The 57,671-nt window shown below is 36.2% G+C and carries 61 protein-coding genes and 5 pseudogenes (2 of these 66 only partly in view); 9 read left to right on the forward strand and 57 right to left on the reverse strand.

Translation table 11 applies throughout. The features are described 5' to 3' along the window. From ACDZ29_RS06230 to ACDZ29_RS06240, 3 genes are all read right to left on the reverse strand, one after another. Positions 1–320, reverse strand: the 5' portion of a protein-coding gene (locus ACDZ29_RS06230) for a hypothetical protein (protein ID WP_375090399.1). 163 nt of this gene lie to the left of the window's left edge; the window shows 320 of its 483 coding nt (coding positions 1–320); it begins with the start codon at positions 318–320; the stop codon falls past the left edge of the window. A 188-nt stretch (positions 321–508) separates the two neighbouring features. After that, the gene (locus ACDZ29_RS06235; protein WP_370016473.1) at positions 509–703 is read right to left on the reverse strand and encodes a DUF6366 family protein; all 195 of its coding nucleotides are present in this window, start codon (positions 701–703) and stop codon (positions 509–511) included. A gap of 115 nt (positions 704–818) precedes the next feature. After that, positions 819–1,388 carry a recombinase family protein gene (locus tag ACDZ29_RS06240; RefSeq protein WP_375091106.1) on the reverse strand — a complete coding sequence of 190 codons (570 nt, stop codon included), beginning with the start codon at positions 1,386–1,388 and terminating at the stop codon, positions 819–821. Positions 1,389–1,508: 120 nt separating this feature from the next. Here ACDZ29_RS06240 and ACDZ29_RS06245 point away from each other — a divergent pair, with 120 nt between their 5' ends. Then, entirely contained in the window at positions 1,509–1,766 is a 258-nt protein-coding gene (locus ACDZ29_RS06245) for a DUF2533 family protein (protein ID WP_057277283.1), read from the forward strand. Positions 1,767–2,258: 492 nt separating this feature from the next. Here the strand turns inward: ACDZ29_RS06245 and ACDZ29_RS06250 are convergent, their stop codons facing one another. The 25 genes and pseudogenes from ACDZ29_RS06250 to ACDZ29_RS06370 all read right to left on the reverse strand — a co-directional run bounded on the left by ACDZ29_RS06250 (position 2,259) and on the right by ACDZ29_RS06370 (position 22,490). Next, positions 2,259–2,591, reverse strand: a complete 333-nt coding sequence (locus ACDZ29_RS06250; RefSeq protein WP_375091107.1) for a DUF5661 family protein — start codon at positions 2,589–2,591, stop codon at positions 2,259–2,261. A gap of 18 nt (positions 2,592–2,609) precedes the next feature. Further along, a pseudogene (locus ACDZ29_RS06255) lies at positions 2,610–3,188 on the reverse strand (cupin domain-containing protein); the annotation flags it as partial. A gap of 194 nt (positions 3,189–3,382) precedes the next feature. Next, positions 3,383–4,066: a hypothetical protein gene (locus ACDZ29_RS06260; protein ID WP_375090401.1), complete on the reverse strand. Its 684-nt coding sequence runs from the start codon at positions 4,064–4,066 to the stop codon at positions 3,383–3,385. A 176-nt stretch (positions 4,067–4,242) separates the two neighbouring features. Further along, a complete protein-coding gene (locus ACDZ29_RS06265) occupies positions 4,243–5,169 on the reverse strand; it encodes an anti sigma factor C-terminal domain-containing protein (RefSeq protein ID WP_375090402.1) in 927 nt (308 codons plus the stop codon). Continuing rightward, the gene (locus ACDZ29_RS06270) at positions 5,153–5,659 is read right to left on the reverse strand and encodes an RNA polymerase sigma factor (RefSeq protein WP_375090403.1); all 507 of its coding nucleotides are present in this window, start codon (positions 5,657–5,659) and stop codon (positions 5,153–5,155) included. Before ACDZ29_RS06270 ends, ACDZ29_RS06265 begins: the two co-directional genes overlap by 17 nt. Before the next feature lie 268 nt (positions 5,660–5,927). Further along, on the reverse strand, positions 5,928–6,182 hold the full coding sequence (locus ACDZ29_RS06275; RefSeq protein ID WP_375090404.1) for a colicin immunity domain-containing protein: 255 nt from the start codon (positions 6,180–6,182) through the stop codon (positions 5,928–5,930). Positions 6,183–6,361: 179 nt separating this feature from the next. Further along, complete coding sequence (locus ACDZ29_RS06280) at positions 6,362–6,892, reverse strand: hypothetical protein (RefSeq protein ID WP_375090405.1); 531 nt, start codon at positions 6,890–6,892, stop codon at positions 6,362–6,364. A gap of 75 nt (positions 6,893–6,967) precedes the next feature. Continuing rightward, on the reverse strand, positions 6,968–7,264 hold the full coding sequence (locus ACDZ29_RS06285) for a TIGR04104 family putative zinc finger protein (RefSeq protein WP_375090407.1): 297 nt from the start codon (positions 7,262–7,264) through the stop codon (positions 6,968–6,970). 202 nt (positions 7,265–7,466) lie between these two features. Continuing rightward, positions 7,467–8,288, reverse strand: a complete 822-nt coding sequence (locus tag ACDZ29_RS06290; RefSeq protein WP_375090409.1) for a lysostaphin resistance A-like protein — start codon at positions 8,286–8,288, stop codon at positions 7,467–7,469. Between the two features lie 326 nt (positions 8,289–8,614). Continuing rightward, positions 8,615–9,958: an FAD-binding oxidoreductase gene (locus tag ACDZ29_RS06295; RefSeq protein ID WP_375090410.1), complete on the reverse strand. Its 1,344-nt coding sequence runs from the start codon at positions 9,956–9,958 to the stop codon at positions 8,615–8,617. A gap of 330 nt (positions 9,959–10,288) precedes the next feature. Continuing rightward, on the reverse strand, positions 10,289–11,449 hold the full coding sequence (locus ACDZ29_RS06300) for a CapA family protein (protein WP_375090412.1): 1,161 nt from the start codon (positions 11,447–11,449) through the stop codon (positions 10,289–10,291). A 614-nt stretch (positions 11,450–12,063) separates the two neighbouring features. Next, a complete protein-coding gene (locus tag ACDZ29_RS06305; RefSeq protein WP_289326562.1) occupies positions 12,064–12,864 on the reverse strand; it encodes an SDR family oxidoreductase in 801 nt (266 codons plus the stop codon). Positions 12,865–13,043: 179 nt separating this feature from the next. Then, positions 13,044–13,409, reverse strand: a complete 366-nt coding sequence (locus tag ACDZ29_RS06310; RefSeq protein WP_375090413.1) for a PTS glucitol/sorbitol transporter subunit IIA — start codon at positions 13,407–13,409, stop codon at positions 13,044–13,046. A gap of 56 nt (positions 13,410–13,465) precedes the next feature. After that, positions 13,466–14,491 carry a PTS glucitol/sorbitol transporter subunit IIB gene (locus ACDZ29_RS06315; protein WP_375090414.1) on the reverse strand — a complete coding sequence of 342 codons (1,026 nt, stop codon included), beginning with the start codon at positions 14,489–14,491 and terminating at the stop codon, positions 13,466–13,468. 13 nt (positions 14,492–14,504) lie between these two features. Further along, the gene (locus tag ACDZ29_RS06320; protein WP_214787058.1) at positions 14,505–15,050 is read right to left on the reverse strand and encodes a PTS glucitol/sorbitol transporter subunit IIC; all 546 of its coding nucleotides are present in this window, start codon (positions 15,048–15,050) and stop codon (positions 14,505–14,507) included. Positions 15,051–15,070: 20 nt separating this feature from the next. Then, positions 15,071–15,493: a transcriptional regulator GutM gene (locus tag ACDZ29_RS06325; RefSeq protein ID WP_375090415.1), complete on the reverse strand. Its 423-nt coding sequence runs from the start codon at positions 15,491–15,493 to the stop codon at positions 15,071–15,073. Positions 15,494–15,567: 74 nt separating this feature from the next. Continuing rightward, positions 15,568–16,542, reverse strand: a complete 975-nt coding sequence (locus ACDZ29_RS06330) for a sugar-binding transcriptional regulator (protein WP_137020318.1) — start codon at positions 16,540–16,542, stop codon at positions 15,568–15,570. Between the two features lie 371 nt (positions 16,543–16,913). Continuing rightward, entirely contained in the window at positions 16,914–17,705 is a 792-nt protein-coding gene (locus ACDZ29_RS06335) for a DUF817 domain-containing protein (protein WP_375090416.1), read from the reverse strand. 95 nt (positions 17,706–17,800) lie between these two features. Beyond that, positions 17,801–18,022, reverse strand: a complete 222-nt coding sequence (locus ACDZ29_RS06340; RefSeq protein WP_375090418.1) for a helix-turn-helix domain-containing protein — start codon at positions 18,020–18,022, stop codon at positions 17,801–17,803. Between the two features lie 15 nt (positions 18,023–18,037). Then, positions 18,038–18,520, reverse strand: coding sequence for a DUF2975 domain-containing protein (locus ACDZ29_RS06345; protein ID WP_375090420.1), 483 nt, complete (start codon positions 18,518–18,520; stop codon positions 18,038–18,040). A 278-nt stretch (positions 18,521–18,798) separates the two neighbouring features. Beyond that, on the reverse strand, positions 18,799–20,070 hold the full coding sequence (locus ACDZ29_RS06350) for an MFS transporter (protein WP_375090421.1): 1,272 nt from the start codon (positions 20,068–20,070) through the stop codon (positions 18,799–18,801). Positions 20,071–20,111: 41 nt separating this feature from the next. Next, a pseudogene (locus tag ACDZ29_RS06355) lies at positions 20,112–20,376 on the reverse strand (transposase); the annotation flags it as partial. Positions 20,377–20,506: 130 nt separating this feature from the next. Beyond that, positions 20,507–21,199 (reverse strand): aspartate/glutamate racemase family protein, encoded by a 693-nt coding sequence (locus ACDZ29_RS06360; RefSeq protein ID WP_375090422.1) that lies wholly within the window; start codon positions 21,197–21,199, stop codon positions 20,507–20,509. 235 nt (positions 21,200–21,434) lie between these two features. Beyond that, complete coding sequence (locus tag ACDZ29_RS06365; protein WP_370016485.1) at positions 21,435–21,977, reverse strand: PepSY domain-containing protein; 543 nt, start codon at positions 21,975–21,977, stop codon at positions 21,435–21,437. A gap of 72 nt (positions 21,978–22,049) precedes the next feature. Beyond that, the gene (locus ACDZ29_RS06370) at positions 22,050–22,490 is read right to left on the reverse strand and encodes a GNAT family N-acetyltransferase (protein ID WP_375090423.1); all 441 of its coding nucleotides are present in this window, start codon (positions 22,488–22,490) and stop codon (positions 22,050–22,052) included. Between the two features lie 333 nt (positions 22,491–22,823). Between ACDZ29_RS06370 and ACDZ29_RS06375 the strand changes: the two genes are divergently transcribed. Continuing rightward, the gene (locus ACDZ29_RS06375) at positions 22,824–24,062 is read left to right on the forward strand and encodes an IS110 family transposase (RefSeq protein ID WP_289324650.1); all 1,239 of its coding nucleotides are present in this window, start codon (positions 22,824–22,826) and stop codon (positions 24,060–24,062) included. A gap of 199 nt (positions 24,063–24,261) precedes the next feature. On the opposite strand, the gene ACDZ29_RS06380 is transcribed toward ACDZ29_RS06375, so the two are convergent. The 5 genes from ACDZ29_RS06380 to ACDZ29_RS06400 all read right to left on the reverse strand — a co-directional run bounded on the left by ACDZ29_RS06380 (position 24,262) and on the right by ACDZ29_RS06400 (position 29,315). Then, positions 24,262–24,726 (reverse strand): hypothetical protein, encoded by a 465-nt coding sequence (locus tag ACDZ29_RS06380; protein ID WP_375090424.1) that lies wholly within the window; start codon positions 24,724–24,726, stop codon positions 24,262–24,264. A 537-nt stretch (positions 24,727–25,263) separates the two neighbouring features. Then, a complete protein-coding gene (locus tag ACDZ29_RS06385) occupies positions 25,264–26,247 on the reverse strand; it encodes a glycosyltransferase family 2 protein (RefSeq protein ID WP_289334186.1) in 984 nt (327 codons plus the stop codon). 655 nt (positions 26,248–26,902) lie between these two features. Continuing rightward, positions 26,903–27,508: a hypothetical protein gene (locus ACDZ29_RS06390; protein ID WP_375090426.1), complete on the reverse strand. Its 606-nt coding sequence runs from the start codon at positions 27,506–27,508 to the stop codon at positions 26,903–26,905. Positions 27,509–27,655: 147 nt separating this feature from the next. Continuing rightward, positions 27,656–28,030 carry a hypothetical protein gene (locus ACDZ29_RS06395; protein ID WP_375090428.1) on the reverse strand — a complete coding sequence of 125 codons (375 nt, stop codon included), beginning with the start codon at positions 28,028–28,030 and terminating at the stop codon, positions 27,656–27,658. A gap of 256 nt (positions 28,031–28,286) precedes the next feature. Beyond that, positions 28,287–29,315 (reverse strand): serine hydrolase domain-containing protein, encoded by a 1,029-nt coding sequence (locus ACDZ29_RS06400; RefSeq protein ID WP_375090430.1) that lies wholly within the window; start codon positions 29,313–29,315, stop codon positions 28,287–28,289. 371 nt (positions 29,316–29,686) lie between these two features. Here ACDZ29_RS06400 and ACDZ29_RS06405 point away from each other — a divergent pair, with 371 nt between their 5' ends. Beyond that, positions 29,687–30,196 carry a GNAT family N-acetyltransferase gene (locus ACDZ29_RS06405; RefSeq protein WP_289327391.1) on the forward strand — a complete coding sequence of 170 codons (510 nt, stop codon included), beginning with the start codon at positions 29,687–29,689 and terminating at the stop codon, positions 30,194–30,196. Between the two features lie 552 nt (positions 30,197–30,748). On the opposite strand, the gene ACDZ29_RS06410 is transcribed toward ACDZ29_RS06405, so the two are convergent. The 4 genes and pseudogenes from ACDZ29_RS06410 to ACDZ29_RS06425 form a co-directional block, all read right to left on the reverse strand. Next, positions 30,749–31,246: a hypothetical protein gene (locus ACDZ29_RS06410; protein WP_375090431.1), complete on the reverse strand. Its 498-nt coding sequence runs from the start codon at positions 31,244–31,246 to the stop codon at positions 30,749–30,751. A 389-nt stretch (positions 31,247–31,635) separates the two neighbouring features. After that, the gene (locus ACDZ29_RS06415; RefSeq protein WP_370016503.1) at positions 31,636–31,944 is read right to left on the reverse strand and encodes a hypothetical protein; all 309 of its coding nucleotides are present in this window, start codon (positions 31,942–31,944) and stop codon (positions 31,636–31,638) included. A gap of 487 nt (positions 31,945–32,431) precedes the next feature. Continuing rightward, positions 32,432–32,899, reverse strand: a complete 468-nt coding sequence (locus tag ACDZ29_RS06420; RefSeq protein WP_375090432.1) for a hypothetical protein — start codon at positions 32,897–32,899, stop codon at positions 32,432–32,434. Between the two features lie 305 nt (positions 32,900–33,204). Continuing rightward, positions 33,205–33,476 (reverse strand): annotated as a pseudogene (locus tag ACDZ29_RS06425) (aldo/keto reductase); the annotation flags it as partial. A gap of 112 nt (positions 33,477–33,588) precedes the next feature. On the opposite strand from ACDZ29_RS06425, the gene ACDZ29_RS06430 reads away from it, so the two are divergent. Next, positions 33,589–33,897 carry a hypothetical protein gene (locus ACDZ29_RS06430; protein ID WP_375090433.1) on the forward strand — a complete coding sequence of 103 codons (309 nt, stop codon included), beginning with the start codon at positions 33,589–33,591 and terminating at the stop codon, positions 33,895–33,897. Positions 33,898–34,131: 234 nt separating this feature from the next. On the opposite strand, the gene ACDZ29_RS06435 is transcribed toward ACDZ29_RS06430, so the two are convergent. The 4 genes from ACDZ29_RS06435 to ACDZ29_RS06450 form a co-directional block, all read right to left on the reverse strand. Continuing rightward, positions 34,132–34,677, reverse strand: a complete 546-nt coding sequence (locus tag ACDZ29_RS06435; RefSeq protein WP_375090434.1) for a GrpB family protein — start codon at positions 34,675–34,677, stop codon at positions 34,132–34,134. 149 nt (positions 34,678–34,826) lie between these two features. Then, complete coding sequence (locus ACDZ29_RS06440) at positions 34,827–35,309, reverse strand: hypothetical protein (RefSeq protein ID WP_375090436.1); 483 nt, start codon at positions 35,307–35,309, stop codon at positions 34,827–34,829. A 286-nt stretch (positions 35,310–35,595) separates the two neighbouring features. Further along, positions 35,596–36,105, reverse strand: a complete 510-nt coding sequence (locus ACDZ29_RS06445; protein ID WP_375090438.1) for a DinB family protein — start codon at positions 36,103–36,105, stop codon at positions 35,596–35,598. A 484-nt stretch (positions 36,106–36,589) separates the two neighbouring features. Continuing rightward, a complete protein-coding gene (locus tag ACDZ29_RS06450; protein ID WP_375090440.1) occupies positions 36,590–37,030 on the reverse strand; it encodes a CoxG family protein in 441 nt (146 codons plus the stop codon). Between the two features lie 648 nt (positions 37,031–37,678). Between ACDZ29_RS06450 and ACDZ29_RS06455 the strand changes: the two genes are divergently transcribed. Continuing rightward, positions 37,679–39,091 carry a PQQ-dependent sugar dehydrogenase gene (locus tag ACDZ29_RS06455; RefSeq protein WP_375090442.1) on the forward strand — a complete coding sequence of 471 codons (1,413 nt, stop codon included), beginning with the start codon at positions 37,679–37,681 and terminating at the stop codon, positions 39,089–39,091. 80 nt (positions 39,092–39,171) lie between these two features. Here the strand turns inward: ACDZ29_RS06455 and ACDZ29_RS06460 are convergent, their stop codons facing one another. From ACDZ29_RS06460 to ACDZ29_RS06475, 4 genes are all read right to left on the reverse strand, one after another. After that, positions 39,172–39,726, reverse strand: coding sequence for a hypothetical protein (locus ACDZ29_RS06460; RefSeq protein ID WP_289326590.1), 555 nt, complete (start codon positions 39,724–39,726; stop codon positions 39,172–39,174). 255 nt (positions 39,727–39,981) lie between these two features. Continuing rightward, positions 39,982–40,371 carry a cupredoxin domain-containing protein gene (locus ACDZ29_RS06465; RefSeq protein WP_375090444.1) on the reverse strand — a complete coding sequence of 130 codons (390 nt, stop codon included), beginning with the start codon at positions 40,369–40,371 and terminating at the stop codon, positions 39,982–39,984. Between the two features lie 292 nt (positions 40,372–40,663). Further along, complete coding sequence (locus tag ACDZ29_RS06470; protein ID WP_375090446.1) at positions 40,664–41,227, reverse strand: dihydrofolate reductase family protein; 564 nt, start codon at positions 41,225–41,227, stop codon at positions 40,664–40,666. Positions 41,228–42,162: 935 nt separating this feature from the next. After that, positions 42,163–42,375, reverse strand: coding sequence for a hypothetical protein (locus tag ACDZ29_RS06475; protein ID WP_370016524.1), 213 nt, complete (start codon positions 42,373–42,375; stop codon positions 42,163–42,165). A 557-nt stretch (positions 42,376–42,932) separates the two neighbouring features. Here ACDZ29_RS06475 and ACDZ29_RS06480 point away from each other — a divergent pair. Next, positions 42,933–43,022, forward strand: a complete 90-nt coding sequence (locus tag ACDZ29_RS06480) for a hypothetical protein (protein ID WP_375091108.1) — start codon at positions 42,933–42,935, stop codon at positions 43,020–43,022. Between the two features lie 282 nt (positions 43,023–43,304). Here ACDZ29_RS06480 and ACDZ29_RS06485 read toward each other — a convergent pair whose 3' ends face one another. The 3 genes and pseudogenes from ACDZ29_RS06485 to ACDZ29_RS06495 form a co-directional block, all read right to left on the reverse strand. Next, positions 43,305–43,457, reverse strand: coding sequence for a YfhD family protein (locus tag ACDZ29_RS06485; RefSeq protein WP_375090448.1), 153 nt, complete (start codon positions 43,455–43,457; stop codon positions 43,305–43,307). 177 nt (positions 43,458–43,634) lie between these two features. Beyond that, positions 43,635–43,895: pseudogene (locus ACDZ29_RS06490) on the reverse strand (VOC family protein); the annotation flags it as partial. A gap of 407 nt (positions 43,896–44,302) precedes the next feature. After that, a complete protein-coding gene (locus tag ACDZ29_RS06495; RefSeq protein WP_375090450.1) occupies positions 44,303–44,536 on the reverse strand; it encodes a hypothetical protein in 234 nt (77 codons plus the stop codon). A gap of 368 nt (positions 44,537–44,904) precedes the next feature. On the opposite strand from ACDZ29_RS06495, the gene ACDZ29_RS06500 reads away from it, so the two are divergent. Further along, positions 44,905–46,143, forward strand: coding sequence for an IS110 family transposase (locus ACDZ29_RS06500; protein ID WP_289324650.1), 1,239 nt, complete (start codon positions 44,905–44,907; stop codon positions 46,141–46,143). Between the two features lie 260 nt (positions 46,144–46,403). On the opposite strand, the gene ACDZ29_RS06505 is transcribed toward ACDZ29_RS06500, so the two are convergent. Together ACDZ29_RS06505 and ACDZ29_RS06510 are read right to left on the reverse strand one after the other, a co-directional pair. After that, a complete protein-coding gene (locus ACDZ29_RS06505) occupies positions 46,404–46,625 on the reverse strand; it encodes a hypothetical protein (protein WP_375090452.1) in 222 nt (73 codons plus the stop codon). 262 nt (positions 46,626–46,887) lie between these two features. Continuing rightward, entirely contained in the window at positions 46,888–47,748 is an 861-nt protein-coding gene (locus tag ACDZ29_RS06510) for a transporter substrate-binding domain-containing protein (RefSeq protein ID WP_375090454.1), read from the reverse strand. A 463-nt stretch (positions 47,749–48,211) separates the two neighbouring features. Here ACDZ29_RS06510 and ACDZ29_RS06515 point away from each other — a divergent pair, with 463 nt between their 5' ends. Further along, a complete protein-coding gene (locus ACDZ29_RS06515) occupies positions 48,212–48,574 on the forward strand; it encodes a hypothetical protein (RefSeq protein ID WP_375090456.1) in 363 nt (120 codons plus the stop codon). A 326-nt stretch (positions 48,575–48,900) separates the two neighbouring features. Here ACDZ29_RS06515 and ACDZ29_RS06520 read toward each other — a convergent pair. The 3 genes and pseudogenes from ACDZ29_RS06520 to ACDZ29_RS06530 form a co-directional block, all read right to left on the reverse strand. Beyond that, positions 48,901–49,119: pseudogene (locus ACDZ29_RS06520) on the reverse strand (gamma-glutamyltransferase); the annotation flags it as partial. A 485-nt stretch (positions 49,120–49,604) separates the two neighbouring features. Then, entirely contained in the window at positions 49,605–50,054 is a 450-nt protein-coding gene (locus ACDZ29_RS06525; RefSeq protein ID WP_375090458.1) for an Lrp/AsnC family transcriptional regulator, read from the reverse strand. Between the two features lie 392 nt (positions 50,055–50,446). After that, the gene (locus ACDZ29_RS06530) at positions 50,447–50,677 is read right to left on the reverse strand and encodes a hypothetical protein (RefSeq protein ID WP_375090460.1); all 231 of its coding nucleotides are present in this window, start codon (positions 50,675–50,677) and stop codon (positions 50,447–50,449) included. 370 nt (positions 50,678–51,047) lie between these two features. Between ACDZ29_RS06530 and brnQ the strand changes: the two genes are divergently transcribed. Continuing rightward, entirely contained in the window at positions 51,048–52,388 is a 1,341-nt protein-coding gene (gene brnQ, locus ACDZ29_RS06535) for a branched-chain amino acid transport system II carrier protein (protein ID WP_370016527.1), read from the forward strand. A gap of 288 nt (positions 52,389–52,676) precedes the next feature. Here brnQ and ACDZ29_RS06540 read toward each other — a convergent pair whose 3' ends face one another. The 4 genes from ACDZ29_RS06540 to ACDZ29_RS06555 form a co-directional block, all read right to left on the reverse strand. Then, a complete protein-coding gene (locus ACDZ29_RS06540) occupies positions 52,677–53,204 on the reverse strand; it encodes a DinB family protein (RefSeq protein WP_370016528.1) in 528 nt (175 codons plus the stop codon). A gap of 686 nt (positions 53,205–53,890) precedes the next feature. After that, on the reverse strand, positions 53,891–54,766 hold the full coding sequence (gene sdaAA / locus ACDZ29_RS06545) for an L-serine ammonia-lyase, iron-sulfur-dependent, subunit alpha (RefSeq protein ID WP_289326599.1): 876 nt from the start codon (positions 54,764–54,766) through the stop codon (positions 53,891–53,893). Between the two features lie 40 nt (positions 54,767–54,806). Continuing rightward, positions 54,807–55,469: an L-serine ammonia-lyase, iron-sulfur-dependent subunit beta gene (sdaAB, locus tag ACDZ29_RS06550; RefSeq protein ID WP_289334158.1), complete on the reverse strand. Its 663-nt coding sequence runs from the start codon at positions 55,467–55,469 to the stop codon at positions 54,807–54,809. 308 nt (positions 55,470–55,777) lie between these two features. Further along, on the reverse strand, positions 55,778–57,671 hold the 3' portion of the coding sequence (locus ACDZ29_RS06555) for an endonuclease (protein ID WP_375090463.1). It continues 2,438 nt past the right edge of the window; 1,894 of the gene's 4,332 nt are visible here — the last part of the coding sequence; its start codon lies beyond the right edge, outside the window — the gene reads right to left on this strand; the stop codon is at positions 55,778–55,780.

The following is a 57,671-nucleotide window of genomic DNA, read 5'->3' on the forward strand; positions in this document are numbered from 1 at the left end:
GCAGTCATTTTGTGTCCCGTGGATTCTGCTAATTTAAAGTATCTGATATCCTTTTTTTCGTTTTTCTTTTTGATATTTTCGTACTTTATCTCATCGCCATTAGATGAAATCACTATGTATGTCTTATATGTCATCCAACCGCCGTAAATATGATACTTGGTTACTTCATAAGATGGTACACTGTTAGTTCTTGTGGGTTCTTCCTTAGTTATTCCTTCTTGGGTATCTATCTTTTTAGTATGTTTGACTTGTTCTGTCTCACAAGCAGCAAGACTACCTAAAAGCAGGAGTCCAACTGTGATCTTTTTCAAAGAAAACAAAGGCCTTCCCTCCTAAAAGATGGATGTAAATTTCGAATCATTAAATTATCCACCCTAACATAGTGTTGAAAACAATAACCTGAATATTATACCATAATAAACCAATTTCTTTTAGAACTAACCTGCCCCGTTAGTGCCATAAGAAAAAGGCTGCCGCAGCAACCCCTGTTATTGAAGTAAAGCATCCGTTACTTAAAGAAGAGTGATACAAAAATAAAGCCAATTATGATTATAAGAATAAGAATTCCTGTACTTTTCCATCCCATACTGCCTACAAAATCTGGAAGTCCTCCACCGTGAAGACTCCCACCAGGATTCCTTTTTAGTTCTTCTTGTCTTAGTCTTTCTCTTCTTCTTTCAGGTGTTTCTTTATCTTCACTCATTTGAACCCCCCCTGTAAATTAAACAATCATCTCTTCTGAATTTTACCACAAATAACCATTATCCTTGTTGAACTATCCTGCCCCGTTAGTTGCATAAAGAAAAAGGCTAACACTATTAAAGTCTCGTCTCTTTCGCTTTAGCGTAAATAGTGGAACGTGGAAGGCCTGTCATTTTAGCTATCTCATTTACACTTAATCCGTTAGATTCTCTCTCCTGAAACAGCTTCAAAGCCTTTTTAACGTCCTTCTCGTCCTTTCCTTTACGTCCCATATGAGTTCCTTTAGCTTTTGCCCTTTCACGTCCCTCAGTGGTCCTATCTTTGATTAAATCACGTTCAAACTCAGCAATAGCCCCCAGCATAGTAAACATTAGCTTTCCAGATGGTGTACTAAAATCAATCTGTTCTTTGATGAATACTAAAGCTATTCCCCGTTCTTCTAGTTCCTTAGCAATCTTTTGTAAATCAAATGTACTCCTAGCTAGTCTGTCTATTTTGTAAACAACCAGCTTGTCTCCTTCCCTTAAAAAGTCTAACGCCTTAATCAGTTCCTCACGATCACTTTTAGCACCACTTTGTTTCTCCATGAATATCTTCTCACAGCCATATTCTTTTAACTTCTCTTCCTGTAAATCTAATGATTGATCAATGGTGCTTACTCGTCCGTATTCATAATCACATCCGATGCGTGAAACAACTACCTTTTGGATTTATCTTTTATAGTTTTTGCTATTGCTAAAAAAATGATGATGTTAATATAGAAGTAGCTATTAGAAAAATAGAAAAAATTATAGGAGTGAAGGACAATGAGTGTACATAAAGCCCTTACGTTACATGCTCAAAAACAAAATCAACTTTTTACTAAATTTTCCCTATTAGACCAACAACGTGAAGATTATATTCAAGGAGCTATAGAATTATGTAAGGCTGAAAAGGATTTTACAACAGACCATATTAATCAAATCACTATGCAAATCAATGTTCTTGCAAACCAAAGGCTAATACCTACTCGTAAATTAGTTACCCCAGAAATGGTTCATTCATATGTGGAGTCATTAAAGTAAAATAATTTACTGATCTCTTAGTCGTAAGAAAAAGCACCGAATATCGGTGTTAACACTCGACCTCCTGACACTCATTTTATAGATGAGTGTTTTTTTATGCTCAAATCGGGGTACAGTCAGGAAAATGCGGATTTACAACGCTAAGATATTTTTCAATTAAAAAGCCCAATTTAACTCTGAATTAATAGAGAAAATTAGGCTTTTTTTGTGCAATAGGGACTGTTGGTTCGTCTGCTTATAGCTTTCCTATAGCTTTGAAACAAAGTTTGATCAAATTAATACAAGAAACCTTGATAAATGAATAAATAGAAAGGGCATGTTTTGAAAAAAAATTGATCAAAACCTGCCCTTATAATTTTTTTATTGGATATTTCATTTATAAAAAAATTGATCATTTTTGTGTTCCTTAATCAACTAACGCACCCGTTAGTTTAAGTGGAACATTTCACAAACTCGCTTGAAAATATGAGTTGTTCTTATCATTTAGGCATTCTATTTATCCATGTTCCAATAGGCTTTTGCTTCTTCCTCAAGCACCTTTAGTCTTTTGTAGTAATCAGGAAACTCGCGAAGATGAGCTAGGGCAATTTTCCCCGTTATAATAGGATCATCACCAGTTACATTTGTTTGGCTGGATATTTTTCCATGTTCCAGCTCGGTATTTACTCCCCTCCAAAACTCATCTAAATCAAACTTGCTTTTATTAAAATCAATGCCTAAAAGTAAAGCTATCGCTGCTGCTTCCTCTTTAGAAAATCTTGTTTTTACGATGTTAAAATTATTTGTTTGAATCCTATTTGGATACTTTGTTGGAGAATAGTGCATATCGCAGTCAGAACGGTGTTCCGCAACCAAAGCATCTGCTTTAGTTACATGAACCGTTCCAAATGGATGTTGTGGAGGTGCGTATATAGAATAAATTTTCAACGGGATATTACCTGTATTGGTTACATTATGCCATGTTCCAGCAGGTATCATAATGGCAGAATCATCATAAACATTTCGTACAAAGTTTAAATTATCTTTTCTCTTGCCCATTTGAACAATCCCTTGACCTTGTTCAATGCGTAAAAATTGGTCAACGTTAGGGTGAATTTCTAAACCGATATCCTCCCCAGCTTTAAGACTCATCAATGTAACTTGAAAATGATTTCCTGTCCATAATGCGGTACGGTAGTTATTGTTTTGTTTTGTAACTTCATTAATATTGATTACAAATGGTTTCTGTCCATAATCCTTTAGTCCGATTTCATTCCTTCCAATTGATGATTGAAAAAAATCAAATCGGTTAGCAACATCATGTGTAGTCCAGTATTGGGGCTGTATTACATTGTTATTTATTGGAACATTAAAATAATAAGGATTTGGATATTGATATTGATATTGATATTGGTGGGGATACGAAAAAGGGGCATCATACATTTTTCTCAACGCCTTCAAAGATTTTTTAAATTATCCTATTCACTATGTTAAGGAAATGTACTAATACTCAGGGTTACCAATTAAAGAAATTGATTAGCCGTTAACATTTGCTCAATTTAATGGAACAATTCGAATAAGGAAATTCCCTTCTGCACTATCCTGCCCCTTTAGTGCCATAAGATAAAGGCTGTTCATTAACAATTGAGGTTATAAATATATCTAAAAGTCTCATATTTTCCATACTTGATAACAGTTTTAAATTCTTCCCCACCATTTTTATCCTTTAACAAAGCATCCATCTTATCATCTTTAATATTGTAATGTCTCTTATTCAGAAAGCCTACACTTCGGATTGTTGGATGGTCTAAAATTGGTGATAGGTCACCATCTAACACATTAGTATCAACAAATCTAAAGTCAATTAGATTAGGAAATTGATTTAAAAAATCCAAATTCTTAATGGGACCGCAAGAATTAAGGCACAGAACCCGAAGATTTTTCAGAGAGAATATTTCGTCATTTGGTACAAATTTCTTAGATTGATTAATATGTAAATGTTCTAACGTATTGGCTAATCCATACAAACCAAAATCATTTTGTAATTTAGTACAATAATGTAGTTCTAAACGCTTTAAATTATTCATTTTTTCCATCCCAAGGAAATCTTGTATATTGGACCAGTTTAATTCTAGATAGAGGAGATTTTCAGGAATACCAACAAAGTTACCCTGCTTATTCTTTTTATGATGCCACAGAGTTAAATACTCAATTTTTTCAAACTGCATCTCATTAAACTTATTTTCTTTCAAGTTTAAGTAAGACTGAAGATTATCTGGTATTTGTTCAAACCAAATCGTATTATTTCTCCAGTTATCCATTTTGAATCGCCCCTATATTCGCCATTATTTCTTTTATCTTATCATTTGAACTTATTAAACTAACTGCCCCTTTAGTTGCATAAATAAAAAGCGGCCTTAACGACAGCTCTGATCTTCACCTAACGCACTTGTTAGTTGATTAAGAACTACATAAAATCATTCTAATTGTTTTTATATTAATATTTTTCTACAATGGCACCTATACTTGATGCCTTTACATAAGGTTGTCCTTGTAATAATAGTAAATTTTCTTTTGTTCCAGTAACAACTACACCTATAATCAAACCATCTTTTTGGCGATTACTTATGAATTGGTAGTCATTCTCATTAGATTTCTTTAAACGGTTTAAGAAGTCTGATTCACTTTTCACATTAGATGTACTTAATGCTTGTCCTAACTTTGAAGATGGGTCTGATATTCCGAATAACCATTGTCCTGATTCAGGAGCATCTCTAAAATCGGATTTTTCCGAGTAGTTATTTACCCAAAACCACGTTGGTTTGATTGAATTAGGCATCATTTTTTTAACTTCATTTAATGAATAACTCTTGTCAAAGGAGATTGCCATTTCGATATATTTATCGTTTGGGTATTCTTTGAGTTTTAATAAATCATTAGAATATGTTTTGTATTTGAATTGCGGGACATAATATAACATTTCCCTTTGTCCACTTGGAAAGTTTAGTTGAGTGGTATCATCAATCTTTGTACTGGAAGATGAAAACGATGTTGAATAAAATCCCTTTAATCCATAATTCACCTCTTGGGAATCCCAAGGAATTACTTTATTTTCAATAACTTTATACACTTCCCGTTTAATAGTTCCTTTAAATAACCCTATATCTATCGTTTCCGTTTTTATTATTGTATTAGGAGCTTTCATTATTGCATCTCTTATAATTAGATTAGAAGCTATTTCACTACCTTTTTTATTCATCCACCAAGTATTAGCCCTATAAACACCAAAAACTATAAGAATACATACAATTGCAGATATTAGAAGTGTCCTCAAGAAAGTAATACGTTTTGCCTTTTTCAATGTTTTATCTAAAGAGTTTTCATCAAAAATTGATTTCAAGTTTTCTTCATTTTGATCTTTCATTTTCTTCCCTCCAATATATTTCTTTAAATTTTGCTCTTGCACGGGCTAAATATGTTTTCACTCCACTTGGTTTCATTTCTAGATAATCTGCAATCTGTTGATAAGACCATTCCAAATCGTATTTAAGAAGGAGTAATTGCTTAAATATCAATGGTAGGCGTTCAAGAGTATTTTTTAATTGGTTTTGATTTTCTTTTGTAATCATTAAATCCTCAATCAATTTTGAATTAGATACAAGATTTTCGTCTAATAGTAGGAATTTTGATTTTTGATTTTTTCGACAGTAATCATAATACAAATTTATCGCTACCTTAAAAAGCCAAGCTTTATATTTGTCGGTATCAATTGACTCAATATGTATCATCGACTTGTAAACTGATTCTTGGACAATGTCTTTTGCTGTCTCCGAATCAGCACCTTGCTTTTTTAAATAGAAATATAGCTCATTCATTACCTTAATTAACTGGTCATTCGAGAACCGACTCTTCAAGAATTTCCCTCCTCCCGTCTTTATAACGTAAGAAGAGCTAAAAAGTATACAGTATCTTTAAAATTATCACGAAAAAAAGCGATTCATCAATCTAAGAATCGCATCTAGTCTATTAACTATTTCTTGTTAAACTATCCTCTGCCCCGTTAGTTGCATAAAGAAAAAGCTGCCTTAAAGACAGCTCCGATCTTCAGCTAACGCACCAGTTAGTTCTATAAGAAAAACGACACCTCTTATTGAAGTATCGTACCCGTTAGCTGAATAAGAGCTATCGGCTATCTAACAATATATTTAATTTAATTAATGATTCATTTATATCTTTTCTTAGTTGTTGTTCAGAAATTTCAAAGGAAGTCTCTTGTCCAGGAAGACACTCGTGCCAGTAACAATCTGCTGTCTCAAACACCCCATTCAGTATTTCAAAAAACGTCTCATCGAACTTATCATTCCACTTTATGAAATTTTTCATATAACGTGTTTGAAATTCATCTGCAGAAATCTTCCTCTCTAAAAAATCCACCATTATATTCTTATATTTGTTTATGAACATTTTTATCCCCTCTCAATAGAGAATCCAAAGGTAAATTAGTGATATTATAACATTTCTTAATGAACTATCCTTCCCCGTTAGTTGCATAAAGAAAAAGCTGCCTTAAAGACAGCTCCGATCTTCAGCTAACGCACCATTTAGTTGAATAATAATTATTCGTTTTCTTCAATTAGATTTCCATCTTTATCATAATATTTATAATTCCGAAATGTATATTCATTTTTATCGGTTTGAGGAAAGTCCATCCAGTTAACAGTTGCCTCATTAGGAGTAAACTCTTGCTCTAATTTCTCTCCATTTATAGTTACTTGCATTTTAGCAATTTCATTTTCATTATTAGTAACAAACATAAACATAGGAAGGTCAGGCATGAAAGAACTAAATGTCTCGTTATCCATAACTTCTATATGATTCCATTTATAGTTACTATCTTTATTTTTATTAAATTGAATATAGCCCGGACTATCGTTAGATAAAAATGCTACAACTCTTAAGTCATTAAAATCTTTTATCTCTAGAATTTCAATTGATTTATTTCCATATCCCTCAATTGAGTTAATCACTTTCACTATGGACTCTTTATCATTTCCATATAACTGCTTAGTACCATTAAAATAAAATATTAAAATTACAACAAATAGTAAAATAGCAACTGTGGTAAATCCTAAATTCCTTTTATTCAACAATCTTCCCCCTTCGAGAACACTCTTTATAACTCTTATTTTCTTTAACTATCCTGCACCCCATTACTTAAATGACTACCACATCGGTTCATCCTTGTTACTTAGCTTATATATAAATGGCATCAAAATAATAACCAAAGCATAAACAACTATTTCAAAAGCTAAGACATAACCTTTAGGGACACCAAATGATACTACTGGTACAATCAATAAAGATATAAATATAAATAGGCTTAATAGCTTTCTAGATTTCTTGGAAACGTATTGTGATGAACCACAGGATAGACATCTTAACTTTTTTTTAAAGGTAAACATTTTAAAAAAAGCCTCTATCCAACCCCATTTATTGCCACAGTGCTGACAGATTGGCATTTGAAACAACCTCCTTTTAAATAAATCCATATTACAAATTATATTATTTATACCTGAACTGACCTGCCTCTTTAGTTCCATAAGAAAAGGCTCGCAGCAACTCCTGTTAATGAAGTAAAGCACCTGGCTCAGAGCCTTTTATACTCTAAACGTCGTCATTTAAATGGATTATTCCATTAAAGCTCCCTTGTACGGAATAAGTTCAAATTATCCATCCATTGAAAACCATACCCAAGTTGATAACAATGTGAAAAACTATGGATGGATATATACTATTGGTCTTTAAAACTACGATTGCGTAGAAAAGCCCTCCGAAAGAAAAAAGTAAGCTTATTATTACAGGAATTCCAATTGATATATGTAGTAACCCGAATCCGATACTGGTTATTACGACAGCATAAAAGGTGGAAACATTTCTTTTTAAACTTGATAACATAATACCTCTCCAAATTACCTCTTCAAGTGTAGCGTTTATGATGGCAAACAATATACCGAAAAGTAATATTGTTTTTAAATCGCTCATTTCTTGATTAAATAATGGTATAAGTATTGTGCTCGATACCATTAGCCCAATAAGTAAAAAATACGGTAATTTAATTGTATGAAACGGCATTGTGATACGTCTGTGCCAATCTGGTAATAGTGCGAAGAAAAATATCTTCTGCTTAGATAACATTAGTGAAATCACTGTTCCAATCATAATAAACATAAGCAAACTTCTGTTTATTATGGTTTTCATTTCTATGGATATGCTCCATTCATTGATGTAGTTGCTTCCAAGTTGATACACCAATGTACCTAATAAGAAGAACATAAACAAGGAAACTGATGAACGGTATTTATTAGTTGAGATGTAGAGGATAAGCAAGAATATAAGTGGTAATAATCCCCAAAGAAACAACCTATATGAAAAAAGAATAATACCTGCGAAAAATAAGATTGCCAAAAATAAGAGAAAAATATTTATCCGTGAGCGATTTATGTTAATACCCCTTTTAATAAAGCACAATTCAATCGTTTCCATCTAAACGTTCAAGATAACTGCTCTTTAGCTGAATAAGCTCCTGTTTATACAATACTATAAAAAGTAAATTACCCGTTATTTCACTTAAAATCAACAAGCAATACGAAAAGAGCCTTGAACAAACAGCACACTTGAACTAAACTGCCCCTTTAGTTTCCATAAGATAAAGGCTGCCTCAGCAACCTCTCTTATAGAAGTAAAGCACCCGTTAGTTTAATAAGACTGTAAATTCCCCATAAAAAAACTGCACCTCAATTGTTAGATGATGTCTAACAATTGAGGTGCAGTTCAAGACGCAGGGATTTTATCTTGAACGAATAAACTATTTAAAAAGATGGTGGTATGCTCTGTGGAAAATGAAATAAATTTTTGGGATCATATTTCGCCTTTACTTTTTGAAGCCTTGCAAAGTTTGAGCCGTAATATGCTTTTCCGAAATTCTCAATATTTTGGTCTGGAACATTAACATATGAACCTGTTACATATGGCTTTATCAGCTTACGTACCCTTTCAACTGATGCAAGATTCATAGCTTCTTGTGATTTATTTTCCCAACTAGCAGTCCATTCCACATAAAACAATGGATTACGCCAAAAGAAGGCTGTTTTGTCGCTAGGTACTCTGCTTAAAGCACCACCCCAATTTATAAAAAAGAAATTGGATTCTGTCCCAGTGGCTTCCTCCAAAAATTTTCTCATGATTGAAATTGGTTTTTCCGGCCAAAGATTAAGTCCCCAAGCCGAGGAGAATTTAACATTCTGATCAGATCTACCAGGGATTGGTTCGTCAGGGTCTAAGAAATCTATAGCGTCTGGATAGGATAATGTTTCTATAACTATTTGTGTTGGTGTTCCAGAATTTGTTAAAGGTTTCAATAATTTAATGAGCTCAGTTTTTGAACCCTGGAAAATTCCTTCGGCATGACACAAACCATTTACTTTGCTGTAAATCTCAAGTATGCACCCTAATCGTTCGTCTACAAACGGCGCCCATTTTTGCCAAGCTTTAAATACTGTTTCCAATTGTTCCCACGGCCAAATGATATTGAAGACGGTTGCAGTTTTAGGGGCAGGACGAACTTTAAATGTGTATTCGGTATTATATCCAAAATTACCTCCTCCTCCGCCTCTGGAGGCCCAAAATAGATCCTTGTTTTCGTCCTTATTTGCTTGAATAATCCTGCCTTTTGCATCCACTGTTTTCAGTGCGAGGAGGTTATCACTTATAAGACCAATCGATCGTGAGAGCACTCCAAATCCACCGCCCATCGTAATTCCTCCGATGCCAACGGTTGGACTGTCTCCAAACGGAGCCATAAACCCTTTTCGAGCTAATCCTTTTACAAGCGGGCCTACGTGAATTCCTGTTTGAACGGTCGCAATTGCCTTTTTTTTATTTAAGTGCACTTTTTGCATGTCACTGACATCAATAACAATTCCTCCCTTTACTACTGAGAGGTTCTTATCAAGAGCATGACGGCCACTTCTAACACGCACGGGTACATTATTCTTACGTGCCCATTTAATTCCATTGCTTACATCAAGGGTATTTTGTGCAAAAACAAAGACAAGAGGAAAAGTATCAACATAAGGGTTCCAATTCTTAATGGCTTCTTTATAGCCGGGGTCTCCTTTGAAGATTACACGTCCTGTTAACTCTCTAGATCCCATGCATTCCACTCCCATTAAATACTTTTGTAGATTTTCAATTGTATGAATTGAGAGTTAATACTATGAAGAAAATTTAGAGAATTGGAATTTCCTTCTTCCACATGTAATCTCATATAGTTCGCTCATATGACAGTTTTTCGTATATGTTTTGCGGAATAGGTTCTTTGTCAATAAGTCGTGTTCGTCTGTTGGTTCAAGCCGTTTAGCTGGAACATGGTGAATAGTGTTTACCTTATTAGGAGGAATATGCGGTCCACCGGCTACATAGCCGGTGGCTTTTTCATTATGTAAAACAATTAGTTTTTTCCAATGCCAAAGACTGTACCTTCATTAAAAATCAAATGACAGTTCAGGCATGAATTGATTCATATGTTTTTGAATTTCGTTATATTTGTCAGACTGATCACTCAAGGTTTTCATTGGAATGATCTCATATGGCCGGTTGACCCAGGTTGGCAGGAATTTGGGATTTTGCAGTTCGATTTTCACATCATCCCCGGTTTGGATTTTCTTTACGCCAATTTGCATAATACCGCCGATGTCTTTGTAATCTCCCTGCTGGCCGGATAAGAAATTCCCAAGGGAATAAGCAACAAATGCCCGTTCGCCGTTTGGTTTTGTAAGCCATGAAACAGGCTGCAAAACGTGTGGGTGGTGGCCAATAATAATATCAGCACCTGCATTAGCTGTCGTTTGAGCAAGCAGCTTTTGTTCATCATTAGGCAACCGTTCATACTCTTTGCCGAAATGCAGACTGACCACAACGACATCTGAAACTTTCTCTGCTTCTTTAACTTCCGTCTGGATTCTCATGGTATCAATTAAATTCACAAGATGCGGCTTCCCCGCAGGAACAGGAATCCCGTTCGTTCCATACGTATAGCTGAGAAACGAAAAGGTAATATCGTTTCTTTTTAATATCCGAATGATCTTCTGGTCTTCAGACGATTGATAAGCTCCTGTATAAGGCATCCCAATACTGTTCCAGTGGTTAAGCGCATTCAAAATGGCCTTTTCTCCTCGGTCAAGTGTATGGTTATTGGCGATTGTCACGAGATCAACCCCGTTTGCCTTTAGAGCATCTCCCACCTCTACTGGTGAATTAAAGGAAGGATATGAGGAAAGCCCTATTTCTTTCCCGCCAATCATCGTTTCCTGATTAGCCACCGTAATATCCGTTTTTCCCAGATAGGGCTTCACAAATCGGAACATCGGATTAAAGTCATACGAGCCGTTTGACTTGCGGGCGGGTATATACACCCTATCGTGAATTAAAATATCTCCCACAGCGCCTATGGTTGCTGCAGTTACTTTTTGTTTCGGAACAGGTGTATGAGCGTTAGATGAAGCGTTTTCGGGTTTAAGTTTCTTTTTATTTTCTGCCTTTGTTTCCGAGACTTTTGGTTCCTCTTGAAATTGACCTTTTACAAATGGTGCAAGAATCCATAACAAACACATAAATGTAGCTAGAAACACTAGTATTCTTTTCATGGCAATGCTACCTCCTACTATTATAGTAGGGTGTTTTTAGGAAATAACAACAAAAATATCTATTTGATATTTAAAATGAACACATCATTTGTTTGAAACAGAGTACGAAATAGGAAAAAAGGTTAGCCATATCATGTGTTGCTATGTCAGATGTGCTTGCTATCTCATCAGTCGTATACAAAGCATTTCCGTTTGACGCAGTCCATTCCAAAAGGATACTTAAAGCAAATCGCAAACGAAGCGAATGATGAATAGACTTACTAGAAGTGAGCGAACTTGTCACTGTTCAACGAATGGCTAATTTTAAAAATGGGCACCAATCATATGTGACCACTTTGGATATCGGATAAAAGCCCTTCTCATATAGAGAGGGGCTTTTTTCATTTGCCACATTCAGTCCAACAATTATCGTTCACGGGATCATGTCCCTCGCATCCGTCCATCCTACCTTGGCTACTGATATAATAGGTTCCATTAAAAAAAGGTCAACCAGTAAAATAAACTGGCTAACCTTATAATACGAACACACCTGTTTGTTAATTAAAGACTTACTAAAACCAACACCCTCGTTTTCATAATTGGGATGAAAGGATCTCAGTGGTTGAGGCCATTATTTATCCGCGGGATTTTCCACCTGAAATATTAACGGTTGTACCTGTAATATAACTAGAACGGTCTGAAGCTAGATAAGTGACCAATTCACCAATTTCATCCAATTTACCAGGTCGTCCAAGTGGTATCGTTTTGCTGTAATCTGTTCCAAGACCTTCTACTGTCACTCCACGTGTGTAAGCTAATGCTTCATTATAAGCGTCTGTTGTTAAACCTGTTTGCTCATTGATCCCTGGCGCAACACCGACTACGCGGATGTTGAATATCCCCAGCTCTTTTGCCCAAGAACGGGTAAAGCCATTGACAGCACCTTTTGTTGCCGAATAAACACTTTGTCCAGAAGATCCTTCCATACCTGCCTCGGAAGAAATATTAATGATAACGCCTTTATTATTTTTCACCATTACTCTCGCAACTGCCTGAGCACAAAGGTAAGGTCCTTTTTGATTGACGGCAACCATGAAATCAAAGTCCTTTTCACTTAACTCATACTCTGGCTTTTCGCCACGGAAATCAACAAGTAAACGTGGTAAGTTTACACCAGCATTATTAACTAAAATATCTACAGTTCCAAATAACTCGGTGGCTATGGTGACCATATTTTCAACGCTTTCTTTATTGGTAACGTCGCATTGGATATGATATGTTCCATCAGTTTGTTCGCCAGTATTTACATTTAGATCGGAAACAATCACCTTTGTACCGTTCTTTACTAAATGCGCTGTAATTTTCGAGCCAATTCCAGAGGCACCACCCGTAACAATTGCCACTTTATTTTCTAATTGAGGCCATGATTCATTCATTCTTTTTCCTCCTTATTATATATAGAGTCGAGAATCATAGGTGAAATTTAAAAATGAGTAACAAACTCTAAATTTTTTATTCTCGTTTTGGCTGTGTTGACTCTTACTAAATGCAATTTTCCGGTGAGGGAACTTCCCTCTTCTTGCATTCAATTATTCTATATAAATCTTTGATAAGCTTATTTTTTCAAGATTTGAAGAGTTGTCCCTGCTTGCGGCATTTGAATATCTCTTTCTTCAAGATGTATAGTGCCAGGTAATTCTGCCGTTTCAGAACCATTGAATTTTAACGTGATATGTCCAAGTGAACCTAAATTCTTTTTCACCACGTCACCTACAGAGGTAATGGTATATTGCTGATTGCCTAAGACGAGAATGTCATCCTTTTCGATTTCTCCATTAATTTCATTTACATCAATTAATAGGCAATAATCCGCTAATTCACTCGGGGCATTTGCTCCGAATAGGATGAACATTTTATCTCCAAGAAAATCAGAGACAGATGGACCAAGTTGGTTAATTTTAGTTTGATAAACTGTCTGCACAAGAAACTCCTCCAATTCTTTGCTTTACAACATTCATTCAGAATCTATTCTAGTAATTATTCATACAAACCGAAGCTTGCGAGCCAAGCAATAAAAACGGTTGGTGCTCCGGTTAAAAAACGTCCGTACAATACGGAAGGAACTCCGACTTCAATGGTTTCCACTTCTGCCTCTGCTAAACCTAGCCCAACTGGAACAAAATCAGCTCCAGCCTGTGAGTTAATCGCGAAAAGCGCTGGCAATGCAAGGTGCGGAGGGATATTTCCTTTTCCAATTTCCACTCCAATTAATGTCCCAATGACCTGTGAAATAACAGCTCCCGGTCCCAAGAATGGTGATAATAATGGGAATGAGCAAATTAAAGAGATTAAGAGCAAGCCCGGCAAAGATCCTGCAAATGGTGATAAATATTGTGCGAACACATCCCCAATTCCAGATGCTTTAATCACCCCGATTAACATGGCCACAAAAGCCATAAACGGTAAAATTGTTTTAATGACAGTATCTATCGTGTCACGGCCAGCCTGATAAAAGACATTGACGATGGAACCCATCGCCATCCCAATGCGTGTTATGACGCCTTTAGGCTTTCTTTGTTCACTAATTTTTTTATCTGCGCTATACTTAGGTTTAGAAATTGTTTTTTCAATTTGTCCGTTAGCATTGTTCACATTGGATGTTGGAGGTGTTGCAGCACCTTCATACAATTCAATGTTTTGAGGCTTTACTCCAGAAACGTAAATGTCCTCGGTAATGTGCATTGCTAACGGGCCACTTTGTCCAGTAGGCATGATATTGATCGTCATGATTCTTTTTTTGGGGTATAAGCCACATCGGAGCGTTCCGCCACAATCAATGATGACACACGCCATTTCATCCTCGGGTACACTCGTTTTAAAACCGTCGACTAATTCACAGCCTGTTAATTCTGCAATGGTGTCTGCAATATCCGGTCTTGTTCCGCCTGTTACATATACCACTTTATTTTTTTCTTCTGTCGGTGAAATCACTAGTGGCCCGCCAAATCCGCCTTGCCCTGCATTGACGACAATTGACTTGTACTTCGTAACCGTTTGATTCATTCCTTTCCCCTCCTTAGAGATCCACTGTTTCTTTCAATTTAACGCCTTGCTGTTTAGATACATAATACGTTGTTAAATCTGTTACCCAACCTCTTAAAAAGTTTGTGAAAATCCCCACCAAGAAGTAACGGAGGGCTAGTTCTGTTGTTTCAAATCCCAGTGTTGTAATTCCTGCAGCAATTCCCAAGAATACGAACAGCTCTCCTGGATTAACGTGTGGAAAAAGTCCGTTATGCGTGTGGCAGGAATAAGAAGCAGCAGCATAATAGCTTGGTTTGTATTTTTCCGGCAAAAATTTCCCAAGTGATAATGTCATTGGATTTGCCAAAGCGAACGTTCCAATTACCGGAAGAACAAAATATCTTGTAAGTGGGTTCTTACTCGATTTCTTCGCAATCAGTTCCACTCTTTCTTCTCCAACCAACCGTATAAGAGCATTCATTGCAACTAAAAGCATGATAAGGAGTGGAACAATACCTGTTACTAAATCGACAAAAGTTTCGGCACCTGCTCTAAATAAATTCATAAAGCCATCTGCTGCATTTGTAAGCCAATCCATTCAATTCACCTCAATAATTCCTATTTTTTTGATAAGAGTAAATCAATCCAGCCTTTCTTAACCTTCAATTCACCCCCTTTAGAGATAATATGATAGCTGTTCAGTGCATCCTCAATGGCTAACCTTGTTAACTTATTTACTTTATGAAAATCCTCTTCACCGAGGTGTAAGAGATTTTTCCCTTCAAATCCTTTTAAGTTCCTTACTCTTGAAAGCACGGTTACTCCCTGCATTTTGGCAGCTTTCAATATGTTGTTTTCTCGGTCAATTGCAAACATTACGACAGTGCCAGATTTAAAAAGTCCCGTTCTTTTCCCAATCGCGACCCTTCCAAGCTTTCTCAACTCTGCATACCTTTTATTGAAATGCTTGATTTGCAAAAATCCAAAAATGCTTTGAAGGAGCCAAGAAAAGCCAATTAATATAATGACATACCATAGCATTTTGATTTCCTCTTTTCATATGAACTGAATCTTACATCTTGTTCCGTTACAATCAGATAATTAATCCATACTTCCTAAGATAAGGATGTTCCATTTTCTTCTATGATTTCAATGATTTCATTTGCCGTTTCCTCAGTGGTGATCAGAGTGTTAATGTATCCTCCTCTTAATCCCCCAATAATGGAAGGAGCTTTTTCAACAGACTCTGCAATACCGATTGAGTATGGAATATTTTTTAGTTTTTCCAGCTCAATGGCTATTGTTCGATCAGATAAGTCAGATTGAATCAGGTTTCCGTCTATATCATAAAATCGTGAGCATATATCACCTATGGCACCTTGTTGATTTAAATCTTCAATTTCCCGATTGCCGCAAAAGCCAGCCCAGACTAAATTAGATGATTGGTTTGGGTTCCCAATCCCTACTACTGCAATTGTTAAGTTGTCCCAAAGCTCCGTTATTTTAGTGAAGTAGTGAGATTGAACAATGTCATCCTTTGTCTCTTTTTTTTCCACTACTGCCGCAGCATCAATAAAATAAGAAGTTCCTCCAAAATCTTCTGCAATATTATAAACAATTCTATTGACGTGATGCTTCGTATCCATAGGTCCAGGCCCGCCTACTAAAGGGACAAAATGAGCGTCTTTTTTTCCGGCGTTGGTAAATTCACCGATCAGACTGGCCATTGTGCTTCCCCAGGCACAGCCTACGACATCACCGTCTTTAATAATCCGTTTTAGTAATTCAGCCCCGGCCATCGCAACCACTTTCTTTTTATCCAGTTCGGTACTGTCTCTTTTTTCAGGAACGATAATTACTTCTTTTAAGCCAAACAACTTTTCCAATTGACGTTCCAATTCAAAAGCTCCATCAATATCGCTGCTGACAGTAATTTTAACTACACCATCTTCCCTTGCTTTTTTTAAAAGTCTGCTGACGGATGTTCGGTATATACCTAATTCTTTTGAAATGGCGCCTTGCGTCATATCTTCTTCATAGTACATTTGCGCAATTTTAACTAAGAGCCTTTTTTCTTCTCTTTTATCCATTTCGTCACTTCCTTTTTAAATATGCACATTTGTGCAACCATAATCATTTGTGCTTTATTGAATTTAGTATACGCTTACAAAAATAGCTACGTCAACAAAAAAATACCACTTGTGCAAATTTTTAAAAAATTATGTCATTTGTGCTTGTTGTGGACATATAAAAGCCAAAAAAAAATGAAGCAGCTCCATTGGATCGGGCTGCTTCATTTCTATTATCAAAAGTATTTATAAAGAGAAAAGCAACAACTCGAACGTTCCTTTTCCAATTTATCCAATTCGGAATTTTGTAGGCCAGGAAAACTTCAACCTAAAAAAAGTCGAATTCCTTACTATTCTAAGGATCCGACTTTTTTTATGAGGGCTCTTAACAGTTATAAAAATTGACTGGTATCTATCCTAGTGGAACTTTTCCCCTTAACCTGTTTTAACGTCGCCACTATAAGAAAGCTAACAATCACTAATAAGAGCCATGAACTCACCTTTCCTAGATGAACCAGACTCCATGCATCGGTTTGGTTTGGATATTCCCACGCCCCAAAGAATGTTGCGATATTTTCGGCTATCCATATAAAAAATCCGATGAGCACAAAAGAAAGCGCTAGTGGCATTCGGTAACGAGTTCCATCAACCTCGTATGTGACCCATGATTGCCAAAAGACGATAATGACAAGTCCAGATAACCACCAACGAACGTCAATCCAATAATGGTGGGTGAAAAAATTCAAATAAATCGCAGCTGCAAGAGGTACAACTACCAAAAACGGTGGCCACTTAACCAGTTCAACCTTAAGCCTCCTCCACGCCTGGCAAAGATAACTCGCTACACTTGCGTACATGAATCCGCTATACAAAGGCACTCCAAAAATTTTTAAATAGCCTTCCTCTGGATAAGACCAGGAGCCCATATGTACCTTGAAAAGTTCAAGAGCAAGTCCAATAAGGTGGAACAATGTGATAACCTTTAGCTCATCCCGTGTTTCAAGTCCAGAACGCACCATCCACCACTGCATCAGAAGGCAGATGATGAGCAGCCAGTCATACCGTGACAGGAAGGGAAGCGGCATGATTTTTGTAAAAGCCAAAGAGGCAAAAATAACGACAGGAAACAAACATGATAGGGCCTGCTCCCAACCAAAACGAACGAGTTGTTTTAGTGCTCTCATGATTGGTGCCCCCATTTTTGAATCGTTAAATTCATGAGTAACTCCCCTTTTTAAAAATCTTTCTTTTCCTTTCAATGTTGCATTTCCCCACTTTATTAATCTTTTGTGCCGTCATCATTTCGGTATTCTAAAATATCTCCGGGTTGACATTCTAAAGCCTTACAAATCGCCTCTAAAGTTGATAATCGAATCGCTTTTGCCTTGCCATTTTTCAATATGGAAAGATTAGCCATCGTGATTCCAACCCTCTCAGAAAGTTCTGTAACGCTCATTTTCCTTTTAGCCAGCATCACATCAATATTGATTATAATTGCCATATTATTCACCTCAGATCAGACTATTAAATCATTTTCCGCTTTTATATCTATAGCTTCTTTTAAAAGCCTTTGAAGAACGGCAGCAAAGACAGCAACCACCATTGAAGCAAAAATAACGACCATTCCGATTAATATGATACCTGGGGCGTCGTCCATCTCCGCCATGAGATAAAAGAGTGGCATGCCTGCGACATACAAGATACTGATTGTGATTGCACAATATTTGATAATCTTTAAAGCTCTAACAGATAATTCCGAGAAAGCTTTGTTCTTGTCAATATAGCTTAAAAGTTTAAAAGCTTGATACAGAGCAAAGTAAAAAGGTATCGCCGATGCATACAAATCGATTAAAACGAGATATTTCATATAAGCAATATCCGGATACAATTCTGCTGCAAAATTCGCTATCTCAGGCACCAAAAATATGCACAAAGCAAGAACTGGAATTCCAATAAGAATAACAGCTATCTTTAAAAAGAGTGTTGTTCCCCGTTTCATAAAAAGCACCTCACTTATTTATTATTAATTTGACTTTAACACACGTTTTATCGTTTTACAATAAAGTATTATTGTCTTTTATTATATTATTATTGTTACGTAATTATCCCTTTCATTTTTAAAAAAGAAGAAAAGCATACTCATTACAAAGAAAGATAACTTGTGCAACTTGCCCCTTTAAATCCATAAGAAAAAGGCTGCCGCAGCAACCTTCCTTATCGATGTAAAGCATCTGTTAGTTCATCATAAAATCTCATTTCGTAGAGAAATTGGTTATTTTATTTTTCACTTCCCCGAGACCAGATAACTACAGGAATCAATAATAAAGATAATAACCCTCCAATAAATGATAATGTTGTATAACTTGAACCCGCCACAATCATTCCAGAAAAGGCTCCACCAGAAGCACCTGATAATGCAATTAAAACATCCACTGTACCTTGAGTTTTAGCCCGAGTCGAAGTTCCAGTTGAATCAACAATGAGAGCAGTCCCACTTATTAAACCAAAATTCCATCCTAATCCAAGTAAAGAAAGAGCAATAACTAGGAGAATCATAGAATCACCTGGTGCAATCGCTGATATTAAACCTGCCAGAAGCAGCGTAACTCCAGAGGCAATAGCCATGGTAGTACGACCAAACTTATCAACAAGGACACCTGTAACAAGTGAAGGGAGAAACATTGCACCTATATGAAAGCCAATAACAAGACCTATTTCACCTAAGTCATGTCCATGATGTCTCATATGAACTGGTGTCATTGTCATAATAGCCACCATGACAATTTGAGTAAGAACCATGATTGTTGCACCAACAATAATGCCTCTTTTGTTTTCTGTTTTATCAGTATCTGTCGAATGTTTTATTCGATTACTTTCTTGGTTGGACACTTCTATTGTTCTAGCTATAACCAATGGGTCTGGACGAAGCATGATGAAAAGTACAAGACCTGCTAAGATAAATGCTGCTGCTGATAAAATGAAAGGACCAGCAAGTGATGGAACACCAATAGAAAGAGCAAAATCCCCCATTACATTCACTAAATTCGGACCTGCAACTGCACCAAATGTTGTAAATACCATAGTAATACTAATAGCAGTAGCTCGCTGTTTATTGTTTGCTAAGTCCGTACCAGCGTAACGAGCTTGTAAATTTGTCGCTGTTCCTGCACCATAAATGAGCAGGGAAGCGAATAAAAGGAAAATGCTATTTATTATAGCTGCAGTTATGACTCCTATCGCTCCAAGTCCACCTACCATAAAACCAGCTGTTAGACCTGTACGACGACCGTAACGTTGAGAAAGTCTCCCTACGATTAAAGCAGCCCCTGCAGACCCTAAAGTGAATAATCCCGAAGGAAGTCCAGCAAATGCATCTGTGCCAAGCATTTGTTGTGCAAGAAGTGCCCCCACCGTAACTCCAGCTGCTAACCCAGCACCACCAAAAATTTGTGAAATACTTATAATAATCAATGTACGTTTGTATAACATTTTTTGTTTTTCTTGAGAATCTACATAACTCTGGTTCAATTGATATGTTTTACTAGACATTTGTTAAGACCTCAATTCATATATCATTCTGTAATTTCTCCGGTGTAGTAACCGTTCTTCACCATATCAGTGATGACCAGGGCATCTTTCTTATCACTTTTCTACTGAGAATCATCACTGTTTTCTTTATTCCTTTTTACTAAGTGATGTTTACCGTCACTACCTCAATTCCTTGTTTAAATAGCCACTTCGAAAGATCATCCAGTAATGGATTTTAGGTTCCATTCCCACAATGGCTACCTCCAGTTTATTTAATCTCTGAATCTTATCCATCCATTTTAATAAACTAGCAAATCCATCTTCATTAAGCTAACCTTTCTTTAGTTCAATAAGAAAAAGGGCTGCCGAGCAACCTCGCTTATTGAAGTAAAGCACCTGTTAGATGATGAAGGAGAAAGTGATTTACCTCGGATTGAAAGTACATTGTCTAATCAAATTATTTTCCTAATGCCATATTAACAGATTCAATGGCATGTATTACTGTTGTATCAAATAATGGTACTTCTGAATCCTCTGGTTTTACTAATAATCCAATTTCTGTACAACCTAATATTATTCCTTCAGCTCCATCATCAACTAACTTCTTAATGACCTTTTTGTAATAATCCCTTGATGATTGTTGAATTTCGCCTAAACATAACTCTTCATAAATTACTTGATTTATCACTTTTCTATCCTCATCATTTGGTATCAAAACCTTAATACCACTAAACTCAATTCGTGTTTTATAAAAGTCTTGCTCCATCGTATATTTAGTACCAAGTAAACCAACCTTACTTATTTCGGACTTTTGAATTTGATTTGCTGTTGAATCAGCAATGTGTAAAATTGGTATGCTAACTTTTTCTTCAATATATCTAATCACTTTATGCATCGTATTTGTACAAATTACAATAATTTCTGCACCTGCCTTTTCCAAAGACTGAGCAACATCCCCCAATAATTTACCTGAACTTTCCCAATCGCCTTCAGCTTGATAGCGTTCTATTTCTTCAAAATCCACGCTATATAAAATGCACTTGGCTGAATGCAATCCTCCCAATTTAGCTTTCACTTCTTCGTTAATAATACGATAATATTCTAACGATGACTCCCAACTCATTCCACCGATAAGCCCAATAGTTTTCATGAATATTCCCCTTTTAATTTGAAATGAATTGAAAATTACAAACATAAATTCAATGTACCTTTCTTCTTAAACAATCCCGCCATTTTAGTTCCAAAGAAAACAAGTGTTGCCGCAGCAACCCTTGTTATTAACATAAACACCTGTAAGTTGTAGAAGGTGTTTGCTAAAAATCCAAAGCAAAACTAAGTTAAATATACTTCTCACAGTAAAACACATTCCTTAATGGAACCCCTGGCTAAATCTCCGAATCTCTTGTTTTTCTTTTCGCCATCAGACGCTTATAAAGAGGAAAGCCAAACATATAATACCCTGAAAATGACAGCAGTATTAAGGCTAAACCTGTCATTGTGAGGATCGTGTATCTATACCAATTGCCAAAGAAGGATCCATCATGCAAAGTAATGAGGAAAGTTGAGTAATCCGGGTTCGTGGATAAAACTTTTCCCGTACTTGCATCGATTTGAACACCTTGACTGTTATTAAAGCGAACCTGGTAAACATTTGCACTTGGTCTATATTCAATTCTAAATATATCATCAACCGAGTCTGTCCCTGGAAGCCCCTGGGAAGCAGCAATCGACACGACCTTCTCCATTGGTATCGCTTGATCTGGACTCGACTCTTTCCCTGTCCTTAACTCATCAGCCACTCCGAATGGTATCATATAAACAAGCACGAGGCCTGTGACTGCGATGAACATAAAAAAAACAGATAAAATTAATCCTGACCATTTATGTACTTTTCGGCTAAATTGATACAACTTTACAGATTTCGACATTGTTCCACCACACTCCTTGGCTACTTTTCACAACATTTTTCAATTTGGAGTAAAAGCCTAAAATTCGTACAATTATAAACTTTTCTTCATAACTATCCTATGTTCATTTACAACATAATCATTCTTTCGATAAAATGCTTCTGCAAGCCCGTCGTTAGCAGTTAATAAATATAGGCTTTTAATCCCTCTCTTCTGTAGTTCATCTTCTAAAGAATGAAGCATTTTTGAGCCGTATCCCTTACCTTGCATTTGATTATTTACACAAAGTTCCGCCAGATAAAAAGTTAAACCTTGATAAGACACCTTACTATTTCCAGCAATAAAACCTACTGGATTGTGATCGTCATGGAATAAAAAACCAAGAAACTTAGGAGTATTCAATAAGTCAGTAAGTCTTTCTTTTGCAGTCTCGTATGTCCAACTTTCATTCCATGGTTCACTATTAAAAACGTTCATGTAGAGTTCGATACATAGCTCTAAATTCTCCGATGTCATTGGTAACATTTCTGTCATATTCATGCTTCCTTTCTATTTTCATTAAAATTTTGTATATTAATCCAAATTATATCTTACCTTTGTTGAACTAACCTGACCCTTTCGTATTATTAGGTCAGCCAGATATTTCTGGTTGACCAATTTTTATATAGTTTTATTATAACGGTAGCCGGGGAAGAACGTACCTGCCCGTGGGGCTTAAGATCCCGTCAACTAAACAGTTCGCCCCCTACTTGCTTAAACATGATTTGGCTGGTTGGGACCAAGATCTCGTATAACAAGCGAAGCTATGATACTGCAAGAAGGATTAGGGGTTACCGGCAAATATTATGTTTTTGGAGGAGATAAAAAATGAATCCAGTGGTTGGTCTGGATGTAGCTAAAGGTGAAAGTCAGGTTCAAGCATTCTTGGAAAAGAAGAAGCCTTATCAAGGCAGTTTCAAAGTTACACATACCATTGAAGGATTAGAAACGCTATTTCAGTTTCTGAGAAAAATAGAAAATAAAACAGGAATCAAACCTCCGATTGTATTGGAATCCACGGGGCATTATCATACGCCAGTTGTACAGTATTTTGAGGAGAGAGGCTACTTATTAATTGTCGTTAACCCACTCATTTCTTATCGTGCGAAGAGCTCAAGTTTACGCAAAGTAAAGACAGATATAATCGATGCACGTCACCTCTGCGAGCTGTACTATAAAGAGGATTTAGAGCCTTATAAAAAACGAGGGATACAACTCTTAAATCTTCGTAATCTTTCAAGACAACACGAAAATATAACAGGTATCTATGTACAAACAAAACTACAGTTCCAGGCTGTTCTTGATCAAGTATTTCCTGAATATAGAGGGGTTTTTGGAGATTTGTATTCGGTTGTTTCTTTGCTTACTCTATTAGAATTCCCTACTTCTGAAGACATATTAGCAGTCGGTGAAGAAACTGTAGCAAATAGGATTAATGAACTTTGTCCAAGTCGTTCTAAAAAGTGGGCGAATACACAGGCAGAGAAACTTACGGCTGCCTCAGCTCGAAACCCTTTTCAGAGAACCTTATATCAGAGTCACATTTTAAGCCTTGAAATGTATATAAAAATGCTTCTAGAATACCAAAAGCACCTATCCAAATTTGAAGACGAGATAGATGCTTTGGCAAAAGAAATTGAAGAATATAAGATTATCCAATCCATCCCTGGAATCGGTGAAAAAATCGCTGCAACGATTATTTCTGAAATTGGAGAGATTGAACGGTTTAATCACCCTAAAAAACTAGTGGCATTTGCCGGAATTGATCCAAGTATCTTTGAATCAGGTAAATTTAAAGGCACAGTAAATCGGATTACCAAAAGAGGTTCTGGCAGACTAAGACACGCCTTGTATATGGCTGTTAAATGTGCCATTCGTGATTGTCGCAAGAAGAAAACGACAGATGAAATCATCCCTCGTAACAAGCGATTACGAGAGTTTTATGATAAGAAACGTGAAGAAGGAAAGCCCTTTAAAGTAGCTGTGATAGCATGTGCCAATAAACTCTTACATTGGATTTATGCACTTTTAAAAAGCAACTCACCTTTCCAAGATAGGCTAGTTTGAAAGTATAACTAAACCACCCAGAACTTTCCAAACACAGAAACTTGGAAGGTTATTTGGTATGCACAAATTTAGTATAGCATGAAATATTTTAAGGTTTTATTGAAAAATATTGACAAACTATTGGCTGGTTTAGTTGCATAAGAAAGGAGCTGATGATCAGCTCCTGATAATGAGTAAAGCACCCGTTAGTTCAACAAAATCACTTCTCTTTATTATGCAGTTCAAATGACTCATCAAAGCCATCCCATTTTACATTTACTTGGATAACTTCGCCTTTACTTACTTTTCCTCCACCTTTTGAACTTCCACTAGTTGTAAATACCTTTTCACTAGGTGGTTCAGTGTATTCCTCTATTTTACTCCCACTTCCATCGATTGTTTCATAAGTGTATTCAAGTTTTTTCATGGAAGACAACTCCTCTAAAGACCCTTTGTATGTTAATACAAATTCATAGCTATCTTCGTTAGAGTAAGCCGTTTTACCTTCATCTTCTTTCCATAATTCGGTTCCTTTATAAGAATATTCGGCTTCCCAATGTTCGCTTTCTCCTTTGAATTTATAATCATTGTTAATGGTTTTCGAATTATTAACTTTGTTAGTGGTTTCCGAATCACAAGCTGTTAAAACCATTATTAAAAATAAAACGGTGAGTATTTTTTTCAACTTAACTCCTCCTCAATGGTCGAACTGAATTCTTTTTTCAATTTTACCATTTAAAGGTTTTCGGTTGGGTTTCTATTGGGACATTTTCATTCTACTAACCTGCCCCGTTAGTTCCGTAAGAAAATGGTCGCCGCAGCACCCCCTATTAATAAACTAAACCAGCTAATAGAAGCTTCAGTGATTCAGCAATCGAGCGCGATTCTTTAAAAAGAATCGCTTTTCTTAATGAACGGGTGATAAGCATTCTGTTAATGAGGTACTTAAATATTTGACAGAGGAAGTTCTGATATCGGTAAGCGTGGTAGAGATAGTTATTTCGAAGAAGGAAAAGTGAATGCATATAGTTCGTAATGATGATTAATAAATAAAAAAAGCAGGGAACCCTTTTTTAGGTTGCCTGTGTAGGTATGAGAATGACGTCGATTAGTTTGTTATACTTTGTATCGGAAAGCTAGCAATTGGAATTAGAATTTGCTAGCTTTAAAATACTCAAGTGTATTTCTATTTATTAATAATGGCCACTATAAAAAACTAACATTATTTTATTTTCAAATACTCAGTAAATAAAAGATAATCCTCATTGCAAAGTAGCATTGCAGTATAACGTTTATATCCTGTTAATAACGGTGTTATTAAGGGTCCTTCATACTTATTAAACAAACGGAGTAGAATCGCAAATGAATGATTTCTTTCCATTTCAGTTCTATTACGCTTAAACTCATTAACTATATCAAGTGTAAGTAATCTGTCCCAATATATTCTATAAGCTTCTGTTCTTTCTTTTTCAGTGATCCGGGCATTTTTTATTACTTCAAATGTTTCAAATAAATACTTATAAAATTCATCTACTGGGATGACGCCGCCAGTTAAATGAGTTTTATTCTCAGAATTAATATGTCTCACCCAATAATAACAAGGAGAATCTGCATATATACTAATTTTTTTAGTGTGTAAATAAGCACTCATAGCAATGGGGTGATCTTCTGCCAATCTAATATCTTTTCTAAAACGAATATTCAAAGAACGGAGATATTCAGTTTTAAACATTTTCAATACTGACATCGTGTCTTTTACTAGTGAATCAAAAAAATTCGTGTTTATTTGCGTACTTTTAAATACATATACAGGAACTCTACGATTGACGCCCTCATATTTTCCGATAATAACATCTGAATCATTTTCTTTACCTAATGTATACATATTTGAAATGGAATTTTCAGCAAGATAATCGTCTCCATCAACAAAGAAGATATATTCCCCTTCGGCTTCATCGATAATTCTATTTCTAGCGGTTGATGGGCCGCCAGTATTTTTTTGAGTTAATATCTTCATATTGCCATTTATATTGTACTGTTTTTTATAATTCTCAATAATTTTTACTGTATCATCCGTTGACCCGTCATCTACTATCAGTACTTCGATACCCTGAAATATATCTGATTGAGATGTAATACTATCTAGGCATTTTAAAATGTTTTTACTTTCATTGTAACAAGGTATCCCAACTGTAACCTTACGCATAACCACTTCTCCTTAAAAGACTATAAACTGCATCAGAAATATTTATCGTCATTTTTTGGTTAATTATACCATTATTAATCTAGTTATTAGGTAATTTACATAAATTTAACAATTATTAATTGTTACGAGGAATATTAATCATATTTAATTCGCTAGAAATTGATGTGTTGAATCTTCTTGTAATAATGTGGTTACTGATGTAGCAAAGCTTCATGAATAATGAGGGAGTTCATTTATTATTAAGAATAATAAATAAAACCTCATTTACACACGTTACGCTTAACCTTACCTCCCCTTTAGTGCCATAAGAAAAAGGTTGCCGCAGCAACCTCGAATTAAGCACCCGTTAGCCATCCATGAATCGCAAAAATCGGCGATTCACCACAAAGAATGAAAATGGTTAGGAAGTGTCAATACTGATACTGACCTTAATCCAGTCAACCCTAATCCATAGACTAATTAATTAACGCTCTCCTCTTTTTTTTAAACGATTGAGCAGGGTCTTCTTAAGTATTGTCATTTTTCCATTTTTAAAGAAACTTATTTTCATGGTAACTAAACTGTCCCTATGGTTGACAGATCCGCTCTTCAGCTAAGGCAAAGTTATTTAAGTGAATTCAATCAAATCAAGTTTATGTAATCAAAAATTATTCATTTATTTTTCTTCTATTTTAATTTTAAGTAAAAATACAACTTTATCATCATTTAACATTTTCTTCACTTCATTTTCGTCTTGTAAATCGTATGTCCTTATGGAGTTTCCATTGGATTCTCTGTATGCACCTAATAAATACGTTTCTCCTAATTTTAAATCTACTTTTTCTTCCCCTATGGCATAGTCCCATCCACTAAACACACCATTAGAATGTATTTTGTCTATTTTTTGTGGTGTTGTGGTTGTATTTGGTGAATAAAGAAAACATAAACGAGTATCATTAGTATTTATTATTCCAAATCCTAAGTTTCCTTCCTCCTCTTTGTTAGGGCTTAACCCATAAGATAGTTCAGCCATCGGTTGAGGTTCTTGCTTTCCATCTTTGTAACTTTCTATCCAAACATTTACCCAAGTTTTATCTGCATTATTTAATTTGAAATCAAAATCATACAGTTCCCCTAAATTTAATTTTTTAAAAGTATTCGTATGTTCAGATTCGGAATTAACTGAAATAGTAGCTATGCTGTCTTTAGAATTAGAGCATCCAGAAATTATTATCAAGGATAAAATTGATATTAAGCTAAAAATGAGATAGTTTTTTTTCAAAAGATTTCCCCCAGTCTTATATTGATTTTACTGAATTTAAATTAACTTTCTTACGCCAATCATTTGTTGAACTATCCTGCCCCTTTAGTCCGGCAACAAAAAAGGTTGCCGCAGCAACCTCATTAATGAAGTAAAGCACCCGATAGTTCAAGGAGAATAATAAATTATTGTGTAGTATCTTGTATAATATTGATAACCAATACTTGTGGTCACATCGCCCTTATTAAACACTAAAGCATTTGATATCTCGTTTCTTTCTTCAAATTCCCAGCCTTCCTTTTCCATCATTTTAATGAAAGGCTTCATTTCCCCGCGTTTTACTAAATATCCGTAAATCCCTCCCACTTCCTCTGTACCTTTTACTTCAGTAATTTCTTTATCCTGAATAATTATTTTAGATATAGCCACAGCAAACGGAATAGGGTTTCCTTCCTGAAATATCACATCTTTTTTTAGAATCATAAAGATGGAGAATAGGATCAATATTAGTACTAACATTCTAAATGCTTTCGATTTTAACAAATAAACTACTTCCTTCTTTACATTTATTTAGCCGAATCATAGGATAATTTCAACATTATTAATTTGGAATTAAACAGATTTTGGAATATTTTTCATGAAGCAAGCCTACCCCATTTGTCGCATAAGAAAAGGAGCTGCTGATCAGCTCCTGGTAATGAAGTGAAAAGTCACTTTCAATTAAAGAACACATGAAGATATGACTCTATCTAAAAAAATTTTGATAGCTTCAAGACGTATTAATTTGAGGCTCAATCCATCAATGGGATGCCGATATTAAGCAGGTCATAATAGTATTACCAAATTCTCGGACATCAGCTAAGTAATCAAATCCATTAGGAGAACCAAAATTATTAAACGCACGCACTGCCACAAGATTATGTTGAGGTATAACCAAAAGAGTTACTCCTGTATAGCCTAAAATTTGAAAGGATCCTTTAGATACAAGTTCACCAATTTCTGATTTTCTTGCAGGTAAATCTTTTACGAACCATAAATATCCGTTTTGGGGAAGTTCCACATCTAATGAATTTGGGCTTTGAACGGTTGTAGCGATATCTATAATTTCATTTGATACGATTTGTTTTCCATTTACATTTCCCTTTTTAAGATGAAAGTACCCCCATTTAGCCAACTCTCTTGATGATACATACATATTCATCTTATTGCCGTCTGTACTCTTACTTGTAGTCCAATTTGGGTCATTAGGCTTCCGTATTACAGAAACAAGTTTTTCATTTACTTCTCCATACCAGCCAGTCTCCGTAAAATTCAGAGGTTTAAATACGTTATCAGCAACTATTTCAGCAACCGATTTACCAGTTGTACTTTTAACGATTTGCGTCAACATATCAATTCCGACACCCCTGTATGACCAATTAATTCCAGGTGTAAATTCCCGATGTATCTCTCCATTAATACTCTTTAAACCATGCGTATGTGTTAGTAGGTGTCTTATTGTTGTCCCATTAAATATTGGCATACTATTCGCTGGAAGATATTTAACTATTAAATCATCTATTGAGCCTATATATCCTTCATAAACCGCATAGGCAACTGCAAAGCCTAAGTAACTTTTTCTAACTGATGCAACATGAAATTGGGTATCTTCTTGGATTTCCCTCGAATCAGGAGTCTTAGAATGTTTACCCCAATATTCCTCTGTTACAATATTATCGTTGTGAATTATAAAAATAGATGCACCTGAACAGTCAACTAATTCAGATGTCTTTCTAACATTTGATACAACTGAATTAAACTGTGTGTTTATCTTTTTATTAATAATCATTTTTTCACTACTCTCCTTTATTAATCTTTTCGATACAATAAAGAATAAATCCTTGTTTCTTATTAAATAACTGCCCCGTTTATTTTGTACCGCGTCTTTTTCGTGTATTGGGCTATATAATGAAATAACTCCTTGTTCATTTTATTGGAATTTGAAATAATTGTTATTATGACTAACAGGGGTCCTGACGCTTCATCGTAAAAACAGCTTGAGGGCCAGGGAGAAAAGGCCAGACTTCCCATTAGAATGAAAGGAAGACTCGTGTTTTCTTCATACGAAAAGAGAGTTTGGTAGCTATACCCGTGGCGATGGAAGACCAGACTCTGACTTATATTGAATCATTTATAGAAATTATAAAGGGGTTATCTACTTTGAAAGTTCTTGAAACAAATCGATTAATACTTCGTTGGATATCACCTGATGATGCGGAGTTTATACTTGAGCTTTTGAATGAGCCTTCATGGATCCAGTTTATCGGGGATAAGGGTGTAAGAACCCTCGAAGATGCGCGAAATTATATTTTGAAAGGCCCCATTGAAATGTATAATCGATTGGGCTTCGGTCTGTATTTGACCGAATTGAAAGAGGAAGGTATTCCTATTGGGATCTGCGGTCTGATAAAAAGGGACACCTTGGAAGATGTGGATATTGGATTTGCCTTTCTTCCCAGGTTTTGGGCGAAAGGATATGCCTATGAGTCAGCCTCTGCAGTAATGGCGCATGGAAAAAACGTTTTAGGTATTAATCGTATTGTGGCTATAACTTCTCCAAACAATCACAGTTCTGCTAAACTACTTGAAAAGCTGGGGTTGCAATTTGAACGAATGGTTAAGTTTCCCAATGAGTCTCAAGAGCTTAGGTTGTTTGCGAATGAAATCTAACTATCCTTTGAATCCTTAGGAGTGGTATTTTAGGTATGACTGAATGAATGTTGATTAAAATTCCTGATATGAAGGAGTTTTTTATTCCACGATCGGGCGCGATTGATGAACAATGAGAAGTCGCTTTTTTTAAAAAGATCAGATAGAGCTATAAATGATTGGATGTAAATAATTAAGAAGCCCAGCTAATCTTCTAATGTGAAGATAGCTGGGTTTTTTTAAAGTCGGATGTGCCAAATAACACTTAAAATAAGCGCATTTATCGGTCAAAGTGACACTTTTCAGGCTTGATATTTATCACATCTTATAAGTTATGAATCTATCCGAAATCAAAAAATCCGATTGCTAATTTAAGGAATCTACCTGAATTAAATTTATTCAACTAATGCACCCGTTAGTCATTTTATTTACTATAAAATATAACCATCTTCCTCTTTAGCTCGTATAATGCAAAAACTAAGATATGTTCTAACACATACATTTTTCTGCATGAAAAAGCCGACTGCTTTAAAAAAAACAATCGGCTATATAGGCTTTTATTTTGTTTGATTATTACGCATTTACTGCTTTACGTGCCTGACTTGCATGTAATTTTTTCATTAAAAATCTTGCTATCGGCTGTGCGATCAAAGCTTCAATCCAAAATGCGATGAAAAAGTTACGTGGCCAATCATAAAAGAACGTTTGAATCGGCTCCAAACTAATTTCTCTCATGCCAATCCAAGAACCGATAATTGTCAGCAAAATGGACAGGATGGTTACGCTAAATAATATCGTGAATAATACTCTTGCATTAAAACCGTCCGTAGGTTCAGTAAACTTTTGTACGAGTTTATTAACAATTGGATTTGCAACAAGTGTTACCAATAAAATGACACAAATCCATACAAATGGAATTACTTGTAAGGTTTCAAAATACACTTCTTTACTGAATCCAAATTTAAATCCCATAATAAGAGGTGCGATAATGTTAACTGAAAGTATTGATATGATCGCTAAGAATAATACAAATTCTTTTCCGTTTCGCGGTAATCTTGTTTCCTCGTGCATATTGATCATCTCCATTAAAAATATTTCAGATGGCAGACGTATCATGAGACATATATTTTTGGTCAATAAAAAAACCAATATCTCTACACACTGATATAACAATATTAGCACGTTTTTCAAATGTATTTCAAGGCTACATCTGGACCTTACTCAACTGACCTGCCCAGTCTGTTGCTTAAGAAAAGGAGCTGCTGATAATGAAGTAAAGCACCCGTTAGTTGAAGAATACAGCTCAATTTTATCCTAATGCATAGGAGACAATTCTTCTTCTCTTCGCTGACTCCTAGACTTTCGCACATATATTTCGTGTTATCAGCAAGGTCTCAAAATAAATTAAAAGGAATTAACAGAAAAGAAAAAGGCAGCCAAGTAAATTGGCTGTCTCTTTTTTATCTTTCAAACCGTCCAAAATGTGTATTTTCTCGATTAATAAGTGTATCTCCAAGAATGATTCTGCCCATAAGTCTCTCATGGTCGGAATTGAAACGTTCTCTAAAGTTTGTAGCTTCCTCTATTGTTGGTATATTATCACCACGCCTAGAACGTTCTTCTCCATCAAATCCAGGGCCACCATCAATCATTACAGATCTGTCAACTGTATCGTTGTCTTCATTCTTATCAGTAGGATAATTAGTTGGGTCTCTACGTGTATCAAGGTTCTCGGCATTATTTAATGGATCATTATAATCTTGTGGCATATGATTCACTCCTTCGCTTATATTATCTGCTGATGGCATTAATCTATTCGCTAACGATTGGAACCTTCTAAATAAAAGGCCATGTTTTAAAATAGTGTCGAAAATTAAGCAATTTTTAAGAATAATGCATAAGCATTTGAAGGTCTTAGTGAATAGGTTACATAAGCCATTGTGAGGTTATCACACCACTTAATAAACTCAAATTGTGAAAATCTGTTTTCTTTTCTACATACGGTATTTAACAAGTTCTTTAAGTTTTCGGACGAGAATGGAAAATCTATAGTAGTGGTTTCATTCCAGTTCCAATTCATATAAACATCCCCTATTATCAACTGTAATTACTTACTATCCTCATCACCTTCTACTCTCTAATTTAACATTTTCTTATACAACTAACCTGCCCCGTTTGTTGCATAAGAAAAGGAGCTGCTAATCAGCTCCTGGTAATGAAGTAAAGCACCTGTTAGTTGAAGAATCATATCCTTGCTTAGTTTCTCAAATATATGACACTGTCTCTTATTTCTACTTGAAAATCTAAATCATCCTTAATATTAAGCATATAACCAACATCTTTATTATTCTCAGATTCAAAAGATATACCATATCCATTATTCTCAGGATAACCATATAAATAGCAGACCACTTTTCCATCTTTTAAAAATACAATTTGATTCATTCCTTCATTTACAGTTTCGCTAATAGTATCCCATTTATAACCTACCGTTTCATATATATGATCTTTCGGGGTATATGGTGGAAAGGAATATACTACATCCCAGTTAAACGGTGTTACTTCTAATAAATTTATTGTTTCAACGGAATGTCCAATTGATAACACTTCTTCTTTTAACAACACTTCGTTTACATCCCATAAATCTTTCTTTAATAGCTTTATAAAGATAGCTATACATATTATACCCAAAGCAATAATCAATACTGTCTTTTTAGATTTCATAACTATACTCCACCTTGAACAGCAACCTTCCTAACGAATATTTCACTTTATTATAACAATTATTCCCAAAAAGAATATGTATTCTTAATGAACTAACCTGCCCCGATAGTTGCATAAAGAAAAAGCTGTCTTAAAGACAGCTCCGATCTTCAGCTAACGCACCCGTTAATTTAAGTACATTTCTTCACAAACTTGTTCTTTATGAAAAAGTTCAAAAATTTCTATTGCTGATATGCCACTTGAATACATGGAAATACGAAAAAATCATTGCATATGCAAAAATGAAATTAGAAAAGAATTTAAACGACTAAACGCTCTTGTTGAAAATTATCAACACCAATTGCTCGAACTTTACCTTCTCGATATAATTCTTCCATAGCCCGCCAAGCACCATAGTAATCATTATATGGTTGGTGAATCACATATAAATCAATATAATCTAGTCCTAAACGTCCAATGAATTTTGAAAACCTCTTTTTGCCCCTGCATAATTAGTATCTGTTATCAATAACTTAGTCGTAATGAATAACTCTTCACGTGGCACACTACTTCTTTTAATCGCCCTTCCCACGGTTTCTCTTTTTTTTAGACAACAATAAATAGGCAGCCCAATTTTTTTGTCCATATAGGACACTAACCCCTCTTTGTACATAACCTGAAAGGGTAAACACAAAGGGAGGATTTCTTGAATGTATAACTATAATTACGCTTTTAACCCTTATAATGTGCCTTATTATATAGACGGAGAACGAATACCGGGCCCGGGCGGTGGTCAATGGGATGGACATGGCGGCGGTCATGGCGGTGGTCAATGGGATGGACATGGCGGCGGTCATGGTGGTGGTCATTGGGACGGACACGGTGGTGGTCATGGTGGCGGTCATTGGGACGGACACGGTGGTGGTCATGGTGGCGGACATTGGGAACACGGGCAATGGGTTCCACGCTGTAGGAGAGTATGGGTTCATGGATTTGGTTGGACTTGGATTTGTAGGTGATGAAAAAAAGACAGCATATTAGATTTGTGTAATAACATTGGTGATATAAACATTTCAAAACACCTCATAATAATTGTAACACTTCAATAAATGTAAATTTACTGGTGATTAAAGTTAATTTAAGAAATGTACAATACGAAGAAAAAGCGAAAAAAAGAGACAGCAATTCTTTTACTGAACTAAAGCACCCGTTAGTTTAAGTACATTTCTGCACAAACTTATATTACTTCGCAACTAAGATTTAAGAACATAATTGATAAATTCTGTTTTTGCTTTAGTGTACGCTTCACGATCATTGCTATATTTTTTTGCTAAATTTCTTTTATGAATAGCGTATTCATCAATAAACTGCTGATTAGTCCGTAATAAATCACGAAAAAGTAGCTGATTATCCCACCGTCCTTCTCCCTCAAGTAAAATATGTAAATGTACTACTCGTTTGTCGTTAACTACTTTCACAAAAAATCTTTGCCAAGGTCGATTGTCTATGTTAGGTGGTACATAATTCCAGTCGTGATTAGCTAACAATGAAGATATTTCTTTAATTTTTTGAAATGAATCAATTTTAGCCATTAAATCAATGATTGGTTTAGCTGGTAAATTTGGAATAGATGTACTTCCATAATGTTGAATTTCCGTTATGCCGAAAGTTGAAAGAAGATTAAGAAGAAGTGCTTTTTCCTGATTACCTTTTTCTACCCACTTGGGATTTGGTTCGACAATGTCTATTGTCTCATTAGCCCAAACGGGCCATGTGCTTTCATCATGAATATCTTTCATTTTACTCTCCCTCAGATTTTAATTTTTTCAGTTTCAGAAAAATCTTTGTACCTGCATTCTTTTACAAACCTGCCTCGATAAAAGAAAAAGCTGCCTTAAAGACAGCTCCGATCTTCAGCTAACGCACCCGTTAGTTGATTAAGGATTAATTAAAACTTAATATTTAATAATTCTTTCATTTCAAGAAGAACATCAGAATGTTTTTCTTTTGATAAATACATCATTTTCTGTTCTGCTCCATTTGTTTCTTGCTTCTTTCCGTTCGGTTCTTGAAACATAATCCTTCCATCACTAAAAAAATTTATAGTGTATACTTTGTTATCCATGGTTTCCTTATCGGATAAAACAAAAAAGTAATTCCCTTTTTTATTTAATTCTTTACTCTTCTCCAACAACTCCTTATTAGGAGGTTGCACAACTTCCATTTTGTTCACTTTTTCTATAAAAGCCTGTATTTCATTAATATCTGTAATGGCCTTTGAAGTTGACTGGGAAGTTACCCCTTCCTCATCAACACCTTGCACTAATAAAGTTGTATATTCATCTTCATTAGGCATTTCCAAAATTTCCCTTTTTGTTTTTGTAGTTTCTAAACTACAAGCATTTAAGAATATTATCATTAAAATGCACATAGAAAACATCTTGAAAATCCTCAAATTTCATCCCTCCATTTCTTCCTTCTACAATATATGTAAATTGAAAAAGTATCCATATTTAGTGAACTAACCTGCCCCGTTAGTACCATAAGAAAAGGAGCTGCTGATCAGCTCCTGATAATGAAGTAAAGCACCCGTTAGTTCTATATGGGGTAGAGTCAGGAAAATGCGGATTTACAACGTTAAGGAAGTTTCAATATTAAAAAACCTAAAATCTCAGCATTAAATGAGAAATTAGGTTTTTTCATTAATAGAAAAAGACTTATAAGTATTTATCACTAATCACTTTCATATGGTGTAACTCGTGCCCGACAATGCCATATGCAAAGGTACCTATCGAAACTGGGCTGTTCATTACAGTTCCATTACGATCCCACGCTGCATCATCAATGGTTGAAATAAGACTTAACGTGTTGGAGCGTACCGTGTCTAAACCAGCTAGTAGCTGCTCCCAGGATAATTTGTTGAAGTTTGCCGCAGAAACGTATTGATCCTGATCCATTGCTGGGAGAGGTGCACTTTCATTTCGTGCAATGGCAAGCATTCGATACGACATCACACGTTCCACGTCGGCCATATGCCCAATCACTTCTTTTAAAGTCCATTTCCCTGGTGCGTACGCCTTCTTTGCTGACTCCTCTGATATGCTGCTCAAGAGAGTAATGGTCTTAGTTCGTTGCTTACTAAGTATTTCTTCAATATCTCCATCTGGCACAAGACTAACATACCTATCATACTCTGGATTTTCAATAGATAATGGTCGTGGACGCACAAGAATCCTCCTCATCGGAATAGTTAATTATGGTTCTAGACTAATATTCGACTGTCAAGAAGATATTTCCTTTATTTGATATTTAATTTCATTACCACAAAATAATTGCAAATTAAACAACTTTATTATCTCTGTACAACTGATTTATGCAGTTAACATAATACAGATAATAATGGATCAATTCACTTTTTATTCCACTAACCTGCCCCGATAGTTGCATAAAGAAAAAGCTATCTTAAAAACAGCTCCGATCTTCAGCTAACGCACCTGTTAGTTCATTAAGAAAAGCGATTCTTATTAAAGAATCGCGCCCGATTCTGGAATATTGAAAAAAAGAGGCCATCCTTTTTTGGACAGCCCCCCTTTCCGCTAATTATAAAATTTCTAGTAGAGCTCGATATCATTATATTGGTCACTTCAGAATGTTACCATCTATACTTCAGAGAAGGTATCTCCAAAATGAATGGCTTTCAATCTTTGAAAACTATGAGAATACTGCAATTTTACGTGCGATAGATTCTGTTAAACGAGATGCTACTTTTGGAACAGCCCATTTAATAATTGGTGTTAACACCGCACCAGATAATCCGCCTGCATGGATTTCCACCGTACAAGTCATTATTGCTTTACCATTAACATCTTCTGCAGTAAAGTGACCGCTTCCTGTAAAATTATCTGATAAACCTTTTAGTTCAAACTTAATATTTGAAGGTTCATTCCATTCGGTAATATCTACCTGCGCTTGTATTGTTTTTTTAATACCTTTCACACTACCTTCAAATGTCCAAATAGATTGCTTGTCATTTATGATTTCATGTTCTTTATAGGCTGGTACTGTCGTTGCCCATTTTTCGAGATCACTGACATAATCCCAAACTGCTTGTACATCTACTGGAACTACTACAGTATGCGTTCCCGTTGCCATTATGATCCCCACCTTCACTATGTATGAATTGTAACTTTACATTTCTACAAAATAATTATTACATAAAAAGCATAAACTTACATCACTAATTATACATAGCTTTCCTTCTTCCAATCCCCCAATTATTTGTAGAATCAAAATTTTCCAATCCATCACAATCCGGCCCTTTAATGGAATAACAGGACTGACGTTTTTAAACGACTTTAATGTCACTTAACAGTATTCCTTATGGAAAACTTTCCTGCCCCTGTGGTTTAAGTACATTCTTTCACAACCCCAATAGTGCAGAGCCTTTTGAGACACAATCCAATTACCTACAAAATAGAGTTCATACTGTCTCATATGACTTGTATCAGAATGCTCATCGTTGTAAATACGCATTTTCCTGATGCTACCCCTTATTCAAGAATATGGCCCTAAAAGGAAAAATAAGCGCTTATCCTTGTTCCTGGATAGCGTCCTTTTATGGCATAACTTGAATTTATCCTCATTCTTAAAAATTTCAACTAACGCACTCCTTTCGTTTAATTACGCTCGTGCGGAAAGTGGTGCAATGCCTTATCAGATTCCCCGGCCTAATTGGGTACTAATGGACAGTTCTAATCATATTCTTATAAAAGAAAACAATAGGAAGGAGTGCAAAGTCAGTTGATAAAAGTTAAGGTTGGTTTACGGCCCATTGCAAGTAAGATAAATTTACCTACTGTTTTGAAAACAACTATACTTCCAGGTGACTCAATTGAAAGATTATTTATTGCAACCCAGGTAGGAGAGATCTTTTACATAGGAAACGGAGTTATAAGGACTTTTTTAGATATTCGCCCGCGAATCCTAAAACTAGGTGTTTCTGGTGGCGGATATGATGAACGAGGATTGCTGGGGCTAGCGTTTCATCCCGAATTTTATTATAACGGTCTGTTTTATCTTCATTATTCAGTAGCTGGAACACAAGGACCAGGTGCTCTTCGTGAATCTTTTAAGCCTGACCCGTGTGATCCTAGAACGTTAAACCTAAAGTGGATAAATAGAGAAACGCAATATGATCATATTGATACAATTGAAGAATGGATTTTACAATCGAATGGTCAACCCCGAAAACGACGGACATTACTTAACTTAAGAAGACCATTTTCAAATCATAATGGGGTCAATAGTTTAAACTTTTCACCTGAAACAGGAAAACTTGTTTTAACAACCGGAGATGGTGGATCAGGCTATGATCCATTTAACTTAAGCCAGGACGATCTAGAAATCGCTGGTAAAATAATTGAAATTGATGTAGGTAAGGATATATACATCAATAATCCACCCATTGTCACACGTTTTAATGAACTTCCCACAACTATTCAGGAAACGCTCATGGTAATGGCCAAAGGAGTTCGCAATATACCAGGCATTTCATTTCAAAAGTTTTATAATCAGTATATTAAATATGCGGGAAATGTCGGACAGGATTTGGTCGAGTCCATTTTTTCATTCGTTCATTATAAACCAATACCGGTTACTCAGCTTATTCAAGCTTCTTTAATGAATTCTGAACCTGACAAAGAAGGATTTATTAACTTTGGCTGGCGAGGTTGGGAAGGTGCTTTTCCTGCTTCGATTATAAGAGGCTGCACTGAAAATCCGACTTTGGATGAGAAAACAATTGCTTTTTACAATGAAGCAGTAACACTTTCAGGTAGTCGTCTTCAGCCTTTAACTAGTTATTTTCATAAAGATACCAGACCCGATAAGTTTGGAGGAACTGCACTTACAGGAGTGCAAGCATATATAGGGGAAAGTATCCCTGGTTTAACAGGAAGCGTTGTGTTTACCGACCTTGCCCGGAAAGAATCTCAACCTAAGGTTCGAGGGGCTTTAGCTTATACCATCGTAAGACCAAATGGTGAACAAAATGATTTTAGTGTGATACAAACCGATTATGAATTTGGGGCTCAATCAGCCTATTATGTTAGTTTGGGAACGAACCTCAATCAAACCAGATTATATTTAGCAGTTTATGGCTCCATGAAAGTGACTGATTTTAACCAAGGCACTGTTTTTGAAATAATTCCATGAATCATAACTATAAAATTCTACTTGATAAATCTCTACATGGATTTAAGTAATCGAAATTAAAACCAAGTGATGGAGAATCACTAAATTATAATCATTTTTAATCTTTTAAAAATGATTAAAGCAATTTCAACCCATAACCAGCTATAAATGAAAGCCAATAAAAAGCCAATTGTAAGAAATGAAAAGGAAACAGGGACGGCTGGACCTAAAACTGGAAAGTGAAAAATAAATATTAGACTCATAATTCCTAACATTAAAAGAATTGCACCAGTGGCAATAATACTTAATCTCTTCCTAAAAAAGTAAAAAGATGCCCCTATGCCAAGTCCTAACAACCCTGTTGTAAAAGGAAATACAATTAGTTCAGATGGCTGTATGATGAATAACAACATAATTGTCAGAAAGTAGGACATTACTCCAAATGGAATGGAAAACATGGAACATAACAGAATAGGTGCAGTGGCTAGCGGACTTAAAAAATATCCTATACCTGGTAAAAAGCCAGCAGCAGCCTGTAGAATAGCAGCAATACAGGCAAAGATAGAACCTAAAATGAGCTTCATCGTTTTTTTATGTTTATTGAATATTATTTGAGATAAACGAACCTCATCAGAAATAGGTTTAAAAAAATACACCTTTCCACCTCATTCTAAATGGTTTATACGTTACGATACATTGTATTACCATTTATTAGAGGTGGAACAATTATTAATAATTCAAACATCAATATCCTGTGTAATGAAAAACTTAATAAAAAATCTCTCTAAAACTTAACCGGTAATACAAAGGAAAGAACATCTGTGGAGGAAAGTTAGCTGTTATGAGGCTGTCTGGGTAAAAAGTAATTTCCTTTGCCTATAAAAAAAACAAGGCCTTATAGGCCCTGCTTCTTATTTGACAATTACTTCTCCAACCATTCCTTCCTGGAAATGGTACCGGCATTTCAGTTCATATGTACCGGGCTGTTTAGGATTCACGGTAATGTTTTTTTCTGTACCTGGCTGGACCTCGGCGTCAATTCCGAGCTTTTCCACTGTGAAGGTGTGCTCTTTTGTACCTTTGTTTTTCAATATCAACGTTGTGGCTGTTCCATTCGGAATAGTGATGACTTTCGGATTAAAGAAATCATCGTTCAACTCGACCTCAATCGATTTTCCCGTCTCCATAGGCTGAGTTACAACACCGGATTCGGCATATACGCCGAGTGGGCCTAGTGTTGTCACAACTACAACCATTGCAACCACAACGACCAATCCTGTTACCCACTTTTTCACAGACATTCGCAATCCCTCCTTCCCCAACACTATTTTTTTCTAATTCATAAAATATTATTACTATTATTTGGTTGCAACGTGCTTTCAAATAATAAAGAAAAAGATCGACTCTAATGGCGATCTTCTGGAATCCATTCTTATGCAACTAAACTGCCCGTTACTTTAAGTACATTTTTACAATCTTATTTATTAAAATAAATATCTAAGTCTAATTCCATTATCTGGACCGTTTGCTGAATAAGTGACTACTATCGAGTATTACCTATATTGTATTTTATCTTTGGAATGTGCAATATTATTAATCCCCATTCAAATGATAGATTAGTTGCACAACGCCAGAGGAGAACGTTCTTGTATTAACCACTTTTAAATTCAACCTCTGTTTTATATCAATAAACAACGGTTTTCCTTCTCCCAAAATTACAGGGTGAACAGATAATCTAAATTCATCAACAAGCCCTAAGTTGATACAAGTAGTAATAAGACTTGCTCCACCATATAACCAGATGTCTTTACCAGGCTTATTCTTTAATTTATTTACTTCTTCAAGAATATTATCATTTATGAATATCGCTTTATTATCAGTCCCTTTTTGCGTTCTCGAAAACACATATTTTTCTTTACTATGAACTAATTCCCAAATTTCTTTATCTGTATCTTCAATTTCTGGAGTAAATTGTCCCCATAAATCGTAGCTTTTTCTTCCATATAAAATAGTATCAATTTGATTTAAGAAATTAATAAACCCCATCTCAGAATCCATGATGCACCAATCAACTTCCCCATTTTCCCCTTCAATAAAACCATCTAAAGTAATTGCTAAATCTAAAATTATTCTTCTTGGTCGTACGTTATTGGTCATAATTCTTCCTCCCTTTAATCATTTAGATATAGTTTCTCCCGCCAAGTTTTTTTATATTTTCATTATTTACAGCATTTATTTCTGAATATTACTGATGTTATTAAACTGCCTTCCCTTAATAACAATTATCTCTAATTTCCATTTTTTCCACAATTAGTTATTCAGAATATGGCATATGCACTCTTGAACTTTCCTGCCCCGTTAGTTGCATAAGGGTACTTTCTTTTCTAATTTGAATGGAAACTCACATTCAAAAGACCACCAATTTGGTGGCCTTCTAAATGAACTAACACACTCGTTAGTTAAGTGTTTATATTTTAATTGGATTCAAATGGTATCTTTCTAATATCGGAAACATCCGTGTGTTCGTAGTTAATCACTTCGAAACCATTCGGTGCAGCCTATGTCCTTCATAAGGATTATGTTTTATTTGTTTTTCTTTTTTCAATTTCTTTTTTCACCAAAGGAATTACCTTTTCTTTTACTGCTTTTTGTACTTTTGGATCATTTATTAATTTTTTTAATTTGTCCTTCAACATTCATACCTCCGATTTATTAAATTTGGGATTTAACTAATATGGAGTTGTGTCCTAAAGGAATAAGATTCTGCTATCATATGACTATTGTACCCTAAAGAATACACTGTGTCTTGCAGGAGCCAGACACCCAAATGTGAAAGAAACAGATTAATTGGTATACTTTAATTTTATTATTTCGGATATATAACCTTTAATTCATCATGATAAAAAATTGAAATAGATAAAATTACTAATATCGTACCCCATTACAATACAAGTAAATCCTAGAACGATTTCATGCTGAATCTAAATAAAAGGTAATTATAGTAAAAAGAAAAAACTCCCTTAAAGACAGCTCTCATTTTCAGCTAACGTACCTGTTAGTTGTAGAGGTTTTTTTTAAGCACTTAAATTCCACTATAAACTTATAGGGGCTTCTTCACGAGTACAGGTCAGGTATTTTCGGGATATAGCATTAAAATATCCTACATCAATAATTGCTTTTTCTCCTTTATCAGGGCATTGAATATGCGTCAGCTGAAGTGATTCATTGATGATGACCAAGTCTATTGCGTCCAATTCCTTTTTGCAGCACGAACATTTTACAGCTAGTAAGTTTTCCTTTTCCATTAAAAGATGCCCCCTTTTGATAAATAGGTATTCTTCATTTCTAGTCGCTAATCCTACCAGTTCACACAACTGTCAAAAATTTCTTTTTCCAGTCGTTTGATTCGGTAGATGAATTATTAGAACAATCTACGATTGACGGGAAGTCTTTACAAGAAGGATGGAGCCGTATTAAAAAGGATTATTAGGCTATTCGTTTCTGTTGGCAATGTAAATTATTTGGTACAATACCCCTCAGCTGAATTTTTCTTCAATCAAGAAAAAGACCACAAAAAGGATCTGGTACATATGACTATACTATAATTGGATTTACCTACCACTTAATAAACTGCCCCTTTAGCTCTATAAGAAAAAAGCGACGCTTCGTTAATGAAGTATCGCACATGTTAGTTCAACAACTATTTCATTTGCATTAAGCTTGTCCACAAAAATTCTTCTCCGAAAAATTCACTTGGTTGAGTAATCTTTTTCATTCCCCTAAAACTTTTGATATCAAAATCCTTTGCGAATACTTCTTTAAGTCTGCTACATACGGCAGTCAAGGTGGCATCATTGTGTTAATGATCTGGTTTTATTTATCTGGGTTCATCATCATTATATGGGGAGAAATCAATGCCTTCATAAATGAAGATCATCCAAAATGTAAATGAGCTTCCTTCAGTTCCCTTAATACCTGAAAGCCCTTCAACGAACACTAATCAAGAAATAACATCTTGTATTGGGGAGGAATTCTTTCATGAGTAAGAAAGGAAAGCATAAGGGGAAAAAGGGGAACCATAAAACATCAAGTTCTGCAAATGGGCAGAATGGCTATCATTAAAAAGTTAAGCTGCATACAAAAGGGAACCTTTTAGGCTCCCTTTTGTATCTGTTTTACTAAAATTTAAAGAGGAGTGTAATCAATCCGTATCTTTTCACTTTTTTTTGTAGTTTCATTTAGGTCTTGTAGCTCTTATTTTCCCACTTTCACCTAGCTCACGAGAAAACTCTTCATCCACACGATCCGGTTCTATTTTTAAGTTTTTGGGAGTTTGAGGTAATGAATTTTTACTGCTAGGTGGTTTTTGATTGTTTGATCTTCCCATAATATTGCCTCCTAACGAAATTTTAATCTTTATTAGTATGGCTAAGAATCACATTTATATATCTTTAGATTTGCTCATGAACGAACATTTTTATCTTAAAAACAGTTTTTGGTGATAGCTCCGATCTTCAGCTAACGCACCCGTTCTTTAGCTCAATAGCAAATGAATTATAACTCGTTATTTCTCCCAAAGCTCGACCAGTCGACCTTCAGGATCTTCAATCCAAATAAACTTTCCAAATTCACTAATCTCTTTTTTCTTTGCAAGAGGTACACCAATATGTTCAAGATGCTTAATAGTCTCGTTTAGATTATGTACTTCGAAATTTAACATCACTTGTTGTTCTGTTGGAAAATAACTGTCATTCTCGGTAAAGAAAGAAAAGATAGTCTCATTTCCTAATTGGGGTTTTATCACAGTCCCATTCCAATTTTCACACGAGCATTGGCTTATTCGTAGGATTTCAAAGAAAGCACGGAGTACTGGATGTATTGAACAAAAGGGCAACGACCCGTTCCGTTAGCAAAACCAGCCTCCACCCCTTGGATAGGCATGACGAAGGAATGAAAGGGCATATAAATATGACCCGTTGAGACATGGGAGGGAAAGCCTCCGAGGGTGTCGTGGAGAAAGCGTGCATTATATGGAATATTAAGGGATTTAGGTTAAATCCTCTGTTTCCATCTGCCTTCATATTGCCCAAACGGTCAAATCCCCTTTTATTCACTCATTCTTACTCTACCCAGTGGAATGAAATCCTGCGAATAAGCGAGCATTCGTAAGAAATACTTAATTAACTGAGGGAGTTCATTAAGTTCTGTCTTTTCAATATACGTTCTCTATTATTAAAACCTTGCTGATTTAGAGCCTTTTAATAAAATCTTTACCTTGTGAACACTCCAAAGAGCTAAGGTTACCGTTAAAGCTGAAATAATGTATTGTAGGAAGGTTTCCATTTCTTGACCACTTGTTGAGTAAGAATCTGGTGTATATATTGATGTTAAAATAATTCCCTGTATTAAATCAGCCATTCCTATTGAAATGAGTACAACGATAAAAATCCCAACATTTTTTTTCATCTTTCTTCCTCCTTTTTACAATACTTACGGAATAGACATAAAGAAAGTTTCGAAGTTTAATTTTTTATATTCTATTTCATTCCTTTTATAATGTCAGTTAATTAAACTAACCTGCCCCTTCGTATTATTAGGTCAGCCAGATATTTCTGGTTGACCAATTTTTATATAGTTTTATTATAACGGTAGCCGGGGTAGAACGTACCTGCCCGTGGGGCTTAAGATCCCGTCAACTAAACAGTTCGCCCCCTACTTGCTTAAACATGATTTGGCTGGTTGGGACCAAGATCTCGTATAACAAGCGAAGCTATGATACTGCAAGAAGGATTAGGGGTTACCGGCAAATATTATGTTTTTGGAGGAGATAAAAAATGAATCCAGTGGTTGGTCTGGATGTAGCTAAAGGTGAAAGTCAGGTTCAAGCATTCTTGGAAAAGAAGAAGCCTTATCAAGGCAGTTTCAAAGTTACACATACCATTGAAGGATTAGAAACGCTATTTCAGTTTCTGAGAAAAATAGAAAATAAAACAGGAATCAAACCTCCGATTGTATTGGAATCCACGGGGCATTATCATACGCCAGTTGTACAGTATTTTGAGGAGAGAGGCTACTTATTAATTGTCGTTAACCCACTCATTTCTTATCGTGCGAAGAGCTCAAGTTTACGCAAAGTAAAGACAGATATAATCGATGCACGTCACCTCTGCGAGCTGTACTATAAAGAGGATTTAGAGCCTTATAAAAAACGAGGGATACAACTCTTAAATCTTCGTAATCTTTCAAGACAACACGAAAATATAACAGGTATCTATGTACAAACAAAACTACAGTTCCAGGCTGTTCTTGATCAAGTATTTCCTGAATATAGAGGGGTTTTTGGAGATTTGTATTCGGTTGTTTCTTTGCTTACTCTATTAGAATTCCCTACTTCTGAAGACATATTAGCAGTCGGTGAAGAAACTGTAGCAAATAGGATTAATGAACTTTGTCCAAGTCGTTCTAAAAAGTGGGCGAATACACAGGCAGAGAAACTTACGGCTGCCTCAGCTCGAAACCCTTTTCAGAGAACCTTATATCAGAGTCACATTTTAAGCCTTGAAATGTATATAAAAATGCTTCTAGAATACCAAAAGCACCTATCCAAATTTGAAGACGAGATAGATGCTTTGGCAAAAGAAATTGAAGAATATAAGATTATCCAATCCATCCCTGGAATCGGTGAAAAAATCGCTGCAACGATTATTTCTGAAATTGGAGAGATTGAACGGTTTAATCACCCTAAAAAACTAGTGGCATTTGCCGGAATTGATCCAAGTATCTTTGAATCAGGTAAATTTAAAGGCACAGTAAATCGGATTACCAAAAGAGGTTCTGGCAGACTAAGACACGCCTTGTATATGGCTGTTAAATGTGCCATTCGTGATTGTCGCAAGAAGAAAACGACAGATGAAATCATCCCTCGTAACAAGCGATTACGAGAGTTTTATGATAAGAAACGTGAAGAAGGAAAGCCCTTTAAAGTAGCTGTGATAGCATGTGCCAATAAACTCTTACATTGGATTTATGCACTTTTAAAAAGCAACTCACCTTTCCAAGATAGGCTAGTTTGAAAGTATAACTAAACCACCCAGAACTTTCCAAACACAGAAACTTGGAAGGTTATTTGGTATGCACAAATTTAGTATAGCATGAAATATTTTAAGGTTTTATTGAAAAATATTGACAAACTATTGGCTGGTTTAGTTCTATAAGAAAAAGCCGCCTTAAAGACAGCTCTGATCTTCAGCTAACGCACCCTTTTGTTTAAGTACGTTTCTTCACAAAAATGAACTACTTCCCTCTAAAACAATTGCCAAAAACTCACTAAATTTTACATACTAACAGAAAACCACCACACAATAACAATGATACTCACTGTCCCCCAAACTGTGGTTCCCACTATCCACCAAACTATGGGTATAGTTGAAATTTCCTTACTTTCCATATTTCCTTTTATAAAAGCGAGCTTACTTTCCATATTTTTTTTCATAGAAGCAATAACAACAAATCCAATTATGATGAAACCAACAGTTAACCAAAGTAATAAGTCCACTTTTTATCCCCCCTTTTTTTTGAATTAACTTACTAACCTGCCCGATAGTTGCATAAAGAAAAAGCTACCCTAAATGAATCTCAAGACCCTTTAGTTATAGATGGAATCATTCCCTTGTAGCACGGGAAGGTCTTACCTAATTCGTACCCCAAACCATAATAATAATCGCCAATTAAGCAAAAGGGACCAATTGGTGGCTTTCGAAAAAGTCTCCCTGACACGGCAGTATTAAGGGTAGATTTATAGGGAGCATCTCTATATTCTATTCCATCCACTTTTTGTAGAGGGCGTCAAATTTCCCTTGAAGCTTCATTTCATCCATCCACATTTCCAAGTAGCTTGCATAAATGAAATCACCTCTTGGGATCATATAACCTTTTTCACTGTTTGTGAAAGGCTTGTCAGTTTGAGCTGCATACAATCTGGGATCAGCTTTTGCATATAGCATTGCTTCTACTGTGTCTGTGATCATAACATCATACGTACCTTCTGAAACAAGATGAGGGATATCAAGATTGTTTTCTACAACAGTTACGTTAGCATTGCTTAGATACTGACGGACAAATTCCTCGTTCGTTCCGCCTGGATTTACGCCGATGCGTACAGAAGGCTTGTTGATATCAGCAATGGTAAGATACTTGTCTTTATCTTCCTTGCGAATCAAAGGCACCTTACCGAATGAAAGGTAACCTTGGGATACATAAGCGCTTTTTTGTCTGGCTGTGTTGCGAGTCACACCACCCACAGCGATATCAAATTTGTCCGCTTGCAGGTCTTTCATCATCGTAGGCCATGTGGTAGCGACAAATTCCACCTCCACCCCAAGGTCTTTGCCAAGCTCTTTGGCAGCGTCCGCGTCAAAGCCTTCATACTCTTTTGTTTCTGGGTTCAAATAGGTAAATGGTTTGTAGTCCCCGGTCATTCCTACCCGAATGTATCCTCGTTCGATTATCTCATCAAGCTGGGAAGCCTCAACATTTTTCAAATGCCCTGGTGCATTTTCTGATGCAGGTTCAGCCGATACGTTTTGCGAGGAGATTAGGTCGTGACCAACGTACCCTGTACCTAGTAAGGATAAGCTGATCACTCCAGCCATCAGTGTTTTTTTCCAATTGTTAACCATGAGATTTTTCCTCCAATTTTTGTCTATTTTTAGAATTAATCTACCAATTATTAAAAATACAACAAAATAAATGAATCACCTTCAAAAAACAAACACTTTTTTATATTTAACTTAAATTAGCTTAACAGTTGATATTAAAAGAACTACACATATTAGACATATCTAAAATGTGTAGTCCAAATTAAAATTCTTATTGAATTAAAGCAGCTGTTAGTTAACGAACCAAATAATCAATTACTATATGTGCCCTTACTCTAACCGTTTCCAATTTGGGTCCTTATATCGGATTTATTTGGCTTTCTTACATACTGCAAACTTCTTTCACCTTTAACCCAGATGTTTAAAAAATTGGCCCATGGCACAATAATATTTAATGAAAGGATTGAGTAGGTGCTTTTAATTTTGACTTTAATAACTCTTATAGGCAACGTTTCCTTTATTCCACTAAAGGAGGAGTATCGATTTGAAGATCTCTTCAATTTCATTCAAAGAACCTCCAGTTTATCATGAATTCCCTCCCCTCTATGAAGGTTTAGGACTGCCTGAGTTATCTTCATTCATTCAGCAACGATTTGATTTTGCTTATACCTTGGGGGAAGTCGAAAGAACCGGGCATGGTAGCATTCGCTTTTATAAACGGCAGGGGGATTTCGAAGTACATATACCTGATAAGTTGCCAGGAGTGGGACCAATAAAGCTTCGGAAATTAAAGGACTTGTTACTGGAGGAAGCCAAAACAGCTTTCATCGAAAATATTGAATCCGAACCAGAAAAGCGAAAGGTGTACTACGCCGAATTTCGTCGCCCTGGGAAAGACTCTGAATAATTGTCCCTATGCCGCAATCTGGACCAGAAAAGAATAAAAGCACTGTTCCTTGTTACAGGAAAGCGCCTGTAAGATCATTGTTGTCTTATTGAATTTGTTTAAAAAAAAGAGATTGTTAATGAACTAGCCACTGTTTCATATGAAATTTCCCTTCCCACTAATAAAGATAGCCGCAGCAACCTCCACCTATTTTAATAACCCGGTTTATTTATCATTATCTAAATCATCATCAATAAAATACTTTTTATCTTCTTTAACTCCATACTTTTTTTCATGAAATTGAACCAATAATTGAATTGTTAATTCCTTTTCTTACTGCTGTTTCAATAACCATCTCCGCCAATTCCATTTGAGGTGGGCTCTACTACTGTAAGACAAGCAGCAGTTGCAATGGCAGCATCAATCGCATTTCCTCCTTTTTTTAGAATATCTAGCCCTGCCTGTGCAGCTAAGGGTTGAGAGGTGGCGACCATTCCATTTTTTGCATAAACTACATTTCGCTGTGATGGATAAGGTGAATAATCAGGGTCAAGCTGTAAAGTCATACTAATAGCTCTCCTTAAATTCAATATGGGCTTATTAACCGGGGTAAAAATAATCAAACGCTTGAAATAATAGTCTTTTCTTTGCGTTTGTTAATAAAATCAGCTTAATAAAATAACAATAGCATGTTTTATCGTCGAAAGTAAAGTTTATTCTGAATATTATAAATCTTTAATAAAGTGAAGGATAATACATTCTATATCGTTTAAGAAATGAGCAGTAGATCTATATTTTAAGGAGGGGATGAGTATTAATGCCTTTCTGTTTAATTGCAATGTTAGTTGGTAAAAGTAGCTCGTACTGGTTAATTACAAATGGTAAAACAACAAACAATGGAGAGGGGAAAAAGTTCATAGAGGTTTGATTACAGAAGAATGAAGGTTTTGCTGAAGAGGAATTAACGAAATCAAAAAAATTGCCTGAGTCCCTTTGAATCGGGAATTCAGGCTGCATTGAGCGTATATTTTTTACAATTATGAAGCGTTCATTATAACTTTAACCCAGACCTGCTTTTGAAACGTCGAAGCAAGATATTACTTTCAACTCGGGAAATGCCTTCTATCCCATATAATTCGTTATTAATGAATGACTCTAATGAAGGAAAGTCTTCAACTAAAACGTGCATATGTAATGTGCTGGGACCTGTCATTTGGTAACAGCTTGCAACACTTGGGTTCTTAGCCAACTTTTCTGCTACATTCACTAAGTATGCAGGTTCACAATCCACTTCAAAAAAAGCTGATACCTTTTGGCCAACAGCTTCAGAGTTGATAACAACACTGAATTTTTCAATTACGCCTTTTTCTACTAGCTGCTGAACACGGTCACGAACAACATTTCGTGATATGTTTAATTCCTTACCCATATCCGCATAAGACGTTCGGCTATTTATCGTTAATATCTCTAATATTTTTTTATCTATATCGGTAATCTTCATCTGTTTCACATCCTACATCGTTATCAGGATTCTTTTCTAAAATCGTCGTATACTGTAACTTAAAAAAATTGAAAAGAATCTAACTTTCACTAGGCCTTAATCTAATAATAGACTTTCTAACATGGACTGTAATCCAACACAATACTTCAGGTTGGCTTTATCCACTTTTAAAAGAAAAAAAATAACGTAGTTCAAAAGTTCAGATGAGCATCACAAGAATTTCCAAAAAGTCGGATCTTTGGAAGGGTGTTTGGCCTACATAAGTTAAGTATAGCATGAAATATTTAAAGTTTTCATTGAAAACTGTTACGAACCATTTGCCGGTGTGGCTAAGTACAATATTAAAAAAAGTCTGCCTTCACGCCTACAGTTAGCTCAACAAGATCTGGAATTCATTCATCGCTTTCCCTGTTTCTTTTTCCTTCCATATGTATGAGTACCGCAAGAACAATGAATGCAATCAATACAATGGTAGATAACCATAATAAGTCCATATCCGAGAAATACTCAACAATGTTCAATATGGAAAGGCCGAATAAGCAAACCATTAGTAAAACATCTTTTTTGCCTTGTTTCCTTTTTTCAAAAAACACTCCCAACATTTTTTCAAAAAATACTCCCATTATAAAACACTCCTTAATTTTTCCTCTGTAACATCATCGTTTCCTTTGACAATGTTCTTCCTACACGCACCTGCCCCTGCCTCTATGAACAATACGGATAAAAACAATGAGCCAAGAATTTCATTTCTCCTTTGAATTTTATCAAAATGAATTTTATTAATGGTATGAGTTACCTTTAGATGTTCAAAATAAGACAAGGGCGGATCACTGATCATCCAAAGTAATTAATAAAAAAACAAAAATATATTGAAATATCAATTTAATTTAGTTATAATACGATACGTTCTTAATATTAGTTTGTATATAATTTTTAGAAAATTTAATAATTTTCTAAAATAGTAAATTCTGGTTTATTCGTGGAGGGTTTATTTTGTCTAACAAGGTACCATTTTCATTTATAGTAGTGATTGGGTTAATGTTATTTGCCCTATTCTTTGGGGCAGGGAATTTAATTTTCCCGCCAATGCTTGGTCAATCTGCAGGAACGAACATCTGGTCAGCTAATGCAGGGTTTTTAGTCACAGGTGTAGGATTACCGTTACTTGGTGTACTGGCACTCGGTTTTTCGGGAAAAGATGATTTACAATCATTAGCAAGCCGCGTCCATCCCGTGTTTGGAATTGTATTCACAACCGTTCTTTATTTAGCGATTGGTCCATTATTCGCAATGCCTAGAACCGGAAACGTTTCTTTTGAAATCGGTGTAAAACCTTTTTTGCCTGAAGACTCAGGGCCACTGCCTTTACTTATTTTCACCATCATCTTTTTTACGATTTCGTGCCTTCTTTCGCTCAATCCTGCGAAAATTGTCGAAATTGTGGGGAAAATATTAACGCCCATCAAGTTGACATTCATTGGAATCCTGGTGGTAGTCGCTTTTGTTAATCCAATTGGAGATTTTCAAGCACCTGCCGAACACTATATGGTTCAACCATTTTTCAATGGGTTTAGAGAAGGGTATTTAACCATGGATACTCTTGCATCTTTTGTTTTTGGCATCATCATCATTAATGCCATTAAAGAAAAAGGTGCTAAAACAAAAAAAGAAATAATAATCGTTTGCGGAAAAGCGACTGCAATTGCTGCCGTTATCCTTGCCACCATTTATACAGCTCTCTCTTACATGGGTGCTTCAAGTGTTGAGGAACTGGGACGTTTGGATAATGGAGGCATTATCTTAGCGAAAGTCTCGGATTATTACTTCGGTGCATATGGCGGGCTTTTATTGGGATTAATGATCACAGTAGCTTGTATAACGACGAGCGTAGGGCTGATTACATCTTGCTCGACTTACTTCCATAAACTATTTCCAAACCTGCCTTACAAAACAATTGCAATAAGTTTATCCATATTCAGTGCAATCATTGCCAATATTGGATTAACCCAGTTAATTGCCATTTCTGTACCGGTAATGACAGCCATTTATCCATTAGCCATTGTTTTGATTTTCTTAACTTTCCTTCATTCTTTATTTAAAGGAAGACCTGAAGTTTATCAAGGCAGCTTATTTTTAACATTCATCGTCAGTTTAATGGATGGATTAAATGGAGCGGGTATACACATTTCATTCATCAATGATTTCTTCACTGCAATCCTTCCTATGTATGAGACAGGACTAGGATGGATCATCCCAGCCATTGTCGGAGGATTCATTGGGTATGCCAGCAGCGTCTTACGGTCGAAATTTGGTCATAATCATCAAATAGATTAAATGGTATAAAATCGGTTCAGGAATATTTCCTGGACTTTTTTTATTTTCATTTAGGACGAATTAATCTTCTGTAGATCGAATTATCTCTGTGTAGGTGAATTATTTTCACTGCAGCTTTATTACGTTGTGACATTAACCAATATACCATAAACTGTAATATATTATGGATAATCCCCCTAATTTACCTAAGCTGCCTGTCTCCCAACGAGAAAAAAGCTGCCAAAAAGGCAACTCCAGCTAAGCTAGATAGCAGGGATATAAAATCCCAATCCCATTTCTTTTCACTTCTTATTCATTCCGTAATTTCTTCAGCAATTGAAAAATCTGCCCCCTATGATGCGATTCATGTTCAATCAAATGGTAAACGACCCACTCAGGCGTGACATCATATTGTTCAAGCACCCTCGGTTTACGCCAATCCGTTAGATCCATTGAACGAAAGTTTGCAAGGAATACTTCACGTACCTTATTGAGGCGGTAGAAATGTTCTTCTAATGTTTGTCCTTCAATGTGGGTTAGGGAGCCATCTTCCGCACGGCATCCTAATGGAAACAAAGCGCGTATTTCCGTATCCCATTCCGTAACAAGTACCTCCTCGTATAACCAATCCGCCTCGACCAATGCTATGTGATATAACATCGAGCCAATCGTTTGCCTTTCATCCATTTTCGAATCGAGTATATTTTGGCTGATTCCAGTTAATTCCGTTATAAGCGTACGGCGAACATCTTCTAAACACCATAGCCACCGCCCAATTTCTTCTTCATATTCCGGTAATGCAGATACCAGTAATGCTCTTCTCTCCAACAAGATCATCCTCCTCTTATTGAACGTACATTCTATTTAAATTGTTCGTTTCCTTCTTTTACATGAAAAATCGCCTGTTAATTAATGGCCTGCTTTATGGGAAGTTTAGTTTTATTGACGGTATAGGCAGGACAAAAGGGCAATCCTCAGATTGCCCTTTCGATTGTGTATGATTTTTTCGTTTTATTTTAACTGATATCGTAAACCGATATTAACTCCCCATAAAAAGATTGGCCCTCATCTCATCTGTTATACGCCTGCTTTGTAAATGATCCTGTTCCCGTTCTTGTTCAACCATTATACGTTGCTCCAGTTTTTGAGCATATTGTGCATAGCCGATTCCATGAGCCTGAAACATTGCCTTTTCCATTGCCGACGTGTACGTTAATTCGAGAAAATTAATGAAGAATCAATCCTTTCCATAGTGAATTTCGTACTCATCTTATCATTGAAAATGCTAACTGACAAAGTTGCTACGGCTCCATATTCACTGATAATTCAGAATTCTCTACAGCTGTTCCTATCTCCATGTACGTAAACGCCATATCCCTCCCTCTTCCTCCATTTTCCATTTTTAACCGTGAAGATAAAATTTTAATTTGTTCAAAGCTATGAGCAAGTAGATAGGAATGAAGTCATTTTTTTAAACAAATTAAAAATCCCATTAACAAACTTGTTGTCAATGGGATGAATGTTTATTTATAAGAACCGAATATTTCTTTTGCCAATTTACGCCCAGTCGGAGTGGCAGCAAGGCCGCCCTCTGCCGTTTCACGAAGTGCGACTGGCATGGTCAATCCAATTTTATACATGGCATCGATGACTTCATCACATGGAATGCGGCTCGTAATGCCTGCAAGTGCCATATCAGCTGCCGTTATCGCGTTAGATGCCCCCATTGCATTACGTTTCACACAAGGAACTTCAACCAAACCTGCCACTGGATCACAAACCAATCCAAGCATATTTTTCAGTGTGATTGCCATCGCTTCTGCGGCTTGACTTGGTGTACCGCCGGCCAGTTCTACAATTGCAGCTGCCGCCATTCCACTTGCCGAGCCTACTTCTGCTTGGCAGCCACCAGCTGCTCCAGAAATGGAAGCGTTGTTTGCAACTACGAATCCGAAGGCAGCGGAAGTGAAAAGAAAATCAATCATCTCTGCTCGGGTCGGGTTAAGTCTTTCTTTCACGGCAAATAACGTACCGGGAACCACGCCCGCAGAACCGGCTGTAGGAGTGGCACAAATCATTCCCATTGCTGCATTCACTTCGTTCGTCGCAACAGCTTTACTGACGGCATCCAATAATAAATTGCCTCCGAGTGCCTTGCCCGTCTTGATATAATTTTGCAAAAGAACGGCATCTCCGCCCGTTAGGCCTGTAACGGATTGCACGCCTTTCAGACCTCTTTCCACCGCCTGTTCCATCACTGTCAGATTCCTGTCCATCTTTTCAATGATCTGTTCTCTCGACAAGCCTGAGAACTCCATTTCTTGTAAAATCATGATTTCCGCGATTTTTACATTTTTACTTTCAGCAAGTTCAACCAACTCTGCTACATTTCGGAACATGTTTTTACCTCCATATCTATACCAACACTTTTAATGATTCTCATTCAACCATCCTTATGACTTGCGACACGTTTTCCAGTCCCTCAATTTCCTTCATGACTTCGACCTTGATTTTCTGATCGACTTCAATCACCATGAGGGCCATTTGACCTTTTTCTTTTCGTGAAACTTCCATATGTCCAATGTTAATTTCATGATTGGCCAATACTGTTGAAACGGAAGATATTATTCCAAACACATCGTTGTGCACAACTAAAATGGCTGGGTTTTCACCAGACAATTTAAGCTTGAACGTATTCAACTCCGTTATTTCTATCGTTCCTCCGCCAATGGAGATTCCAACAAGCTCTAATTCTTTATCTTCGTCAAACAGTCTGATTTTGACTGTATTAGGGTGATCCATCACAGTATCCTCGATTGTAAAGGAAACTTCCATACCCGCTTCTTCCGCTATCGTCAAAGAAGTAGGGATTCGTTCATCATCCGTATCGAAATCCAATATCCCTCCTACGACAGCAACATCCGTACCGTGTCCCCGGTAGGTTTTTGCAAAAGAACCATATAAAGAAATAATGGCTTTCTTCGGTTGCTTTCCGAATAACGTCCTTGCTACTCTGCCAATTCTGGCAGCTCCTGCTGTATGTGAGCTTGAAGGTCCAATCATAACGGGACCGATTATATCGAATGCAGATCTGTATTTCATTTTGTAATGCCCCTTTTCTGGCAATATATTTTTTAACCGTCTTTCATCTCAAATAAGGGTGAACGAAGATCAAAAAGCGGCATAATTACTATATTAAGATATTTTTATCATTCCTGCAATGAAAACCCTTTCATTTCATATCCCATATTAACATATATTACATAACATACCTACCAAAAACTTTTATTATTTATCGCAAAGATAGTATTTGATTTTTCAGTATTTTAAGATAATTAATATAATCACTTACAACAATTAAACATGTAAAAAAGCAGCCATCAGGCTGCTTTCCCTTCTATCTCTCCGCTCTAACTCGCTTTTTTCTCATCCGTGGATTTAGCGGCTCCCCAAATTTCGGAGACCCACTCAGGATGATCGATGAACGGATTGCGGTTATTCTGCCAGTCATATATGACCTCATTACGGTGGCTCTCGAAATCATCGACTGGATCGAGAGCATTCCATTTCAAAAGTGTCGATAGCTTTCCATGAAGCGGCTTCGGATACGTATTGACTGTATCGGATAGTTCCAGATCCAATTCACCATTTCCTTCATAGCGGACGGCCATGTAAAAGAGCATCCGGGCTATATCACCTTTAACATGATCTGGCGGTTCCCATGAATCTGAATCAAACTTACATTCACATCCGCTATATGTTTGACCGCCATCGTCGAAATCCAGATGGCCCCGTTTACCATTGACTGTAACATCAGCCGGACGGAGGTGATGAAGGTCGGTCCCGGGACCTATGCTTGTTCCAAAATCACCGTGGGACTTAGCCCAAACATGCTCACGGTTCCATTGTCCGGCATTGCCTCCATTAGCGCTCTTCGAAATCGATTTTCCAGAGTAAAGCAAGATGACATTCTGGTTGTTTGCCGGATCTTCATCCGTTTCTTTAAGGGCATTCCACACTTGATCATAAGATAACTTCGTATGACCCTTAATAATCGAGTGCAGAACCGATTTCAATTCCGGGCCTGTTTTTCCTGTCGCCGTTTCATAATAAGCTTCAAGCGGCTTATCATCCGTTACGGTCAACGTGAAGCGGGCAACCACTTCCGATAGTTGGTCCACAGCCTTGACTGCAACAAGGTATGTTCCAGCTTCATTTGCAGGAAGGGTTAATATTGGGCCAGCGACAGTACCGATAGTGGATGAAAAGGTCAGATTATCTTCATCCGGATCTGAGAAGTGCTCACTCAAATCGATAGTGACCTTAGAACCGGCTTTCACTTCAAGATTCTCCAGTTTTTTCTTTACAACAGGCGCTTGATTTTCTTTAGGGTCGAAAGGGGAAGCGATTGCTTCCCCTTTTGAATCGACAAATTTGATATTAGACGCGTCGACACCTTCTGTTACAGTCCATTTCTGAACATTTTCAGCACCCCTGATTTCTTTTACATTGGCGTTATCAATGATGACTTCCTTCACCGCCATGCCTCCAAAATCAATGATCGCGCCTTCCTTAGCCGGTTTTATCGTCACAGTTGCATCCTTCAGCCCAAGGCCTTTGAGTACGGCATAGGAACCTTTTAACCAGATCCCTTCCTCGATGTTGGATGTTTCGTCAAGATCGATCAAGACACTAGGTGAAGCAATCGTAAGTCTTTTTGTTTTAACGTTTGTTAAATGATACGTTTTTTCTGGAGCAGCGGGTTCAACTCCCCCTGATTCAGATAACGATGTTTGAATCAATACAGGGTCATGATCACTTGCCCTTCCATGAGCTTCCATGAAGGATGAGTTAATATGGACAATATCGACTTTTGTTGCCGCCGCCATATTATTCGATACAAGGATATGGTCCAGTACTTGTGAATTGCCTTGATATGTGTAAGAATAACGTTTTTCAAAAGGAACTTTCTCGATCATATTGGTTAAATCTTTACCCTTTAATGTTTTAAGCGGAGCCGAAAATTCAAAATCATTAAAGTCTCCAAGCAAGACGATATTCGCCTTGGCATCCTGTGACTTGATATCACTGACAAACCGATTGACGATGGAGGCAATTTGTAGCCTCTGCGTCTCACTTGAAAGGATAGGAGGTTGGTTCCTGCCGAATAATGGCTGGTCGCCGCCCTTGGAGTTAAAATGATTGGCCACCACCACTACACTTTCCCCTTTAAATTCGAATTGAGCGGCTAAAGGCTTCCTGCTTGAAGTAAAGGCGGAATCAGTAGGCTCTATTCGTCCAGGA

Source organism: Peribacillus sp. RS7, assembly GCF_041956845.1.
GTDB lineage: Bacteria > Bacillota > Bacilli > Bacillales > DSM-1321 > Peribacillus.

What these genes read in the sequence shown, in the direction of transcription:
- ACDZ29_RS06540 (WP_370016528.1), bottom strand. Translation starts at nt 53,204, where the DNA reads ATGATCTTGTTGGAGAGAAGAGCATTACTGGTATCTGCATTACCGGAA.
- ACDZ29_RS06325 (WP_375090415.1), bottom strand. Translation starts at nt 15,493, where the DNA reads ATGCTATGGTATGTCATTATATTAATTGGCTTTTCTTGGCTCCTTCAA.
- ACDZ29_RS06465 (WP_375090444.1), bottom strand. Translation starts at nt 40,371, where the DNA reads ATGTCTGTGAAAAAGTGGGTAACAGGATTGGTCGTTGTGGTTGCAATG.
- ACDZ29_RS06265 (WP_375090402.1), bottom strand. Translation starts at nt 5,169, where the DNA reads ATGAAAGATCAAAATGAAGAAAACTTGAAATCAATTTTTGATGAAAAC.
- ACDZ29_RS06385 (WP_289334186.1), bottom strand. Translation starts at nt 26,247, where the DNA reads ATGCGTAAGGTTACAGTTGGGATACCTTGTTACAATGAAAGTAAAAAC.
- ACDZ29_RS06500 (WP_289324650.1), top strand. Translation starts at nt 44,905, where the DNA reads ATGAATCCAGTGGTTGGTCTGGATGTAGCTAAAGGTGAAAGTCAGGTT.
- ACDZ29_RS06525 (WP_375090458.1), bottom strand. Translation starts at nt 50,054, where the DNA reads ATGAAGATTACCGATATAGATAAAAAAATATTAGAGATATTAACGATA.
- ACDZ29_RS06250 (WP_375091107.1), bottom strand. Translation starts at nt 2,591, where the DNA reads ATGCACTATTCTCCAACAAAGTATCCAAATAGGATTCAAACAAATAAT.
- ACDZ29_RS06335 (WP_375090416.1), bottom strand. Translation starts at nt 17,705, where the DNA reads ATGAGAGCACTAAAACAACTCGTTCGTTTTGGTTGGGAGCAGGCCCTA.
- sdaAA (WP_289326599.1), bottom strand. Translation starts at nt 54,766, where the DNA reads ATGTTCCGAAATGTAGCAGAGTTGGTTGAACTTGCTGAAAGTAAAAAT.
- ACDZ29_RS06495 (WP_375090450.1), bottom strand. Translation starts at nt 44,536, where the DNA reads ATGAAAAAAAATGTTGGGATTTTTATCGTTGTACTCATTTCAATAGGA.
- ACDZ29_RS06370 (WP_375090423.1), bottom strand. Translation starts at nt 22,490, where the DNA reads ATGACAGAAATGTTACCAATGACATCGGAGAATTTAGAGCTATGTATC.
- ACDZ29_RS06435 (WP_375090434.1), bottom strand. Translation starts at nt 34,677, where the DNA reads ATGAAAGATATTCATGATGAAAGCACATGGCCCGTTTGGGCTAATGAG.
- ACDZ29_RS06480 (WP_375091108.1), top strand. Translation starts at nt 42,933, where the DNA reads ATGATCTGGTTTTATTTATCTGGGTTCATCATCATTATATGGGGAGAA.
- ACDZ29_RS06450 (WP_375090440.1), bottom strand. Translation starts at nt 37,030, where the DNA reads ATGGCAACGGGAACGCATACTGTAGTAGTTCCAGTAGATGTACAAGCA.
- ACDZ29_RS06340 (WP_375090418.1), bottom strand. Translation starts at nt 18,022, where the DNA reads ATGGCAATTATAATCAATATTGATGTGATGCTGGCTAAAAGGAAAATG.
- ACDZ29_RS06400 (WP_375090430.1), bottom strand. Translation starts at nt 29,315, where the DNA reads ATGATTATTAATAAAAAGATAAACACACAGTTTAATTCAGTTGTATCA.
- ACDZ29_RS06420 (WP_375090432.1), bottom strand. Translation starts at nt 32,899, where the DNA reads ATGAAATCTAAAAAGACAGTATTGATTATTGCTTTGGGTATAATATGT.
- ACDZ29_RS06285 (WP_375090407.1), bottom strand. Translation starts at nt 7,264, where the DNA reads ATGCCAATCTGTCAGCACTGTGGCAATAAATGGGGTTGGATAGAGGCT.
- ACDZ29_RS06375 (WP_289324650.1), top strand. Translation starts at nt 22,824, where the DNA reads ATGAATCCAGTGGTTGGTCTGGATGTAGCTAAAGGTGAAAGTCAGGTT.
- ACDZ29_RS06345 (WP_375090420.1), bottom strand. Translation starts at nt 18,520, where the DNA reads ATGAAACGGGGAACAACACTCTTTTTAAAGATAGCTGTTATTCTTATT.
- ACDZ29_RS06260 (WP_375090401.1), bottom strand. Translation starts at nt 4,066, where the DNA reads ATGGATAACTGGAGAAATAATACGATTTGGTTTGAACAAATACCAGAT.
- ACDZ29_RS06300 (WP_375090412.1), bottom strand. Translation starts at nt 11,449, where the DNA reads ATGAAAAGAATACTAGTGTTTCTAGCTACATTTATGTGTTTGTTATGG.
- ACDZ29_RS06245 (WP_057277283.1), top strand. Translation starts at nt 1,509, where the DNA reads ATGAGTGTACATAAAGCCCTTACGTTACATGCTCAAAAACAAAATCAA.
- ACDZ29_RS06275 (WP_375090404.1), bottom strand. Translation starts at nt 6,182, where the DNA reads ATGGTGGATTTTTTAGAGAGGAAGATTTCTGCAGATGAATTTCAAACA.
- ACDZ29_RS06295 (WP_375090410.1), bottom strand. Translation starts at nt 9,958, where the DNA reads ATGGGATCTAGAGAGTTAACAGGACGTGTAATCTTCAAAGGAGACCCC.
- ACDZ29_RS06430 (WP_375090433.1), top strand. Translation starts at nt 33,589, where the DNA reads ATGTATAACTATAATTACGCTTTTAACCCTTATAATGTGCCTTATTAT.
- ACDZ29_RS06415 (WP_370016503.1), bottom strand. Translation starts at nt 31,944, where the DNA reads ATGCCACAAGATTATAATGATCCATTAAATAATGCCGAGAACCTTGAT.
- ACDZ29_RS06485 (WP_375090448.1), bottom strand. Translation starts at nt 43,457, where the DNA reads ATGGGAAGATCAAACAATCAAAAACCACCTAGCAGTAAAAATTCATTA.
- ACDZ29_RS06410 (WP_375090431.1), bottom strand. Translation starts at nt 31,246, where the DNA reads ATGCACGAGGAAACAAGATTACCGCGAAACGGAAAAGAATTTGTATTA.
- ACDZ29_RS06350 (WP_375090421.1), bottom strand. Translation starts at nt 20,070, where the DNA reads ATGTCTAGTAAAACATATCAATTGAACCAGAGTTATGTAGATTCTCAA.
- ACDZ29_RS06510 (WP_375090454.1), bottom strand. Translation starts at nt 47,748, where the DNA reads ATGGTTAACAATTGGAAAAAAACACTGATGGCTGGAGTGATCAGCTTA.
- ACDZ29_RS06470 (WP_375090446.1), bottom strand. Translation starts at nt 41,227, where the DNA reads ATGACCAATAACGTACGACCAAGAAGAATAATTTTAGATTTAGCAATT.
- ACDZ29_RS06315 (WP_375090414.1), bottom strand. Translation starts at nt 14,491, where the DNA reads ATGAATCAAACGGTTACGAAGTACAAGTCAATTGTCGTCAATGCAGGG.
- ACDZ29_RS06235 (WP_370016473.1), bottom strand. Translation starts at nt 703, where the DNA reads ATGAGTGAAGATAAAGAAACACCTGAAAGAAGAAGAGAAAGACTAAGA.
- ACDZ29_RS06365 (WP_370016485.1), bottom strand. Translation starts at nt 21,977, where the DNA reads ATGTCGAAATCTGTAAAGTTGTATCAATTTAGCCGAAAAGTACATAAA.
- sdaAB (WP_289334158.1), bottom strand. Translation starts at nt 55,469, where the DNA reads ATGAAATACAGATCTGCATTCGATATAATCGGTCCCGTTATGATTGGA.
- ACDZ29_RS06320 (WP_214787058.1), bottom strand. Translation starts at nt 15,050, where the DNA reads ATGGATTGGCTTACAAATGCAGCAGATGGCTTTATGAATTTATTTAGA.
- ACDZ29_RS06440 (WP_375090436.1), bottom strand. Translation starts at nt 35,309, where the DNA reads ATGTGCATTTTAATGATAATATTCTTAAATGCTTGTAGTTTAGAAACT.
- ACDZ29_RS06530 (WP_375090460.1), bottom strand. Translation starts at nt 50,677, where the DNA reads ATGGGAGTATTTTTTGAAAAAATGTTGGGAGTGTTTTTTGAAAAAAGG.
- ACDZ29_RS06475 (WP_370016524.1), bottom strand. Translation starts at nt 42,375, where the DNA reads ATGGAAAAGGAAAACTTACTAGCTGTAAAATGTTCGTGCTGCAAAAAG.
- ACDZ29_RS06290 (WP_375090409.1), bottom strand. Translation starts at nt 8,288, where the DNA reads ATGGAAACGATTGAATTGTGCTTTATTAAAAGGGGTATTAACATAAAT.
- ACDZ29_RS06305 (WP_289326562.1), bottom strand. Translation starts at nt 12,864, where the DNA reads ATGAATGAATCATGGCCTCAATTAGAAAATAAAGTGGCAATTGTTACG.
- ACDZ29_RS06330 (WP_137020318.1), bottom strand. Translation starts at nt 16,542, where the DNA reads ATGGATAAAAGAGAAGAAAAAAGGCTCTTAGTTAAAATTGCGCAAATG.
- ACDZ29_RS06360 (WP_375090422.1), bottom strand. Translation starts at nt 21,199, where the DNA reads ATGAAAACTATTGGGCTTATCGGTGGAATGAGTTGGGAGTCATCGTTA.